At 64.8% G+C, this 57,671-nt stretch carries 42 protein-coding genes and 3 pseudogenes (2 of these 45 cut by a window edge); 16 read left to right on the top strand and 29 right to left on the bottom strand.

Annotation, left to right across the window (positions count from 1 at the left end):
* On the top strand, nt 1-3,066 hold the 3' portion of the coding sequence (locus tag NCT32_RS25340) for an acetoacetate--CoA ligase (protein ID WP_250477798.1). It extends 72 nt beyond the left edge of the window; the window shows 3,066 of its 3,138 coding nt (coding positions 73-3,138); its start codon lies off the left edge, out of view; the stop codon is at nt 3,064-3,066.
* Nucleotides 3,067-3,125: 59 nt separating this feature from the next.
* Here the strand turns inward: NCT32_RS25340 and murJ are convergent, their stop codons facing one another.
* Nucleotides 3,126-4,496 (bottom strand): murein biosynthesis integral membrane protein MurJ, encoded by a 1,371-nt coding sequence (gene murJ / locus NCT32_RS25335; protein ID WP_250477797.1) that lies wholly within the window; start codon nt 4,494-4,496, stop codon nt 3,126-3,128.
* Nucleotides 4,497-4,756: 260 nt separating this feature from the next.
* Between murJ and NCT32_RS25330 the strand changes: the two genes are divergently transcribed.
* Entirely contained in the window at nt 4,757-5,806 is a 1,050-nt protein-coding gene (locus tag NCT32_RS25330) for a glycosyl hydrolase family 28-related protein (protein WP_061116268.1), read from the top strand.
* 217 nt (nt 5,807-6,023) lie between these two features.
* On the opposite strand, the gene NCT32_RS25325 is transcribed toward NCT32_RS25330, so the two are convergent.
* From NCT32_RS25325 to NCT32_RS25260, 14 genes and pseudogenes are all read right to left on the bottom strand, one after another.
* On the bottom strand, nt 6,024-6,542 hold the full coding sequence (locus NCT32_RS25325) for an OmpA family protein (protein WP_061116267.1): 519 nt from the start codon (nt 6,540-6,542) through the stop codon (nt 6,024-6,026).
* Nucleotides 6,543-6,586: 44 nt separating this feature from the next.
* Nucleotides 6,587-7,342 (bottom strand): type VI secretion system lipoprotein TssJ, encoded by a 756-nt coding sequence (tssJ, locus tag NCT32_RS25320; protein ID WP_250490617.1) that lies wholly within the window; start codon nt 7,340-7,342, stop codon nt 6,587-6,589.
* Between the two features lie 21 nt (nt 7,343-7,363).
* Complete coding sequence (locus NCT32_RS25315) at nt 7,364-8,080, bottom strand: hypothetical protein (protein ID WP_143756268.1); 717 nt, start codon at nt 8,078-8,080, stop codon at nt 7,364-7,366.
* Nucleotides 8,077-8,598 (bottom strand): type VI secretion system lipoprotein TssJ, encoded by a 522-nt coding sequence (gene tssJ, locus NCT32_RS25310; RefSeq protein WP_311394679.1) that lies wholly within the window; start codon nt 8,596-8,598, stop codon nt 8,077-8,079. Before tssJ (NCT32_RS25310) ends, NCT32_RS25315 begins: the two co-directional genes overlap by 4 nt.
* Before the next feature lie 31 nt (nt 8,599-8,629).
* Complete coding sequence (gene tssG, locus NCT32_RS25305) at nt 8,630-9,727, bottom strand: type VI secretion system baseplate subunit TssG (protein ID WP_250477794.1); 1,098 nt, start codon at nt 9,725-9,727, stop codon at nt 8,630-8,632.
* Nucleotides 9,724-11,571, bottom strand: a complete 1,848-nt coding sequence (gene tssF, locus NCT32_RS25300) for a type VI secretion system baseplate subunit TssF (protein ID WP_250477793.1) — start codon at nt 11,569-11,571, stop codon at nt 9,724-9,726. Before tssF ends, tssG begins: the two co-directional genes overlap by 4 nt.
* A 7-nt stretch (nt 11,572-11,578) precedes the next feature.
* Nucleotides 11,579-13,159 (bottom strand): type VI secretion system protein TssA, encoded by a 1,581-nt coding sequence (gene tssA / locus NCT32_RS25295; protein WP_061116262.1) that lies wholly within the window; start codon nt 13,157-13,159, stop codon nt 11,579-11,581.
* Nucleotides 13,156-16,635: an ImcF-related family protein gene (locus tag NCT32_RS25290; protein ID WP_061116261.1), complete on the bottom strand. Its 3,480-nt coding sequence runs from the start codon at nt 16,633-16,635 to the stop codon at nt 13,156-13,158. The genes tssA and NCT32_RS25290 overlap by 4 nt, the downstream gene beginning before the upstream one ends.
* Nucleotides 16,632-17,879: a hypothetical protein gene (locus NCT32_RS25285; RefSeq protein ID WP_086960710.1), complete on the bottom strand. Its 1,248-nt coding sequence runs from the start codon at nt 17,877-17,879 to the stop codon at nt 16,632-16,634. The genes NCT32_RS25290 and NCT32_RS25285 overlap by 4 nt, the downstream gene beginning before the upstream one ends.
* 9 nt (nt 17,880-17,888) lie before the next feature.
* The gene (locus tag NCT32_RS25280) at nt 17,889-18,140 is read right to left on the bottom strand and encodes a PAAR domain-containing protein (protein WP_086960708.1); all 252 of its coding nucleotides are present in this window, start codon (nt 18,138-18,140) and stop codon (nt 17,889-17,891) included.
* Between the two features lie 129 nt (nt 18,141-18,269).
* Nucleotides 18,270-18,761, bottom strand: coding sequence for a hypothetical protein (locus tag NCT32_RS25275; protein ID WP_250490616.1), 492 nt, complete (start codon nt 18,759-18,761; stop codon nt 18,270-18,272).
* Nucleotides 18,762-19,591: 830 nt separating this feature from the next.
* Nucleotides 19,592-21,985, bottom strand: a complete 2,394-nt coding sequence (locus NCT32_RS25270) for a type VI secretion system Vgr family protein (RefSeq protein WP_086960706.1) — start codon at nt 21,983-21,985, stop codon at nt 19,592-19,594.
* Between the two features lie 256 nt (nt 21,986-22,241).
* Entirely contained in the window at nt 22,242-22,436 is a 195-nt protein-coding gene (locus NCT32_RS25265; RefSeq protein ID WP_250477792.1) for a hypothetical protein, read from the bottom strand.
* A 115-nt stretch (nt 22,437-22,551) separates the two neighbouring features.
* Nucleotides 22,552-22,848, bottom strand: a pseudogene (locus NCT32_RS25260) (phosphopyruvate hydratase); the annotation flags it as partial.
* 377 nt (nt 22,849-23,225) lie between these two features.
* Here NCT32_RS25260 and NCT32_RS25255 point away from each other — a divergent pair.
* The 3 genes from NCT32_RS25255 (at nt 23,226) to NCT32_RS25245 (ending at nt 25,979) form a co-directional block, all read left to right on the top strand.
* Nucleotides 23,226-24,263: an SGNH/GDSL hydrolase family protein gene (locus NCT32_RS25255; RefSeq protein WP_061116515.1), complete on the top strand. Its 1,038-nt coding sequence runs from the start codon at nt 23,226-23,228 to the stop codon at nt 24,261-24,263.
* Nucleotides 24,264-24,447: 184 nt separating this feature from the next.
* The gene (locus NCT32_RS25250) at nt 24,448-25,074 is read left to right on the top strand and encodes a dihydrofolate reductase family protein (RefSeq protein WP_061116255.1); all 627 of its coding nucleotides are present in this window, start codon (nt 24,448-24,450) and stop codon (nt 25,072-25,074) included.
* Between the two features lie 122 nt (nt 25,075-25,196).
* Nucleotides 25,197-25,979: a DUF4239 domain-containing protein gene (locus NCT32_RS25245; RefSeq protein ID WP_061116254.1), complete on the top strand. Its 783-nt coding sequence runs from the start codon at nt 25,197-25,199 to the stop codon at nt 25,977-25,979.
* A 188-nt stretch (nt 25,980-26,167) separates the two neighbouring features.
* On the opposite strand, the pseudogene bcsR reads toward NCT32_RS25245, so the two are convergent.
* The 10 genes and pseudogenes from bcsR to NCT32_RS25195 form a co-directional block, all read right to left on the bottom strand.
* Nucleotides 26,168-26,350 (bottom strand): annotated as a pseudogene (gene bcsR / locus NCT32_RS25240) (BcsR/BcsP family cellulose biosynthesis protein); the annotation flags it as partial.
* The gene (gene bcsG, locus NCT32_RS25235) at nt 26,347-27,912 is read right to left on the bottom strand and encodes a cellulose biosynthesis protein BcsG (protein WP_061116253.1); all 1,566 of its coding nucleotides are present in this window, start codon (nt 27,910-27,912) and stop codon (nt 26,347-26,349) included. The gene bcsG and the pseudogene bcsR, both read right to left, overlap by 4 nt.
* 57 nt (nt 27,913-27,969) lie before the next feature.
* On the bottom strand, nt 27,970-30,660 hold the full coding sequence (gene bcsA / locus NCT32_RS25230; RefSeq protein ID WP_250490615.1) for a UDP-forming cellulose synthase catalytic subunit: 2,691 nt from the start codon (nt 30,658-30,660) through the stop codon (nt 27,970-27,972).
* Nucleotides 30,657-31,421, bottom strand: a complete 765-nt coding sequence (bcsQ, locus tag NCT32_RS25225) for a cellulose biosynthesis protein BcsQ (RefSeq protein WP_061116252.1) — start codon at nt 31,419-31,421, stop codon at nt 30,657-30,659. The genes bcsA and bcsQ overlap by 4 nt, the downstream gene beginning before the upstream one ends.
* Nucleotides 31,418-31,639 carry a hypothetical protein gene (locus NCT32_RS25220; RefSeq protein ID WP_250490614.1) on the bottom strand — a complete coding sequence of 74 codons (222 nt, stop codon included), beginning with the start codon at nt 31,637-31,639 and terminating at the stop codon, nt 31,418-31,420. Before NCT32_RS25220 ends, bcsQ begins: the two co-directional genes overlap by 4 nt.
* Nucleotides 31,640-31,652: 13 nt before the next feature.
* Complete coding sequence (bcsE, locus tag NCT32_RS25215) at nt 31,653-33,587, bottom strand: cellulose biosynthesis protein BcsE (RefSeq protein WP_061116250.1); 1,935 nt, start codon at nt 33,585-33,587, stop codon at nt 31,653-31,655.
* 74 nt (nt 33,588-33,661) lie between these two features.
* Entirely contained in the window at nt 33,662-37,630 is a 3,969-nt protein-coding gene (locus tag NCT32_RS25210; RefSeq protein ID WP_409219310.1) for a cellulose synthase subunit BcsC-related outer membrane protein, read from the bottom strand.
* Nucleotides 37,630-38,856: a cellulose synthase complex periplasmic endoglucanase BcsZ gene (gene bcsZ / locus NCT32_RS25205; protein WP_409219309.1), complete on the bottom strand. Its 1,227-nt coding sequence runs from the start codon at nt 38,854-38,856 to the stop codon at nt 37,630-37,632. Before bcsZ ends, NCT32_RS25210 begins: the two co-directional genes overlap by 1 nt.
* Nucleotides 38,857-38,913: 57 nt before the next feature.
* Complete coding sequence (gene bcsB / locus NCT32_RS25200) at nt 38,914-41,196, bottom strand: cellulose biosynthesis cyclic di-GMP-binding regulatory protein BcsB (protein WP_061116248.1); 2,283 nt, start codon at nt 41,194-41,196, stop codon at nt 38,914-38,916.
* Nucleotides 41,197-41,602: 406 nt separating this feature from the next.
* A complete protein-coding gene (locus NCT32_RS25195) occupies nt 41,603-42,592 on the bottom strand; it encodes a LysR family transcriptional regulator (protein WP_061116247.1) in 990 nt (329 codons plus the stop codon).
* Between the two features lie 152 nt (nt 42,593-42,744).
* Between NCT32_RS25195 and NCT32_RS25190 the strand changes: the two genes are divergently transcribed.
* The gene (locus NCT32_RS25190) at nt 42,745-43,809 is read left to right on the top strand and encodes an Ldh family oxidoreductase (RefSeq protein ID WP_061116246.1); all 1,065 of its coding nucleotides are present in this window, start codon (nt 42,745-42,747) and stop codon (nt 43,807-43,809) included.
* A 53-nt stretch (nt 43,810-43,862) separates the two neighbouring features.
* Here the strand turns inward: NCT32_RS25190 and NCT32_RS25185 are convergent, their stop codons facing one another.
* From NCT32_RS25185 to NCT32_RS25175, 3 genes and pseudogenes are all read right to left on the bottom strand, one after another.
* Nucleotides 43,863-45,215: an MFS transporter gene (locus NCT32_RS25185; protein WP_061116245.1), complete on the bottom strand. Its 1,353-nt coding sequence runs from the start codon at nt 45,213-45,215 to the stop codon at nt 43,863-43,865.
* Between the two features lie 206 nt (nt 45,216-45,421).
* Nucleotides 45,422-45,766, bottom strand: a complete 345-nt coding sequence (locus tag NCT32_RS25180; RefSeq protein ID WP_143756263.1) for a hypothetical protein — start codon at nt 45,764-45,766, stop codon at nt 45,422-45,424.
* Between the two features lie 160 nt (nt 45,767-45,926).
* A pseudogene (locus NCT32_RS25175) lies at nt 45,927-46,268 on the bottom strand (MFS transporter); the annotation flags it as partial.
* 134 nt (nt 46,269-46,402) lie between these two features.
* On the opposite strand from NCT32_RS25175, the gene NCT32_RS25170 reads away from it, so the two are divergent.
* From NCT32_RS25170 to NCT32_RS25130, 9 genes are all read left to right on the top strand, one after another.
* Entirely contained in the window at nt 46,403-48,787 is a 2,385-nt protein-coding gene (locus tag NCT32_RS25170) for a bifunctional salicylyl-CoA 5-hydroxylase/oxidoreductase (protein ID WP_061116242.1), read from the top strand.
* 2 nt (nt 48,788-48,789) lie between these two features.
* Nucleotides 48,790-49,551 (top strand): SDR family NAD(P)-dependent oxidoreductase, encoded by a 762-nt coding sequence (locus NCT32_RS25165; protein ID WP_061116241.1) that lies wholly within the window; start codon nt 48,790-48,792, stop codon nt 49,549-49,551.
* Nucleotides 49,548-50,108: a MarR family winged helix-turn-helix transcriptional regulator gene (locus NCT32_RS25160; protein ID WP_061116240.1), complete on the top strand. Its 561-nt coding sequence runs from the start codon at nt 49,548-49,550 to the stop codon at nt 50,106-50,108. The genes NCT32_RS25165 and NCT32_RS25160 overlap by 4 nt, the downstream gene beginning before the upstream one ends.
* Before the next feature lie 11 nt (nt 50,109-50,119).
* Nucleotides 50,120-50,971 carry an enoyl-CoA hydratase family protein gene (locus NCT32_RS25155; RefSeq protein ID WP_061116239.1) on the top strand — a complete coding sequence of 284 codons (852 nt, stop codon included), beginning with the start codon at nt 50,120-50,122 and terminating at the stop codon, nt 50,969-50,971.
* Nucleotides 50,972-52,153, top strand: coding sequence for an acyl-CoA dehydrogenase family protein (locus NCT32_RS25150; protein ID WP_061116238.1), 1,182 nt, complete (start codon nt 50,972-50,974; stop codon nt 52,151-52,153).
* Nucleotides 52,150-52,599: a thioesterase family protein gene (locus NCT32_RS25145; RefSeq protein ID WP_061116237.1), complete on the top strand. Its 450-nt coding sequence runs from the start codon at nt 52,150-52,152 to the stop codon at nt 52,597-52,599. The genes NCT32_RS25150 and NCT32_RS25145 overlap by 4 nt, the downstream gene beginning before the upstream one ends.
* Nucleotides 52,596-52,991 carry a RidA family protein gene (locus tag NCT32_RS25140; RefSeq protein ID WP_061116236.1) on the top strand — a complete coding sequence of 132 codons (396 nt, stop codon included), beginning with the start codon at nt 52,596-52,598 and terminating at the stop codon, nt 52,989-52,991. The genes NCT32_RS25145 and NCT32_RS25140 overlap by 4 nt, the downstream gene beginning before the upstream one ends.
* 12 nt (nt 52,992-53,003) lie before the next feature.
* Nucleotides 53,004-54,641 (top strand): AMP-binding protein, encoded by a 1,638-nt coding sequence (locus NCT32_RS25135; protein ID WP_061116235.1) that lies wholly within the window; start codon nt 53,004-53,006, stop codon nt 54,639-54,641.
* Nucleotides 54,642-54,726: 85 nt separating this feature from the next.
* Nucleotides 54,727-56,334 (top strand): ABC transporter substrate-binding protein, encoded by a 1,608-nt coding sequence (locus NCT32_RS25130; protein WP_086960704.1) that lies wholly within the window; start codon nt 54,727-54,729, stop codon nt 56,332-56,334.
* A 14-nt stretch (nt 56,335-56,348) separates the two neighbouring features.
* Here the strand turns inward: NCT32_RS25130 and NCT32_RS25125 are convergent, their stop codons facing one another.
* Nucleotides 56,349-56,696 carry a hypothetical protein gene (locus NCT32_RS25125; RefSeq protein WP_250477786.1) on the bottom strand — a complete coding sequence of 116 codons (348 nt, stop codon included), beginning with the start codon at nt 56,694-56,696 and terminating at the stop codon, nt 56,349-56,351.
* Nucleotides 56,697-57,048: 352 nt separating this feature from the next.
* Between NCT32_RS25125 and proP the strand changes: the two genes are divergently transcribed.
* Nucleotides 57,049-57,671 carry the 5' end (the start) of a glycine betaine/L-proline transporter ProP gene (gene proP / locus NCT32_RS25120; RefSeq protein WP_061116232.1) on the top strand. The gene runs 850 nt beyond the window's last position, so only the first 623 of its 1,473 coding nucleotides appear in the window; it begins with the start codon at nt 57,049-57,051; its stop codon lies beyond the right edge, outside the window.

Raw genomic sequence — 57,671 nt, 5'->3', positions numbered from 1 at the left:
GCACAGTCACAGATGACCGCGTTCACCGCGGCGCTGCAGGCACACACGGGTCAGCCTTTCACGCGCTACAGCGAATTGCACGACTTCTCGGTCAGGAACTTTCGCGTTTTCTGGAAGTGCTTCATGCAATGGACGCATGGACTGCAGTGGTCGGGCGAAGCGGAGCCCGTGTGCGTCGGCGATCTATGCGAGCACGCAAGCTTTTTTCCAAACGTCAAGCTGAACTATGCCGAGAACCTGCTCGGGTTTTCCATCGCACCCGCCGATGCGCCCGCGCTCACCGCCTGCCATGCCGACGGACGCCGCGTGCATCTCACGCGCGGCGAGTTGCGCGCGCGCGTGGCTCGCCTCGCCGACGCGCTTACCCAACTGGGCTTGCGCGAAGGCGACCGCGTCGCGGGCGTGATGCGCAATGACGCCGATGCGATCGTCACCGCGCTTGCCGTGACCGCGATCGGCGCGACGCTGTCGACCGCCGCGACCGAAATGGGCATCGAAACGCTGCTCGACCGCTTCACGCAACTCGAACCGCGCTTCCTGTTCGCGCATACCGCCGCACAGTCTTTCGACACCGGCACGCCGCTCGCGCACAAGCTGTCGATCCTCGCCGACGCGCTGCCAACGCTTGCGGGCGTCGTCTGCCTCGACGGCGATCCGTCGGCCGTGCGCGCCGCGCCGCCCGTCAAATCGCTCGAGGCGCTGCTCGCCGCCGGCGATCCGCGCCGCGTCGAATGGAAGCGCTTCGGCTTCAATCATCCGCTCTTCGTCATGTTCTCCTCGGGCACGACCGGCAAGCCCAAGTGCATCGTGCATGGCACGGGCGGCAGTCTGATCGAGCATCTGAAGGAGCACCGGCTGCACTGCGATCTGAAGCCGGGCGATCGCATGTTCTTCCACACCAGTTGCGCGTGGATGATGTGGAACTGGCAGTTGTCGGCCCTCGCATCGGGCGTCGAAATCGTGACCTACGACGGGCCGATCGCATCGGTCGATACGTTGTGGCGGCTCGTCGCCGAAGAACGCGTCGACGTGTTCGGCACGAGCCCCGCGTACCTGAAGATGTGCGAGGACGCCGGACTCGTGCCATCGCGCGAATTCGACCTGAGCGCCCTGCGCGCGATGATGTCGACCGGCGCGATCCTCTTCGACGCCCAGTTCGAATGGGTGCGCGACAACGTGAAGCCGCTGCGGCTTCAATCCATTTCAGGCGGCACCGATATCCTCGGCTGCTTCGTGCTCGGCAATCCGAACCTGCCCGTGTACGCGGGCGAAGCGCAGTGCAAGAGCCTCGCATTCGACGTTCAGGCGTGGCGCGACGGAGCGCGCACGCAAGGAACCGGGGAACTGGTGTGCGCGAATCCGTTCCCGTCGCGCCCGCTCGGGTTCCTGAACGACCCGGACGGCGAGCGGTTCCACAAGGCGTATTTCAGCGCGAATCCCGGCGTATGGACACACGGCGACCAGATCGAGCTTCCGCCGGAAGGCACCGCGCGTATGCATGGGCGCAGCGATGGCGTGCTCGTCGTGCGCGGCATCAATGTCGGACCGGGCGAGATCTACGGCGTGCTGAACGATATTCCGGAGATACGCGAGGGCATCGTCGTTCAACAACGCATGCGCGATGCCGCCAACGCCGATGGACCGGGCAATCCCGTCGGCGAGCGTCTCGTGCTGCTCGTCACGCTGAAGCCGGGCGCGCGGCTCAGCGGGCCGCTGATCGCGCGGATTCGCCGCGATCTCGTGCGCCGCACGTCCGCGGCGCACGTGCCGGATGTGATCGCGGCCGTCGACGACCTGCCGGTCACGCATAGCGGCAAGCTCACTGAAGCGGCGGTGCGCAACGCGGTCAACGGACTCGACGTGACCAACGCCGCCGCGCTGCGCAATCCCGCCTCGCTCGATGCAATCCGCGCGCACCCCGCCTTGCAACCCCGCCCGGCCGAATCGCCGCAGTCCTACGCCACGCGCGAAGAACTGGAACGGCTGCTGCAGACGAAATGGGAGCAGTTGTTCGCCTTCGCACCGATCGGCCGCGACGACAATTTCTTCGAGCTCGGCGGGCATTCGCTGCTGGCGGCGCGGCTGCTCGCGGAACTGCAGCCGATCATCGGACGCCCGATTCCGCTTGCGACCATGCTGCGTGCGCCGACCATCGCGAAACTCGCCGACGTGATCGATAACGGCGCGCTGCCACAGACATCGGAAGTGCTCGTGCCGATGCGCGAAGGCGACGGCGCGCCGCTCTTCTTCGTGCACAGCGTGACGGGCTCGGTGCTCGAATGCACCCAGCTCATCGGGAGTCTGCGCAAGCAGCGTCCGGTGTACGGTCTGCAGGCGCTCGGACTCGACGGTGAAACGCCGCCGCAACGCCGCGTCGAGGACATGGCGAAAACGTACGTCGAGGAGATTCGCAAGGTACAGCCGAGCGGGCCTTATGCGCTCGCCGGCTTCTCCTTCGGCGGATTGGTCGCGCTCGAAATCGCGCAGCAGTTGTTCGGCGCGGGCGAGCAGACGGAGTTCGTGTGCCTGCTCGACACCTACGTCCAGGAGCGCTGGCTGCCGTGGTTCTCGTTGCTCGAATTCCGGCGCGATTATGCGAGCCGGCTGTGGAAGACGCTCTCGGGCATGCCGCCGAAAGCGCGCGTGACTTTCGCGGCGGGCAAGTTTCGCGCCGCCGTGAACAAGGTATCGATGCGGCTCGGCCGCGTGCCGCAGGCGCAGGCGCAGGCCGCGCCGCTCGCCGATCCGATGCCGCCGGTGTTGCGGCGCATGCGCGATACGTGTCGCACCGCGATGAACAACTATCGGCCGAAGCCGTATGCGGGCGGACGGATCGTCTATGTGCGCGCCGCCTTGCGCGACGAGGACCGGGGCGACCCGCTGCCGCTGTATCGCAAGATTGCACGCGGCGGGCTGACGGTCGCGGAAGTGCCGGGTAATCACGCGGGCGTCATCGAGGAACCGGGCGTCTATGCCGCCGCGGCCGTGCTGGACAGGGACTACAGCGTCGAGGACGAGTCGGAAGTGCAGCGCCGCGGTCACGGCGTCATGGTGCGGGGCGCGTGAGAAGCAGTGGCCGGATCGTCAGCCGCTCGCAGACATGAGCGGCTGACGACCAGCGGCCGTTATGACCTTTGCTCGCCGGTTCCGACGTAAGGCGGCGCGAAGCGGGTCCAGAAGAGATAGCAGGCCAGCACGCTGGCTGCGCCCACGCCGGTACCGAGCGGCACGCCCAGCGGACCGTAAAAGCGAATCAGCACCGCATTGGCGGCCAGCTTGGTCGCGAAGCCAAGCACGGAGATGACGGTGATGGCCTTGTAGCGCGCTTCGCTTGCGAACAACTGGATCAGCACGCACATCCCGAAAGAGAACGGTATCTGCGAAAGCCCGAAGCGAAAGAGGCTCGTGACCGCAATCGTGTCCTCGCTCGTGAATGCGCCCTTCTGGAAGAACAGCTTGATCGCATACGGCGCGAGGAGATAGGCGAGCGCGGCGCCGATCGATCCCACCGCCAGCATCACGAACGACCATTTGATGGCCGTGCTGCGCGCCCGCGCATGATCGCCTCGATGCAGGATTTCCGAAAGAATCGGCAACGTTGCCCGGCTGATGGCGATCGCCCCCATGCTCACGAGCAGCGAGAGCAGGCGGTTAGCGTAGCCGAGCGTCGCGATGGCGCCATCGCCCATATGCGCCATGAAATACTGATCGACGGGAAGCCAAAGGTTCGCGACCACCGAGCCGATCAGCAGCATGCCCATCGAGCGTGTCATGCCCGGCCATTCCTTCGCGCGCAGCGACAGACGCGGACGCGCGGGCACGGCATCGGCGCGTTTCGCGAGAATCCGCAGCCACGCCGCCTGAATCACGATGCCGATCGTCGTCCCCACGATGAGCGGCATGACCGACGTGTTGTCGCGCGCGCTCAGCACGAAGACGAGCAGTGCAATGGCCGGCACGCATTCCAGCAGCGTGTTGATGTGCTTCTCCGATGCCTGGAGCCGCGCCGCCGAGATACAGATCGTGAAGGCCAGCACGCCGACCGGCGTCATGCCGACGACCATTTGACGGCACATCTCGCGCGTCGACTCGGCGAGGCTTCCCGAGAAGAAGCCCACCATGTGAGGCCAGAAAAAGTACAGCAGCAGCGAAAACACGATGCCGATGGCAAGCCCCGCTCCTTCGAGTTCGCCGAGAAGCTGGTTCTGCCGGGCCTTGTCGTTTCTGAGCGCGACGAGCGCGGGAACGAGCAGCACGCTCAACTGGTTCGTGATCGTCGCGGGGAGCCAGGTGACGAGCGTGAGCGCGAGCTGATAGGCGTCGACGGTGCCGCTGATCCCGTACCGATACGCGATCGCCATTTCCTTCGATGCGCCGATGAACTTCCCGGCGAGCACGAATATCAGCAGGACGAAGGCGCTCCTTGCTATGCGCTTGTGGTCCTGATGAACGCCAAGCAGACGCTCTCTTAGCGATTGCACTGTTGCGGTCAGCACACTTCCTCCGGCAATTTGGATCTCGATCCGCGCAGGACCGGCTGGCCGCCTGCGCACCGAGGGAGCGTGCATCAAACGCAACGGTCGGACTGTTCGCCATGCCACCGGCGCGCGATGATGCAGTTTTGCGCGGGCATTTTCGCGCCTCGCCTGGTGTGCTACCGGGCAGAAGTCCGCGATCATAGGTGCGAGAGTTGCGGCTGCGAGACGCCTTACCGAAGCCTCGTCATCGTGAAAATCAAAGCGTGCATGGGATGTAAATGAAGAAATCGATCGTGGTTGGCGTGATAGTGATTGTCGTTTCCTTGCTCGTGATCGATACGCCAGGCGTGACGAGGCATTTTCAGACGGTCTACGCTGCCTGGGACGATGGCCGCATCCTCGATCGCCTTACATTGAGCAACGTCATGCGCTGGTGGCGCGAGTTCAGAGACGGGCGCGACAGCGGCGGCTATCGCGCGAGCCTCACCCGTTCGCCCGTCCCGGCGACGGCGAGTTGCCCGGAGACGTCCTTCACGCCGCCCAAACTGGTCGACCCGCGCAGCCCGAAGGCGTTCGGCGCGACCGGCGACGGCAAAACCGACGACACCAGGGCGTTCCAGGCCGCGGTCGATGCCGGCGACGTGCTCGTGCCCGCCGGAACGTATCTGCTCAATCACACGGTCGTCATCACGGCCAGTCACCGGCATATCCAGTGCGAGCCCGGCGCGACGCTCAAAAAGACGGTCCGCGAGGACAGCAACATGTTCAACTTCGAGGGTCCGTCGACGGGGAACAGTCTCGTCGGCTGCAACTTCGTGGGTGCCAATCCGACCCGCATCCGTGACTGGGAAAAACCCGGACACTACGATATTCCTGTGCAGACCAACGGCGCGGTGGACAACTTCACGCTCGCGGGCAACAGCTTCCGCGACTTCTTCGGCCAGTCGATGTTTCAGACCGAAGGGCAAGGCGGCGGAACCGGCGCCGTGCTGGTGTTCAACTCGTTCGCCAACTGCCCGCTTTACGGCATTGCGCTGGTGGGGTCGGTCAAAGGACGCGTTGCCTACAATCTGGCCGATAACTGCCGCATGGGTCCCGAGAACAACGACGCCACGCAGGACTCCGGCGGCAACGTCCTCGAATGCAACCGCATGATCAACGGCGGCAATATCACCGGCGGGTCCAATGGCGAGGGCGGCGTGGACTATAGCGGGAACGTCGTGCGGCATAACATCCTCGACGGCGGCTATATGCAGGTCAGCCCGCCGGAGCGCGGAAAGCCCGCCAGGTATATCGATAACACCTGCAACGACTGCGGCACTGAATGAGCGCGTTGCGCGGCCGCCCTCATGCGCTCATTCCCGACGTCCAGAATCCTTCTCGACCGATGCGCGAACACGCCGCACCGCGTTTCCCGGAGAAGGATCATGAAATAGATCGGTTATGTCGCTGTCGCTACGGTGTTCGGTATCGGACTGGTGAGCAGCGCTCAGGCGCATGTGTTCGTCGGCATGAACGTTCAGCATGCGCCGACCGCAGCCTTCGTCAATTCCGCGTCGCCGCCTTGCCCATGATCGCGTCGAGCGACTCGCCGATCACCACGATTTCCGTGCGGCGGTTCTTCGCCTGCCCCTCCGGGGTGTCGTTGCTCGCCGCCGGCCGGTCATACGCGAAACCCTTCGTGGCGATGCGCGAGGACGCGATGCCCCGCTCCTCCAGTGCGCTCGCGACGGTCTGCGCACGCTCTTCGGAGAGCGCCCGGTTGTACTCGTGCGTGCCGGTATTGTCGGTGTGCCCTTCGACGATCACGGACTTCTTGCTGCGCTCGAGCAGCACGACCGCGCGCTGGATGGCGGTTCCCGAATCGCTGCGCAGCGTCGATTTATCGAAGTCGAACAGCACGCGGTCGGGCAGACGCACTTGCACGCCCTCGGTCGTTTGCGTCACTTCGATGCCCACCTGCTGATTGAGGGCGATTTCCTTGTCGCGATCCGGTCCGGTGGCGCAGCCTGCCAAGAGGGATATCGAAAGCGCGCACGCGGTGAGAGAGAGGAACTGCTTCATCTTGCTTCCTGATGTGGTGGTAAAGGTTGAGATTCAGACACGGCTCAGTTCGAGAGCAGTCCGCCGGCGCTGCGGGCCACGGCGCTCGCGCCCGCTTTCGCGCTCTTGACCGAATCGGCCGCGGACTTGAGGCTTGGCGACGCAGCCTTGGCCGCCGCCGAAGCCTCCGAAACACCGGATGCCGCCGACGCTGCCACAGCGGGGACGGACTGCTGCGGCGTATCGCGTGTCACAGGCCTGGGTTTCGCGCCCTCATAGGCGAGCCGGTTTCCTTGTACATGAATCTTCACCGGATCTGTGTCTTTCCATTGCCGCTTCGGAATCAGCAGCTTCCATACGCCGTCGCTGCCCGGCGCACGGAAGAACGCCACCACACCGACGTACCCGGCGTCCTTGTCCATCGGCTCGCTGATGCTTGCGCTCGCGCCGGGACGGATCACAACGTCTTTCGTCGCGACGAGATCCGTCTTGAGCAACTCGAGGTCGTTGTTCTGCAACTGCACGTATTCGAGCTGCGCGAAGGTCTTCGAGTCCTTCAACTGGTAGAGCCGCACGACGGTCGAGAGCGGCCGACCGCTCGTGGTTTCGTTCAATGCGGCGCGCGCGTCGAGATCGACGTTCATCGTTTTGACTTGCGTCGTGAAGAGCCATTGCGCGGCGTCGACGGTGCTGTCCTTCGTGGCCTGCCATGCGCCGCAGGCGGACAGCCCAAGGGTCGCGATGGCGACCGCCGTGACAAGCCGCCCGCGCGCGCACGTGATGAAACTTCGACTGCCTGAAGCGTTGAATCTGTTTTGCATCGTTTCGTGATCCTGCTTTCGCTACGTTGTTTTTTGACTGGATTCGCACTGAGCGCATCGAGGACGATGACGCTTGCCGAACAGGAATTGCGCCCCTGCGCGCATCTGTCGATGACCGTTCGCACATTCGAATTCGTAGTGCGTGTAGTAGCCGGACCATGCCTGAGCGAGACAGCGCCATCCGAGCCTGGATGCGTATTCACGCAATCTTGCCAATGCGGGATGGAGTGATGGGTCAGCAGCAGCCGCTCTTGCTCGAGATTGCAGCGCCGCGTCGCGGACGTGATTCGCGCGGAGCTTCTGGCGTTCAAGCGCGGCGCACTCCGGACACCAGGCGCCGTGTCTGATACTTTCCGGCCGGGCCTCCCACACGTGACCCAGGCGGCATTTCCAGGTCAATATGCCTTTGGCCGTCTGCGTCTCCACCGAGAGGCAACGTCCCCCCCGCGACGCGGCGATTGCGTGCATCACGCCGAGCGGCGTCTGCCTTTCGAGCCTCACGCAGGTCTTGCACCAATTGCCCTGAAATGTCTTGACGGCCGTCTGCTCCCATTCATGCCCTTCGGCGCAGCGGAATTTGTAGTAGCTCTGCGGTCCAGAGTAAGCGGTATCGAGACATTCGCCGTTGCGTTCACGAGCGACGCTTTGAAGATGTTGCAAACCGTCTTGAAGAAGCGCTCGCCGCGCGCGCCGCCTCTCCAGATTCAGGTTGCCTTCCGAAGACGAGACATCGGTCATTTCTTGCCGGCTTTCGTGTGGTCATCGGAGATGTCGAGCGTTCCGCCCGACACGGTCAGCTTCAGCGGCGCATCGTCGGGCAGCTTCTTTTTGGGGACGACGAGCTTCCACGTTCCTGTCCTGGCGGCGGTCTGGTAGAACGCGGCGATCGCGACGAATTTCGTGTCCCGTTCCATCGGCTGTGACGTGCTTGCCGATCCGCCGGGATTGATCACTGCCGCCATGCTCGCCTGCACATCTTGTGCGAGCACGGCGTTGTCGCTGTTGAGGAGGTCGTTGTACGAGGCGTCATCGAAACGTTTGCGGTCCTTCAATTGATAGACGCGCACCGCGACCGATCTCGCATGGCCCGCGTCATCCTGATTCGGGTCCGCGCATGCGGTCAGATCGACGTCGACGGTCTTGCCGCGGTTGTGAAACACCGTGTCGTAGGCGGCCACCGTCGAGTCGGAAGCGGCTTGCCACGCGCCGCATCCCGACAGTGAGAGCGTCACGAGCACTGAGGCCGCGAGGGCCATTGTTTGTCGATTCAACATGGTTGCTGGTCTTTCAGGCGGCGCGATGTTGCAGATACGGATTGTGCTGCGGCGACGGAAACGCCTCGCACACGCCCAGTTCCACTGTGATGACGCGCTCTTGCTGCGCGGGCAGCACGACCGTCCAGCCGAGACGCGGCGCGACTTCGGTCCGCTGCTTGCCCACCGCCGGTTCCGGCGCGAAGCGCGACGACATCTGCATACGCAGATGAACGTCCGCCTTGGTGCCGATATAGAGCTTGAGCAGCGCCATGACATCGCGATGCAGCCATGCGCCGGGCAACAAGTCCCGCGCCTGCTGCGCGTCTTGCGGGGCGAGCGTTACGCGCACCGCGCGGCTGCGATAAGGCAGACGCTTGCCGAGGACGTAGGCACCGCCGAGACCGCCTCGCTTGTCGCTTTCGTTCGAGCGTTTCGCCGTCAACGGCTGCGCCTTGCCCGCGCGCCTGGCCACCGGCCAGAATTCATCGACACGCACATCGATGCCCGGCGCGCCCAACGCCACCACGCCCGCCAGTCCCTCCGGTGTACGCGTGCGCTGGATCATCAACCCGAGCAGCGCCAGCGCGCGCGCATCGGGCAAGCCCGATCTTGCGGGCTTGTTACCCCATCCGAGGCCCGCCAGACACAGCAGATTGCGCGAATGCGCATCCGCGCCGCCGTGGCGGAACGTCTCGGGATAGCGATACTTCTTCCACGCGCGGTACAGCAGCGTGACGATGCGGTGATTGAACTGATCGAGAAACGCTTCGACCGCTTCGTGTCCTTCCTCGCGCTGGACGATATCGTCGAGGTAGTGCGTGGGCATCACCGCGTCCACGCCGTATAGACCCATGAAGGTCGTGCGCACGGTCGGCGGCAAGGGGGCGCTGTAGTCGTCGTCGCTGTCGTCGAACTCGACGCCTGCGATCTCGCCCGCCGGGAAACCCATCCGTGGGCGTGGCCGGAATCGCACTGGCTCGTGTTCGGGCGTGTCACGCTGGCCGAAGCCCGGCTGATCCGGCGCGCGTGCTTCGAGCAGCCTGCACAACTGCATGAAGTTCATGCGCGGGGCGCGCGCAAGGAGCGCCGCGACCAGGGGCTCGACGTCGGGAATAACGCGCGGCTTCATAGCGGCACCCGATGCGTCTTGCTGCGCGGCCAAACGATGCGCGCCTGCGTCGGCAGGCTCACGATCGCGAGCTTCGTGAACAGATTGACCTCGGCGTACAGCTCGAAGAAGCGATGCAGCAGTTCGCCGAAGAGCATCACGTCGCCTTCGCCCGAGAACGCTTGCGAGTCGAGCGTTACTTCGATCAGCACGCCGCGCTCCACCGCCCCGCCCGTGACCTCTTCGAGCAACTCTTCCGACACGTGCAGGATGCCCTCCAGACGCCGTCGATTGAGCTCGTCATTGGTCCAGTCGTAAAGCGCGAGGGCGCCGCGCAGCACTTCCGCGTTCATCATCGACAGGAAGTTCGGCGCCAGATGCGAGAGCACGCGCCACTGGAAGCGGTCGCCCGTGGGCGGATACAGCGGCAGCGTCGGCGCGATGAGGTTCCTCACGCCTGCCACGTTCGGCGTGCTTTCCGCGAGCTCGTCGAGGCGCGCTTCGCGCATACCCTTGCGCGGCAACATGCCGTTCGTGCCGGTTACTCTCAATGACACGCTTTCCTCGGGCAAGTCGTCCATGGCTTCCCATGCGTTGCCGCCGAGGATCAGCCACGTCTCGTGCAGTCCATCCATGCCCGGGCGCACGCGTGTATGGAAATACCGTTCGGGCGATTCGTGCCGCAACATGCCGCCGCGATGCCGGAAGGTTGCGAACGGCACGTACTCGTATCGCTCGGAGGTGAGGTGATCGAACGCTTCGACCGCATCGACCGAATAGGTTTCGACGTGCTCGCCCTGATGCCCTGCCGGCACCACGCGATACTCGGTCTCGTGATAATCGATCACGACCGGCTCAGCATCCAGTTCGAACAGATTGATGACCGGCGTGCAAAAGAGCCTGACGTTGTCCTTGCTGAAGCGCTGATCGGAAGGATACGTCTGGTCGAGCACGATCTCCAGTTCGAAGTGCGTCGAATTCTCGGGAAGCGCGTCGAGGTCGAGCCCGCACAGATCGACGAACAGGAACTTCTCGCGGAACGTGAAATATTCGAGCAGCAGTTGATAGCCGGAGAACGCGGCATCGGACTTGGGCCACAGGCGTTCGCCGGGCGCGAAACCCGCCGGTTCGATCGTCACGCCAGCCAGCGGCAGCGCTTCACCATCGCGCACTTCGGGGATGCGCCATTCGATCGCGTGCACCTGACGCGTGAGCGCGAGATGCATGGCAAACGCCGTCGGCAGATCCGCGCTCAGGTGCAGGCGCAGGCGCGAGAGATCCGTTTCCTTGCGATTGGCCGAATGGTCCAGCTCGAAGGCCAGGCGAATCACCGAGCGGCCATCGTGGCGCACCGACGGTCCTGCGCGCAACAGCCGCAACGGATGCAGATCGACCGGCTGCGTCGTGCGATACAGACACTGCACGGTCTTCGCGGACGAGCCGTCGCTCGAATCCTTGCCGACAGGAATCGGCGCGGAGCGCACCGCGACGCCCGCCGGCACGTGCTCGGTGCGTTGATGTTTCTCGCCGAGCGGACTCAACTCCACGATCGAAAGCGATGGAATCATCCGCAGGTAGTGCGGCCACAAAAGGCTCACGAGGCCTTCGGTGAGTTCGGGCAATTCGTCGTCGAGCTTTTGCTGAAGCCGCCCGGTCAGAAATGCAAACCCTTCATAGAGGCGCTCGACATACGGATCGCGGTCGCCGACGCGATCGAGATTGAGCATGCGTGCACGGTCCGGATGCGCGCGCGCGAATTCGCGGCCCGCTTCTCGCAGGTAGCGCATCTCGGCTTCGTAGTAGCGCAGGACCGGGTCGGGTTGAGCCGCGTCGTTGTGGACGTCGATCGATGTGTCTTTATTCATTGGGTTGTTACGACAAGGTCAGGGCGCGCGCCGGGTCGAGCACGGTCAGTTCGTTACGCAATTCGTTGACACGATTTGCCAGCGCAGTTTTGTCGGCGTCCTTGCGCGTGGCTTGCGCCTTGAGCGCACGCATCAGTTGCTGCTTCACCTCGAAGATCAGCGCCGGCTCCCAACGGGTGAGCGGCAACGCGTTGGCAGCAATGTCGAGTTCCGTCAGGAGGGCGAGCGCCGTATCGACGCGCCCGGCGTTGTCCGCGACGCGCGCCATCACGAGCCGCTGCAAATAACGATGGCGCTCCGTTTTCATGCCGGGCAGCGCCTCGAGCCACGCGAAAGCGGCTTCGATGCCCTCGCGCGTCGAGAGATCTCGCGCCTGCGCCTCTATCTCGGGCCAGTCGCTCGTCGCGCCGTCCTGATCGGCGGACACGGGCAACGTCGCCACGCTCTCGCCCGCTTCCAGATCGCGCACGACTGCGTGCCGCGCGATCCATTCGAGGGTGGTGTCGTCGGCGAAGGGCGTGCCGTCGTTGAAGGCGAGCCGCTCGATGCCGGGCAAGCGCTCGAGAAAGAGGGCGAAGTCGGCGCGCAGCAGATCGCGCCATGCGGCGTAAGGTGCGCCCACGTTATCCAGCGCCACGTGCTGGAAATATTGAAGGTCGAACCACAGGTGATTGACGCCTTCCATGAATGCGCCTTCGACGCGTTCGAGCAGTTCGTTCCACTGCTTCTGCAGCACGAGCCGCTTGAATTGCTGGCGGATCTCGCTGCGCGGCGGCACGAGCCGCGTGCGTGCGCTGGCGTCCGCGGGCGGCACTTCATGCAGCGTGTCCCAGCGGATGCCGCGCACGAGCCGCGCCGATGGCAGATAGCCGTTCTCCTGATCGCGCAGCCAGGCGGCCATCGTGCGCGCCTGATCCAGCAGATCACGCGTGGAGGCGATCGGGCCCGATGCCGGCAGCGTCGAGCTGACCGGAATGGGAGCGGTCGCGCTCGGCTCGGCGCTCTGGACCGCATCGTCCTTACGCTCGAAACGCGCGACGAGCGTCTGCAGATTCGGGCGCGCAGCGTCGTTCCACGCGTTCGTGCGCCCGACGATCACATCGAGCGCGGCGATCGCGCGCGCCAGATCGGCGGGTGCGAATGCGCCGCGTGCATCGAGCAGATCGAGGATGCGCGTCGTCGCGAGCATGTCGAGCGCGCCTTTCTTCGCTTCGGCGCGCGCGGGGTGAAGCGCTTCGCCGAAACGATCGATCAGCGCGGCGGCGAGCTCCAGCCCGTCGGCGAAACCGGCCGTGCCGTCCTGGCGCAGGCGCGCGAACGCGTAGAAACCCGCGACGCGCAGATCCTTGCCGACATCCATGGTCAGTTGCTCGCAGGAGCGGATGATCAGGACGTCGTCGATATCGGACAGCTTGCCCGCTTCATCCTTCAGCTCGAAAAAGGCGTCTTCGTAGCCAGGGTCGCGGCCGACAGCGACATCGCCTGCCAATGGCGTGAGCCATCCGCTCCATGCTTCGAGTCGCGCACGGTTCATTTGCTCTGCATCGCGCGACGGGAGCAACGTCTTCAACAATCCAGCCAACATCATTTCGTCTCCGGCAAGGGCACGCCGACCTTTTGCGCGGCGGCGAGCGCGCCCGGCGGCAGAGGCGGAGGTGTCGGCCCTGTTGGTTTGTCTGCAGCGGTCTTCGTCACGAAGATCCGCGTGGGCAGGGTGAAGTGACGCAACTGCAGCACATTCAGCGGCCCTGCGTCCGCCTCTGCACGCAGTTGCACCGAAAGCGGCGGGCTCAGCCCCTGATCGGGCATCCATGACAGCACGTAACGCGCGTTGTCCTGCTGCGTCACCCTCGCGCGTTCGAACAAGCGAATCAGCGCGAAGCGGCCCTGCGCGTACATCGTCGAGCGCAGGCCGCCCTCCTCCGTTTGCCATTGCAACTGAGCGTTGTTGTCCAGCGCCTGCCCCGGCCACTCGAAGGGCACCCACTGCTCCATCTGGTTGAAGTAGTGCAGCTGTTGTCCGGATGCCACGAGCTTCATGTCCGTGATGCCCGGCGTGGGCACGCCGCGCAGTTCGAAGCGTAGGCGGGCGTCGCCCGTAGGAAACAGCACGGTTGAGACACGCGTGAGCGTGTTGAGCGCCGTGAGGAACGCTGGATCGAGTGTCAGCGCTCCCTGGTTCGCGCCCTGTGCGGGCACCCAGTGATCGCCCTGGAGTTCGATCACTCCCGCTAGTTGCGTCGAGACGAACTTTGCAATCACGCCGTTGTCGATGCGCATGAAGCGCGCCATGTCCGGCAACGAGGCGTCGTTGTCCGAGTCCGCGAATGGATAGCGCCCGCCGAAGGCACGATTCCAGTCCGCCAGAATCGACGTGCGCCAGATGTCGTTCAGACTTGACGAAGCGGGCTGCACGACGACTTGCCATGTCTGATCGAGCGGCGCTTCGAAGAGCTTGCCAAAGCCGGACCATTGCTCGCCGAGGCTGGCCGCCAGACGGCTCGCGTAGTCGCGGCTGTCGGCGATGTCCGACGTCTTGCCTTGCAGCACCGCCTGGGCGGCGGCGCGCGACATCGCGTCGGGGTCGGCGCTCTGCATCATCTGCTGCGTCTTCAGGCGCATCGCCGTCACACGTTCCAGATAGCGAGGGAGGCTCAGTTCACCCAAGGCGGCGGTCTGTACGGACGTCTTGCCGTTCGCGGGCACGGGCGCGGTGAGATCGGCGCCGGTCAATCGCAGGATCGGACCGAACGCCGCAGCAAGGGGCGCGAGTTGCGGCTGCGCCTGCTTGGACGGATCCTTTTCGTCTTTGCCAACCCATGACTGGGCCTTCGAGATCAGATTGTCCGACAGCGATTGCGTCGAGGCACCCGCGCTCGCCTGATAGACGACTGCGTTCATGAGCGCGACGAGCGGCGAACGCTGAGGATCGCCCAGCAGCGTCAACTGATCCACCGTGCCCGACAGCGATGACGTGCTTTGCCAGCGGATGCTGTTCAGGAACTGCGCCCAGGCACGGGCGTAGTCATCGAAGTAGCGTTGGCGTAGTTCGGCTTTGAGCGTAGAGGGCGCTGTGTTGTCGATCTTCGCATCGGACAACACCCAGTCGCCTGTGACGGTGCGATGTTCGCTCGCTTCGTCGATTGCTTTCGGGATGCGCTCGTCCCATGCGGCGCGGGTGAATACGCCGGCGACGGTGGCCGTCGTGTTGAAGAGGCCGCGGCTCGGGTGATCGCCCAGGAGCGTCGCCAGCGTGATCGGTGGGTACTTCGGTTTCGCTTCCTCAATGATCTGCTGGTAGATCGCATCGGTCGAGTTCTGCAAGCCCCGCACCCCGACGATCGTCTGACGGGCGGACGCCACAAGTCCGACGTCTGGCGTTATTGCAGTTGTCGCGTCGCGCTTCAGGTGGCTCGCATAGAACGCAATCACATGCTGGCGCACGTCTTCCCAGGTGCCGGGCGTGATCGACGCATTCTGAGGACGCGCCGGTGCGTTGGTCGCCAGCAGTTGCGTGCTCAGGAACGCGGCATCGGCGTGCTCGGGATGCGCGAGCATCAAGTACGTCTTCAGCGTGTCGTAGGCAGCCTGCACTTGCGTGTTGCCGCCGGACGCAATTTCGGCGTCGGAGAGGGAAGCGAGTTGCTGTAGCCGCTCTTCGAGCTTCGCTTTGATCGGCTCGATCAGTACGCGCGAGGCGGCGTTTTGATACGCCTGCCAGAGGGCGTCGTGAAGGGCCACGTCGTGGTTCAGACCGAAGCGGGTGTGCCACGGTGCGCCCTCCTGACGGTGGATTTCGAGGGTGTCGAGCCGTTTGTCGAGCGCGTCGAGGGCGAGCAGCGCCTGGGGCGCGTCGTGCATGGATGAGGCGGTATTGAGCGTGGAGGCCGCGTCCTGCATCGATGAACGATTGGAAATGCCCGAGATCATCGATCCCAGTAGCCAGATCGTCGCGGCGGCGATCGTCGCACAGGCCGCTGTAGTCGACCATGAAAAGCCGACGCGGTGGCCGCAGACTTTGCGGCTGTGAGCGGAAATGGTGTTCCAAAGCGGGAGCTGTGTGCGGCGTTCGTCAGCGGGTGCCGGAACGTCCGCTTCGCGAGCCAACTGGGTGACCGCGCCCTTGACGGTCAGCGGCGCGAACACCAGCCCTTGCACCGACGTCCGGACCAGGCGCGACGCGCTCGCCTGCGCTACCAGATCGCACAACGCAGCACGGGTCTTGTCGATATGTGCCGACAGTTCGGCCAGGTAGCGGTCGCGAGGGTTACTCGCCAGCCGTGCAACCCCGACATTTGCGAGACGCCCGGCGAGGCTATGCAGCGACTGTGCCAGTTCACCCGATTGAAACATGCGCGACCACGTCTTGCCGACGATGTCATTCTCGTCAAACGCATCGACCTGGGTGTTGGTGACCTCGATCACATAGGCCGGAGCCGACCACCGCAGCGCGCGTGCATGACGGGCCAGGGTTTGCGTCAACGCCTCCCCGTTCGCAGTGCCGGCCGAGCTATTCGTCAGGGCGGCGATCGCATCGATCGGACGCCGGCGACGCAACTGCCGGATCTGAGCCAGCCAGCCTTCATCGAGCGTCTCGCGGTTTTGCTTTGCGTGGATCAGTACCGTGTCGCCCGCGATCACGTAGCCCGCATCGACGAGTCCCGGCACCACGGATTCGACGCGCGCTTCCTCACCGACCACAGCGACCCATCGGGTCAGAGACCGCCAGCGCCATCCGTAACGATGGCGCAGCGTCAGCTCGAGTTCATCACGCCGCTGGATGATGAGTTCGCCATTGTCTTGGATTGTCTCGGCGCGAGCGGTCAAGTCCCGCTCATGCTTTTGCGTACCGTCACGCGGCGAGTTTCGGATGACCTTACGCCACGCACCGGTCAGATGCGCTCGCGCTATCAGCGCGAACAGTCCGATGGCAACGACATATGCAACCCGCTTGTAGGGCGAAGGATCGATACCATCGCCATAAAACCAGGCGGAGAAAGCGGCGGCGATAGTCAACGAAACAACAAGGACCCAATATCCCGATGGCCTGCGAAAAAACTTCATGCGTTCACTTCTTTCACTTCTGGTTGATGAGGCCGAACGGTGGGCTGCACGACAGCGAAGTGCAACTCACCGTCTCGCCATGCCACCAACTGCGGTTTATTCACGCTCTTGGCGTGTTGTAGACTCAATGAGAGCGCTAGCCATCCTGACGCGCACCCGGGGCGACCCAGCGCCAGATCGATGTCGTGGACGCCGCTCAAGTCATTGCCGCTCGACACGCCAAGCTTCAGGTCCGACAGAGTCTGATTGATCGCGCCTTTGTCGTCCTTTTCCAGTCCTGCCTGCCACAGATCGCCGACTTCGGCGCCAACGGTTCGACCCCACTGCAGTGCTGTCGATACACAGGACTTGAGGTCATCGCGGTGCCCTGGCACCGGGCGATGCAACAACCCGAGATAAGCGATCCCTCGCCGAGAAAGCAACTGAGGCCAGCCGACGAGCACCGCCGTTGCCACCTCCGCGCTGTTCTGCGGAGGCGCGTCGTGCAACTGAACGGCCACGAACAGCAGCACTTTCTCTAACGCGGGTCCACCCCGATGGTCGAGCCATTCGTCCAGCGCCATGAGACCCTGCTCGTTCGGCACGAGCTTGGCCTCGCAGCGGCGCATCGACTTCGCGTCCCAGCATGTCTGCCAGGTCTGCCGCAGCGCCTCCTGATCGATATCGGGTGGCAACTGCAAGCGGACCCCGAAAGGCACGTTCAGCGGCAAGGCGCGAACCACCTTCTCCATGGATGCGATCAGCCGCACGAAGCTGGCGCGGTAGCGACAGGGGCTCTCCAAATCGACAGGCAACTCGAGCGCCGAGTGGCGAACGCCTTCTCGTCCGTCGAGTGACGTGCGCGCCTCCAGCACGCTCTCGCCTTGCAAGATTCTGGCGGGCAGGTCTTTCTCGCCTGCCGCGGTCAGATAGGCACACGCGATCGCCGCCAGAGGGTCGCTCGCGAATTGAAGCGCCTTATCCCGGTCCTCGCCCCGGACCTCATTCTCGGCGTCGAGGCGCTCGCTTTCCTGATCGAAATAGACCAGACGAAGGCCTAACGCGACGCCCCACGCGAGCGCGGGGCGAGCCAGGAGGTGCAGCCAGAATTCGAGCGTGCCGGTCGGCTCGCCCTTCGGCCATGTGACGAGCGTGATGATCACGCCCGTCACCATGAACACGAGCAACAGGCCTAGCCAGACAAACGGATTGACCGGTCGCGGTCGGTGTTCCAGCGATTCAGCCGCAGGCAATACCACAGGCATTTTCGACGCTCAAAGCAGGCTGGAAATAAGATGACATCCGCACATCGCGCGATAGCCGTGACGTGCGATTGGTACGCCTTCGTCCATCGTCTCCTCATCGCCATCGATGATGAGATTGGGCTTGATGTCTGGGTGCTTGGGGCAGGTTACTTCGTCACCCTTGCGCGCGATGCCTCGACCGTCGTAGCTCATAGTGGTCGAGGCGGTGATGACGCGGCCGCCGTGGTCGGTGGCATCGCCGAGACGGATTAGATTGATCACTATAACGTCCTTTATCGGAGGCGGATGACGCTCAGCTACATTTTGGAGATCGCCCGGCGACCTGTTTCCTGGTATTCATGCTTCACAACATTGGGCGTCGAATATCGGCCATGTGGAATCTAGGTTGACTCAATAAAAGTCGATATCGAATTTTTTTTCTTTCACGCACCCGCCAGCGATAACGGAAGCGTTGTCTACAGATACGCCGGCGTATCTCGGCCTTTTAGATTCGACATCCATGATTATCGTGACGTCGCCGCTGGTACTTGTACCCTTGAAGATGTTCGTCTTCACCAACTCTCCGTTACGCAAGAAAGCGGAATCGTCTCCCATTTCGTCTTTCGCAGCAGACAGAACAGCCGAACCTTCCAATATCGAATGACAAGTCGACGAACGCAGCGCAATACGATAAGTAATCGCGCGCTTGCCAAACGAGTTTCGCCCGCTATCTTGCAAGACGATGGTTCCCTCGTATGACTTCACCGTTGATGCATCCGATGCTCGATATGTCTTAAGCGTCGTCGACGCCGACGCACTCGTGATCGAGCCAGAAACAAGGACTACTGTCATTGCGACAGCCAATGGAATGATCTTTTTTTGCATTCTATAAATTGATAACATGAGAAGACACCTGACATGCTTCAATGTGTCGAGGCGGCACTCATGATTGAACCATCCGTCCTTACGGCGTCGAGTGCGTAGTCTTGGTCGGTCTCTACATATTCCATAGGAAAGCGATAGGCTACAACCCACGACGCCGGCAGGGCGCTGTGACTTACTTCATGTGACCGGCCCTGATTGCCACCCAATGTAGCGATACGGGACGATCCACCGACAGCTTTCCCACTCACGAAAGTGACATGATGTCCACCTTCCGGAAACCGGACGACAGCCACAGCCCCTAATGCCGGTCTGTTTCCACGCGTTGGTCGTCCCCATTTCGCGAGGCTGCCTTCCCACTAAAGCCAAGGACCGAGATCAATCCCGGTTGTGGCTTCAGAGTCAGGCTATAGGCCTGAGTTGGTATGACCATCGACATGCGAAACGAGTCCTCCCTAAGGTTGCGCCGTCCGGTCTGAAGAGAATGCGAGGCGGACCGCTGCGAACGCCAGCGCGCTGCCCCACGATTGCGCGACGTCCACCATTCGACCATTGCGCGGGATGATTACATAAATACTTGCTGGTTGGAGTCACCGAAGCATCGCAGTCCGTAACGACTAGGTGGTTGTTCAAGATCAATCAGTCACTTAGGTTTTTGCGAAAGTCCGTTTTTCGGAGCAGTCCTAGACGCGCACTTCCGAAACCCGAGTAAATCACTCAACGAAACTGCACATCCGCGTTCGCGTGACTCGTCAGAGCGTTGTTGATGTCCACCTCTCGCGACAGGGAATCGCAGCAGCCGCCGCCGTGATCGGGCGTGCGCGAAGTGCGTCGGCGGCCCTTCGGCTTGTTCACCACGCTGAATGGCGCATAGCCGTGATGATCTGATAGGGAGCGCCTACGAGCGGGGTTCCGTCTGCATGGTTAATCACTTTGAAGTTCTGCTCATAGAGATTTCCGTCGGGCAGATTCGGCAAAGTTGGCTGCATCGACGCTGCGCCCTGCTTCCCCCAGAAAGTGCACCTCTCGTAGATGTCACCTGGCGTGCCGCTTTCGATTCGATTGGCGTTTATCTTGATGTAAGACCCGCCCGCGCCAATCCAGACTTCCTTGGCCGCCGATAGCACGAGGCGACCGTCCACGCTGGATATCGACAAGTCCTTAAGCGCCGACAATGCCATCTCGTCGCTCTGTGATTGGACGTCGACTTTCCCCTTCGCGAACAGCTTCATCCCCATCCGCTGCGCGACCATCGAAATTGCGTCGCCTGCCGCTACGGTGAAACGCCTCAGCACGCCGATGTCCGCGCTCCCGCCCGCTGTCGCGATCAGGTTCTGGCTAGCGCTGAACTGCATGTGCGATCCCGAGACAAGACCGACACCATCTGGAGCGCTCACCAACACGCCCGCCTTCTTCAGTTGCGTCAGCGTGCCGTCCAATAGCTGCTTCTGCTTTTCATAATCCGCCGCGATCGCCTGAGCTGCCTTGGCTGCTTCAGACAACGACTGCATCTGCTGATACGCCTGTTCGAGCAGGCCTTGCGCCGGCTGCATGTCGAGTTGCTTGCCGTTCGCTGCATACTGAGCATCGGCGGAGATGAACACGCCCTTCGCGCCCCGGACGGCTACATGCTCGTCGCTGCGCAACTCCGCGCCCCTCCCTCTTTCCTTCCGATCCCCATCGACCATATGCCCCAGATTCAGCTCACTGGTCTGGAACGGCGTGGTCAAGTGAATATGTTCGATCCCCTCCTTATCCTCCATGCGCAATTCGTTATGCGCGGCGGTCCTGATGAGGTTGCGCGTGTTGTTGAGGTTATTGACGAGGTCCGGATTCAGGCTGTCATGCAATGCACCGATAATCACCGGCCGATTCGGATCTTGCGCCGTAAAAATGAGCGCAACTTCCGTCCCGTCGATTAACGGAAAGTGATGCCCATAATTGGCCCCGGCATATGGCTTGGCCATACGAATCGCACGGCTGCGTCCACCCGGGCTCCATTCGTCCAGATCGAACGGCATCTTGACGACGTAAAGCCCTTTTTCCGTCAAGTAGCTGTATTGGTATTTTCCGGGAGAATCGACTCGTGCCGGAAGAATGCCTTCGATCTTCGGTTGCTTGACCGAGTCGATGCTCGTGCGCCACCGACGATCCGCCGGAATCGCACGGAACGCCGTCCAGTACGACGTGCCACGTCCACCACCACAGCGGATCGACGTGACGAACAACCCGTGCGGCGCATCCTTGGGATTCACGTCAAGCCCCATCACCTCGCCTACTTCGAGCGAGAAGGGATTGCCCCGGCCCCGGTAGCTGATCTGCGTGGCCAGATGCTCTTCATGACGCCGGCGCGCGATTTCGCGACCTTCTTCCAGCGTCTCGTAATGCTCGCCCCAGTGGTTATCCACGCCATCCGTGGTCTTGTCGCCGGGCGCAGCGTTCTGCTCGACCAATAGCGACACATCCGACTGACGATGATTATAGTCGTTCAGTTGAATTGCTTCAGGCACGCGCTGCGTGATGGTCCGTAGAGACCGAATGGACTCCGCACCTGCGCTTTCCAAGCCCGAATGAGAGCGCAACGGCACGACACGTTGTTTGCGGGCGTACGCATCCAGATCATCGCCAAAGATGATGACCGTGCGATCGTGCTTCTGCTCAAAGCGGAACCAGATCCCCGATTCAGCGCAGAGCCGTTGAATAAAAGCGAATGTGGTTTCGTGAAACTGAGTAACGTATTCGAATCGCTTGTATTTGCCGCGCAGGCTCTTGAAATCGAAATCGACGCCCAAGCGATAGCCGTAGTGGCGCAACGTGTCAGTGATGATCTCCACCACCGATTGTTTCTGAAACAGCCTGCTCTTCCTCGCTCTCGCCAAATCTGCGATCTTGGGCACGAGCGTGGCACGATACCGCGTCTCGTCGGCCGATGAACCGAGGTTCTCGAAGCGCTGGATAATGCCGTGAGTCGCGTACTTCAACGGCATCTTGCTGAAATCTTTCCAGCGCAACCCGAACATCTGCTCCAGATAACCTTGCGCTGGATCGACAGGTTCGATGGTGAACGTCGCGGGTCTGCCTACAACCTCATCCATCGGAATGTCGGCAGCGGGGCTCGTGAATTCGATTCGATATTCATACAGCGCGCTGATGTCTGCGCGGCCATTGAATCGAAGGACCGAAATCGGCCCCGGTTGCGGCTTGAGGGTCAAGCTGTATGCCTGACCCGGTACGACCATCGACATGCGAAAGAAGCTCCCTGAAGTGGCGCCGTTTAGCGCCGGGAATTATTACCCAAAAATGCTCTTTCAGGATGCTTCGAAATCTCGCGGTCCGAATGTTTTGCGAAGGATTACATACGATTAAAAACTCGTGGATATTACGGGATCTTCAATTTTCAGAATAGTCCGAATCCTTTCCGGTGAGCGAGGCGCCCCTGGAGTTCTGCGCCATGCGCCTCGGCAATGGAAGGCGCTTCCCGCCCGCGCAACGCGCAACCCTTCAGCCTCGAAACAACACCGACGCACAAGCAAACCTCGCCGGCGCATCCCTACCATCCTCGATACGAATGCCGTCGTTCCACGTCGCCATGCGCTCGACCCGCGAGAACGCTCCGACATTCAACTGCCCCGCGTTCCAGCCGGTCGCGAGGTGGACTATCGTGACGTCCTCGGTCTCCCCCGATCTCGCTGACACAATCGACGCATAGCCGTTTCTTCGCGCGGCCTCTAGCGCGGCGAGCGTTTACGTTCGTGGCGGCTTCATCGACGAGCGCGGCGCGCGTAACGAGAAAGTCGTCGCCCACGATCTGCACCTTGCTTCCCGCCGCGCGCGTGAACGCGATCATGCCCGCTTCATCGTCTTCCGACAGCGGGTCTTCCATCGAGACGATCGGGTATCGCTCGATCCACTTCAACAATTTTTCGATCATCGCGTCGGTGTCGAACCGGACGTCGTCCAGCCCGAGCGTGTACTGCCCGCCTTTGCCGAACTCCGATGCGGCAATATCCAGAGCGATGCCCACGTCCGCGCCCGGAACGAACCCCGCCGCTTCGATCGACGCGACCAGCACGTCCAGCAACACCGGCCCGGCCGATCCCAGCAGCATGTTCTTCGGGCTGACATCGCCATGAGTGAGCGCTTCGCGCGTGCGCGCCGTCTCATGGGCCAGGCGAAGTCGGCGCAGCAGGTGCGCCAGCGCGCGGGGGTCGTCAGCAAGATCGATACAGGGATCCGCTTTGCCGTCCTCGCGGCCGGAATCCGAACGAGCCGTCGGCCAATGGTAGCCGAATCGCTCGCCCGTTCAGCGAGCCATCAACGCTCGAAGCGCCCTCACAGCACGCGCATCGGTTCCGTCGGCGCGGCGTGGCACCCGTGGCGCATCTTTCTTGCTTAACGATGGTCGAGGCCGCCACTCACGCGCGCCCGCGGCGAACCGCCACCGAGGGGCAAACCCGCCCCGGCCAAGGGCGGCACGGAGGAGCGATGCGTCATATCCGAATCACACCCGGCATTCGTCACGCAATTTCTGCCGCGCTGATTGCACTGCTTACCGCATGCGGCGGTGGAAGCGACTCGGGCGGAAGCGACTCGGGCGGAAGCACTTCGTCGGCACCTGCGGGCGGCGTCAAGCTGCAGGTCGTGGCGTTCGGCGACAGCCTGTCGGATGTCGGCACGTATGCGCCCGTCGCGAGCGCGGTCGGCGGCGGCCGTTTCACGACGAATCCGGGCCAGGTCTGGACGCAGGACGTCGCGCAGTATTACGGCGACACGCTCACTGCCGCGTTCACGATCGACCTCGGGCACGAATTGAAGCCGCAAAGCGGATTGGGGTACGCGCAAGGCGGATCGACGGTCGCAACACCTGCCGACCAGAATCAATTCCTCACCGACGTGATCGGCGATGTCGAAATGCCGGTCAATCAGCAAATCTCGAGCTATCTGTCCGCTCACGGCAGTTTCAATTCCGGCCAGCTCGTGCTCGTCTGGGCCGGCGCGAACGACGTCCTGCGCGCGGGCAGTCCGCCCGCCGCAAACGCGACGGTGCAGACCGCGGCGACCACGCTCGCGCAACTCGTCGCGAAGATCGTGCAGAGCGGAGCCGCGCATGTCGTGGTGGTCAACGTGCCGAATATCGGCCTTTCGCCCGATGGCATCAAGTCGTCGGATGGCGGTGGCAACCTCACGCAACTGTCGCAGCTTTTCAATGCGACGCTGAACGCCGCCCTGCAATCCAACGGTCTGCAAGGCAAGGTCATCGTGATCGACTCGTACGCATGGACCACGCAGACCATCGGGAACTATCAGGCCAATGGATTCACCGTGTCCAACACCGGGCAGGCCTGCGACGCATCGAGAACTCCGCACGACACGTCGCTGCTCTGCTCACCGGCGACCTACGTCTCGTCGAATGCGGACCAGACCTACATGTTCGCCGACAATCTTCACCCGACGACGCGCATGCATCTGCTCTTTGCGCAATACGTCGAGCAGCAGCTCGCGGCGAGCGGGCTCGGGCACTGACTCGCGCGTGAGCGTGTTTCGCCGCGCGTCGAAAGCGAAAACCCGGCGCGGCGAATCTCGATGAAGAGCGCTCGCGATTCGATATCTCGCGGCTGCGCGTCGTCGACCCGATAGCCTGTCGATTTCCGGCGCTTCGTTCGTCGTCTATAAAAACGGATCGCGTCCGCGAACATGGAGAACGTTCATGCGCAAGCTCATCGTTTCCGCTTTCATCAGCCTGGATGGCGTGACTCAGGCCCCCGGCGGCCCGACAGAAGATCCGAGCGGCGAGTTCCGTCTCGGCGGCTGGATCGTGCCCTACGCCGACGAAGCCATCGGCGAGCACGTGCAGAGCCTGCTCGCGCAGCCGTTCGACCTGCTGCTCGGACGTTGCACGTACGACATCTTCGCGTCGTACTGGCCGCACGTCCCGGCCGATTCGAAGAGCCGCACCATTGCCGAGGTGCTCAACCGTGTCGCGAAGCACGTCGCCACGCATCGGCCCGACGATCTCGACTGGGAGAACAGTCGCGCGCTGCAAGGCGATCTCGCCGACGCGGTCCGCGCGCTCAAACGACAGGACGGCCCCGACCTGCTGACCTTCGGTAGCGGCGACATGGTGCGTCAACTGCTCGCGGCCGGCCTCGTGGACCACCTTTGTCTTCTGATCTATCCCGTCATGCTGGGACGCGGCAAGCGCATGTTCGGCGACGACGCCCACGTGTCCGCGTTCACGCTGGCGCATTCGACGCAGACGCCCGGCGGTGTGCTCATCACCCGCTATGTCCGCGACGGCGAGGTGCGCACGGGCACGTTCGAAGACGCCGAGTGACGCACGGGCCGTCGGCCGCGCGGGCGTCGAGCCGGCCCCGCTTGTGATTAAATGTGCTTTCTGTTTGGCCGGGACGCCGTGAGGTCTGCGTCCATTCGTCGTGTGTCCGCGGAGCGCGCCCGATGACGAGCACCTGGTTGCATAGCCTTCCCTTATGGCAAATGACCGTCGTCGTTTTCGGCGCGGTCGGCATCGTGGGAGCGGGCATCCACTTCGTGGGCCGCCGGCTCGCCGCGAGTGGGCACCGGCGGTCGTTCACCGCGCTTTCGCCCGGCCTGCTTTCTCCGATCGGCGTCATCTTCGGCCTGCTCATCGCCTTTACCGCCGCGCAAGTCTGGAACGATACGGCGCAGGCCAACGCCGCCGTCGACACGGAAGCCGGCGCGCTTCGCTCCGTGGTCGTCCTGTCCGCCGTTTTCCCGGAAGACGCGCAGATGCGACTGCGATCGCTGATCCGCGAATACATCGAGTACACGGCCACGATCGAATGGACGTCGATGGCGCAAGGCGCCGCCACGCTGAAGATCAGCCCGCCCACACTGAACAAGGCGCTGCAGTTCACGCTCTCGCTGCCGGCGAACACGCCCGGACAGCAGACCGCGCAGCGCCAGGTGGCGGTGTCGCTCGAACAGGCGCTCGAAGCTCGTCGCCAGCGCATTCTGGTGAGCCGCTCCGAAGTCAGCGGCGTCAAGTGGCTATGCCTGAGTTTTCTCGCCGCCTGCCTCGTGTTCGCGATCGCCCTGATTCATTGCGAAAACCGCCTGACGTCCGCCCTCGCGATCGGCCTGTTCTGCGCGAGCCTCGCCACGACCGTGTTGCTGATCCTGTCGCACGACCGCCCGTTCTTGGGCGCGATAGCCGTGTCGCCCGATCCGCTTTGGCAGGTCATCCCCGAGGATCGGTGACGGCCGCCGATGGCATGAATAAAGACTCTCCGAATTCGCAGGCCGGTTCCATGCGTCGGACAGTGTTCGACTCATCCCTGCCGGGTCGCTCGTTCCCGTCAAGGGCAGGCTTCGGAAGCGTAAGGGACGGGTGTTCGCGCCGTACCTTCTTCGCGCGGGGCAAGCGCTTTCTGCGCCGCGGACGGCGGCGCGAGCCCCATGAGCCGCGCAAGCACGGGCCAGCGCTCGAGCGCGCCGTGATATTCATTCTGCGCCTGCGCATCGAAATAGCGCCCGGCATCGAACCCGCTCACTTTCCTGGCGAGCGCCGCGACGTCATGCACGCCGCGCGCCTGCGCCTGAGCGTCGAGCGTGCCGGTCTCCGCGCTCATTTCTGCTCCACCCATACGCCGTCCGGCGTCTTCACGACATAGCCCGCCGCCGTTTTCATCACGACGGTCCCTTCGTTCTCGCCGATCATCTGCGTCTGCGGCAGACTGGCCGCGTATTGCGACAGCGTCACGCCGGGCTTGAACGGGCTGTTCGACACGAGGTTCGACAGCAGTTGCGCCACCGCGAGGAAGCTCGTCGGCTGATCGATGACCGTCGTCGGTCCATGATCGCCGTTAAAGCCCACGAGACGCACGCCGACCGGCCCGTGCACGACGCTCGGCGTCGGAATCTCGCGCAGGCCCGCGACCTGGTTATTGTCGCCACGCAGCGCCGCGCCATGCTCCGGCACGAAGACGATCACCGCGCGCCGGCCCGATTGGCTGACGAGATCCGCGAAACGGTCGAAGTCGCTCATCAGCTTGTTCACGCGAATCGGATAGGAATCCAGGCTCGACAGCTTGCTGTCGGGCAGGCGGTTACCGTCGTGCAGGCTGATCGTGTTGTAGTACAGCGCGACCGGCCCCGGCACCTGCGCGCGCTGCGCATACCAGTGGGCGAGCGTCCCGTAATCGTCCATGATCGGAGAGCCGTCGAACGCGTGCATCGCGACCGGCACCGACGTATTCGAGATGAACGGCACGTTGGGCACGCCGAGGTTGTCCTTCACGACCTGCGTGAAGTTGTCGAAGTGGCCGTCGTGATTGAACGCGACCTGCGGCGTGAAGCCCGCTTGCGCGAGATCCGCCATCAGATGGCATTGCGCGGGCGTGTCCTTGTACAGGTCCGCGTGCGCTTGCTGGCCGCACGACGCGCGCAGCACGCGGATTGCCGCCGGGCCGCTGTAGCTCGCCGCCGTGCTGAAGTCGGTGAACAGATAGTCGAAGTGCGACAGCATCGGATGATTGCGCGTCTTCGCGACATCGAGGTCATCCCACGAGAGCGAGCAGATGTGCAGCACGATCACGTCGAATTGCGACTGGGGATCGGCGGCGAGATGGCCGAACGCCACCTGGCGCGGCGCCTCCGTCTTGCGGAACGCGGCGAGCGTCGCCTCGTAGTCGGCCGGGCCCGCGGGCTGACCGTTCGCCTGTGCGGCCGCGACGGCCGCCGCGCCTTGCGGATTCGCCTGCATGCGCGCGAGCACGGCGTTCGCCCCTTGCCACATGGGCAGCACGACGAGCGCGATCATCACGAAGGTCGCGACGCGCAGCCAGCGGTTGACGATCAGGTACGCGACGAAGACGCACAGCCCGACGCCGAGCACCATCGGCGGCAGAAAGCGCGGCAGCAGTTCCATCCAGTAACCGAAGCTGAAGGTGCCGAGGTTCCCGAACTCCTCGATCACGCGCGCGAACGGCGGCACGTTTGCCTCGCGGTACATGAGCGGCAGGCCGATGGCGAGGCCCGCGACGAGCCGCAACGCGCGCATCGCACGCGAGCGCACCGGCGAGCTTGCCGCGAGCGCGACCGCAAAGCCGATGTTCGCAAACCACAGCGGCTTCAGGTGGCCCGTCGAAAACAATGCCAGCTTGATGATGAAATACAGGTTCCAGAACGTCATCGTCGAATTTTCTATGCGTTTGTTCGCAGCTGTTCTTCGGCACGAACGGCCGAATCTTTATGGCGCGCGTTCCGGCGCGAGTCTTGCCGCGAGCGCGCGACGCGCGCCTTCGAACAGCCGAACGTAGCCTTCGACTCCCATCAGCAGCACTTCCTTGAGCCCCTTGAGCGGTGCGTCCTCGTCGGTGCGCTCGTCCCAGTCGAGCCACGCGTCGGCGCGCCCGAACGTACATTGCACGAGGCGCCGTTCGTCCTCGAGGCTCAGCGCGTCGAAGCGCACGCCGAGATGCGAGCCTGCGCTGCGCGTCACGCGCACCGGAAAGTGGAACTGCCGCTCACCCCGGCTCACGACCACGCCGAGCGTGTCGCCCGGCTGCAGCGGCAGGTCCGCATCGACGACGAGGCCGAGACCGCCGGTCGAGTAGTCGCTCGTGCTGCACGCGAGCGTGCTGCCGTCCGGGAACACCAGCGTCGCCGGCATGCGCATGGCGATGCGGTGCGTGACGCGCACCTGCTTCGCCTCCCGCGCGACGCTCACCGCCGCGCCGAGCATCGCCAGGTTGTAGATGGTCCAGAACACGTTCATCAGGATCGTGGGGCCTTCGTCGCCCGCGCCCGACACGAGGCGTAGCAGACCGAACGCCATCGCGAGCGCGTTCACGCCGAGCAGCACGAGATAGGGCTTGCTCATCGCCCAGTCGATGTAGGTCTCGTCGATGCGCCCGCCCTTGTCGGTCACGTTGAACTTGCCGTGCTTCGGGCTGAAGAACGCGATCGTGGTGGGCAGCGCGATGTACCACGCGAGCACGGACTCGTACACCTCCGCCCAGAACGAATGACGGAACTTCCCCTGCATGCGCGAGTTCGCAATATTCGCGATGACGATATACGGCAGCACGAAGCTCGCGATGGTCGTCGCGGCCGCGTTGATGAAGTACATCCCGAAGAAGAGGTACCACATCGGCATCGTCAGGAAGACGAGACGCGGGATGCCATAGAAAAAGTGCAGCATCGCGTTGCCGTAGCAAAGGCGCTGGAAGAAGCCGAGCCCGCGGCCGAGAAACGGATTGTCGATGCGGAAGATCTGCGCCATGCCGCGCGCCCAGCGCGTGCGCTGCTTGATGTGGCTCGCGAGGCTCTCGGTGGCGAGGCCCGCGGCCTGCACGGTGGGCAGATACGCGGTGGTGTAGCCGCGCCGGTGCAGCTTGAGGGCCGTATGCGCGTCCTCGGTCACGGTCTCCACGGCGATGCCGCCCACCTCTTCCAGCGGCGCGCGCTTGATGACCGCGCAGGAGCCGCAGAAGAAAGTCGCGTTCCACAGGTCGTTGCCGGCCTGCACGAGCCCGTAGAACAGGTTGCCTTCGTTCGGCACGCGGCGGAACGTGCTCAGGTTGCGCTCGAACGGGTCGGGCGAGAAGAAGTGATGCGGCGTCTGCACGAGCGCGCATTTCGGATCGGCGAAGAAGGTGCCCATCGTCGCCTGCAGGAAGGAGCGCGTCGGCACGTGATCGCAGTCGAAGATCGCGATGTACTCGCCCTGGGTCTTCGCGAGCGCGCGGTTGATGTTGCCCGCCTTGGCATGCTGGTTGTCGTCGCGCGTCACGTAGCCGATGCCCGCCTCGCGCGCGAGCGCCTCGAACTCGGGGCGATGGCCGTCGTCGAGCAGGTAGATGCGCAGCTTGTCCGCGGGCCAGTCGATGCCCTGCGCGGCGAACAGCGTCGGCTTCACGACGGAAAGCGGCTCGTTGTAGGTCGGAATGTAGACATCGACGCTCGGCCAGTCGGCGGGGTCGTCGGGCAGGGGCGAGACGGCACGCGCCAGCGGCCACGCGGTCTGGACGAAGCCGAACAGCATGACCATCCACGTATAGGCTTCCGCGCCGAACAGCGCATAGCCGACGATGGCCTCTCCCGGCGTGCGGAAGTCGAGCGTCTGCGTGGTGCGCCACCAGACGTAGCGCACCATCACGAGCAGCGCGAGCGAGGCGAGAATCAGCACCGGCATGCGGCCCGGCAGGCGGCGGATCATCAGCGCGATTCCGGTCAGCACGGCGAAGAACACGAACTGGCCGCCTGCGGCGAGCGGCGATGTGCCGACCACGGTCCAGAGCAGCGCGCCCGCCGCGACCACCGCCGGCAGCACGACACGTGCGCGGCCGACGCGCTTCGCGCCGCCTTCGAGTTCGTCGCCCCAGCGCGCCCAAGGCAGCGCGTCGAGCAGCGCGCCGGCGCGCCGGCTGATCCACACGAACGCATAGACCCCCGGCGACAGAATGCGCTCGATGCGGTCCAGCGCGGCGCGCACGCGCTCGACCATCGACAGCGTGCGGGCGCGGGCGCGCGGCGGCCGCACGAGCGCGCGCAGCAGCCATTCGCGTGGACGGCGCACGTCGATGACGCCCCACTGCGCCGCCCAGCGCAACACGAACGCACGCAGCAGCACGCGAGGAAGGTCGCGCCGGCCCGCGCGCGGCGGCTTGAAGAAGAGGCGCACGCACCAGTCGAGCGGCGAGCGTTCGTCGGGCAGGCCGAGGCCGCGCGCGATCCAGCCGACGATGCCGCACCGGGCGACCCGCCGCAGCAGCTCGCGGGCGATGTCGCGCCGGCCCGCGCGAGGAGGCTTGAAGAACAGCCGCAGGCACCAGTGGAGCAGCGAACGCTCGCCGGCAAGACCGAGACCGCGCGCCATCCAGCCGATGATGCGCTCGCGCAGGCCCGCGCTTTCCTGACGCCGGTCCCCGCGCGTCATGACGGCTCGCTTGCGGTCAGCGCGGGCAGCCAGGCATCGACGTGCTGCGCGAGTCCGTGCAGATCGTGCGATGCCTGCGAATGCGGCGCTTCGTCGAAAAGCCAGCCGCCGCGTGCAAAAGATTCAGGCATCGCCGCGTCCAGATGGATGCGCTGCGCGACGGGCGCGCCGGCCGCGACGCGCAGCATCGCGAGGACGTCACGCTGCATTTCGCGCGCCGGATTCAGCCGGTTGACGACGAGCTGCACATCGGCGCACGACTCGCGCAGCGCGGCAAGGTGCGCAACGAGCGTTGCGCACGCGGCCGGCTCGGGCGCACAGATGCACAGCACGAGATCGGCGGCGCGCGCGGCGTGATCGGCATGCGGCGACGGATAGCGCGGCGTGTCGATCAATACGATGCCCGTGTCCGCGAGCCCGATCTCGCCGGTCGCGCGCGCGAGCCATTGCGGGTCCGCGGCGAGACGCGCGGCGCTCGCGGCGGCTTCGTCGAGCGTGAGCTGTCCATGCGGCACGAAGAGCACGCCTTCGTCGTTGCGCCAGGTGCGCTCATGCCAGGCGTGCGAGGCGTCCGTCAGCGCCCGTGAGATGCCTTCTCCCGCGAGCGAGTCGAGGCCGAGCCAGGCCCCGAGCATGTTCTGCGGATCGAAGTCGAGCGCGACCACTTCGCGTCCGAGGCGCGCGAGCAGCACGGCGAGCGAGGCCGTGAGCATGGTGCGGCCCGCGCCGCCGGTCGTCGAAATCAAGGCGATGGTTTTCATGAGCGGGCCTCGGCGCTATCGGCGACGGGCGGCGCATCCGCGTCCGGCAGGAGCCGCGCGTCGAGCGCGACGGCTTCGATTCGGCAGGGCACCGCGTCGCGCGGATCGAAACGGCGCACGGCGGCCATGCCGTGGCGCACGCTGCCGCGCTGCCATACGATCCATGCCGGCACGCCGGCCAGCGCGCCGAGCAGAACGGAAATCAGCAGAATGTCCATGATGGGGTCCGGTTCAGTTCTTCGACGCGGCGAGCGGCATGCGCGCGGGGACCGCGCGGCGTGTGGCCGGTGCACGCGCGTCGCCCTGCGTGGCTTTCGATGCCTCGGTCTGGAGCGCCTCTTCGAGTGCACGCAGTGCCTCGCGCGCGCGACGTACCGTTTCCGGCTCGTCCTCGCTTCGCGTCTGCGTTTGCGACGCGGGCACGGCGTGCGCGTCCGGCGCGACGGCCGCGGCCGTCCGGAAGAGATCGCTGTAATCGGCGGCGGGCACACGCCGGCTGGACGCTTCGAGCGCCTTCAGTTCGGCCGCGATGCCTTCGTTCGACAGGTACGCGATGTCGGTCGCGATGCGCGTCACGGGGCCGCCGAAGATGCGCGCGAGCGCGGCGTTGGCGTCGGCGAGACGGCACGCGAACAGGAACACGTACAGATGCGCGGCATCGGCGGTAAACACATCGCCCGCACGGCGCGGCTTGCACTGGGCAAGCGCGTCGACATGTGCGAGCGTGGCCGGCAGCGTCAGTCTGACGAGCACGTGCGGCAACCGCAGCACTGCGCCACGAGCGACAGCGCCTTCCACGTGCGCGCAGAACGCGCTGACGTTCAGATAACCGGTCGCCGTGTCGGCAAGCGACGCGGCAAGCGCCGTGCGGTAGTCGGAAACCAGCGGACGCGTATAGAGCTGTCCTTGCAGCGACTGGAGCAGCGATTCGATGCGCGAGAACGGCACGTCGCGCGCGACCACGAGGTTCGCGCCGAGGCTCAGCATCAACAACTCGTACTGATGCCGAAGCACTTCGCCGCGCTCGACCACCGCGATCTTCAGCGCCCGGCCGCACGTGTGCCTGAGCGTATGCACGGCCGCACACAGCGCCTCGAGTTGCGCGCCGTCCCGATGCGCCAGCACGACCGTCGCAGCGCGCGCGCCCGCGCAGGCAGCGAGCACGGCGTCGTGGCCGTCGAGCACGTCCCACTCGCGCGGGACCCAGGGCTCCTCGCCGACCACATCGCGGCTCACGACCACGCGCTGCTCGTCGCGCGCGATGAGCGTCGCATGACTCGCCTCGCCCTGCTGCTCGGGCGACGCGACGCTCAGGCGGCCGTCTTCGGTGAAGCGCAGCGCATGCATGTCGCCGGTCACGAGCGCCCGGCCGGTGCGCCAGAAGTCGACTTGCCAGAGCAGCTCGCCGTGCGTGCGCCGCACGCGAGCCGCGCCCGCGCACGCGCCGTTGAGGGCGCTGCGTCCGGTCGAACCGGCGGCATCGTCCGGGTCCTGATGTTCGCCGGTGTCGGTATCGGCATCGCTCGCGCCGGCGTGCGGGCCGAGCAGCAGCACCATCGTGATGCCGCGCGCCGCGCACCAGTTCGCCAGCAGCCGTCCTTCGCGCGCCAGCGCATCGGAGTCGCGCCAGGTGAACCAGCGCTCGGCGCCTTCGACCAGATAGAGCGCATTCGAGCGCAGGCCGAAGCGTTTGAGCGCGCGCAGCGCGCCGAACAGGCGCGCGAGCGCAAGCGGCGGCGCACCTTCGCCGTCGCGTCCGGGCGTTTCGCCGGATGTGTCATCCGGCATCGCGAGCACGTTCAGGCGGCGTGGCCATCCCGGCGCGGGCTCGCCGGAGAAGCCGAGTTCGCGCAACCGGGCGGCGGCCTGCGCGCGTTCGCGCGCGAGCACGACCGTCACGTGGCGCGTGTGCGCTGCGCGCGCGCTGGCCCAGACGAGCGCATCGCATTCCGGCGAGCGCGGCGCGACATGCACCGTATAAAGCGCACCCGGCGCGAGCGTCGCGAGATCGTCGGGCAGTCCATCGACGGCAAGGCGGCACGGTGCGGGCTGGCCACCCCCGAGGCGCGCGCGGACGAGCCGGAACAGCGCGGCGAAGATGCCGGTTCCGGTTCGTGAAGGCGAGGCGCTCGATGCGCCATCGGGTCGGTTGGAGTCGTTGCTCACTTAGGTCCGTTCCTGCAATCCCTGACGCGCCGCGCGCGCCCCGGGCGTTATCCGAAGCATGTTTCGCCGCCCGTCTAGTAACTCGAATAGAGACGCACCGGCGTCGGGCTGATCCGGAAATCGTCCTTGCGCGCGGAGAACGCGATGCGCGCGTAGATCATTCCCGAGCTCGGCGCGTAGTCGTGCGAATGGTCGATGTTCAGACGCGCGCCGACCACGAAATACGGATTCACGCGGTACTGCACGACGGCGGCAAAGCCGTAGGAGAAACTCACGCCGTTCGTCGAGCTGCCGCCGAACACGTTGTTCGACTGGCTCGCAGCAAGCCCCGCGACCGATGGCAGGCCGATCGGAAAATACGGCGAGTCCTTCTCGTACGCGTTCGATATGCCGACCGTCGCGGTGACATCCCACGTGAAATCGTTGCGCCGCCCGATCCATTCGACCGGCACGCCAAGCGACAGATAGCGCTGCGGGCTGTAATAGCCGCCCTGCCCGTAGGTGTAGTAGCGCAGGTTGTCCGTGTAATGCCAGACGTTGCCGACGAGACCGGTCAGCACGCGCATCGTCGCCTGTCTGAATATCGGCACATTGAAGCCGGTCCTGAGGATGAACTCCTGATTGCTCGCGACGTTGCGCCCGGTCAGCTCGCCCACGCCGATATCCGCGAAGGTGCTCACCGCGCCGATGTCGGCGCCTGCGTGCATGTCGATGCCGTCGCGGCGCACGCCGCCCCAGGTCGTATGCGTGATCGGATCGGTCAGGCCCGCGTACGACAGCTCGCTGCTCGTCACGGGGCGGCGCGATGCCGAAAAAGACAGGCTCGCCGGACCGGCGTCGAACTTGTAGCGCACCCCGCCGACGAGGTAATGCACCGGAAAGCCGATCGGCGTCGAGCCGGCATCGATGCGCCAGGCATCCGAGGTATAGCCCACGCCGCCGCCAAGACCGTTGGCGTGCTGATGCAGGTCGCCTTCGGTGACCGGCGAGGCGTTGAGGAAGGTCTGCAGCGCCTGGGGATTGCCGTAGTAGGCGGCGGTCGTGCCGAATGTCTGCGCCGTGTAGGACAGGCCCGTCGTGGTGAGCTGCTCCGGATGGAGGAGCGCGTCCGCCTCGAGCGTGCCCGCGTCGAGATGGACCGCATCGACGTGCGCGAAGAAGTGCCCGTCGTAGCGATACGGAATCTGCACGTACACCGGAACCTGCTGTGCGTGATACGCGGAGACGCCCGCATCGCCGGACTTGTACGCGGGAATCCACGCCGTCTCGACTTCCGGATTGCGGCGCTGATCGAGATCGTCGAGCGCGGCCTGGCCCGGCGTCGGGCGGATCGAACCGGCCGGCGTGCTGAAGCCCGCGCCCGATCCGATGCCCGCCGCGCGCTCCTGCGCGAGCGAGAGCCGATACAGCGACGCGGCGCTGTCGTACTCGCCGAGATCCTCGGCGACGCGGCCCGCCTGCACGGTGACATCCGGGCGCGCCGGATACGCGACGCGCAGCGCCTCCGTGATTCCGCTCGCCTCCCGCGGGCGGCGCAGCGCGGAAAGTCTGCGCGCGGCCGAGAGGCGCGTGTCGATATCATCGGGCGGCGCGGCGTCCACCACGCGGCGCACGATCGCGAGCGCCTCGTCGTGCGCGCCATCGTCGCCGAGCACGCGGGCATACGCGAGCTGCGTCTCGGGATCGTCGGGCATGCGTGCGAGCAGCGGCTCAAGCGCGGCGCGCGCCTCGCGATTGCGGCCCTGCGCGCGGGCGAGGTCCGCGACTTCGAACGCGTAGCGCTTGTCGCGGCGGCCGGCGTCGCTCACGGTCTCGAGCACCGAACGGGCGCGGCCATAGTCGGCGGTTGCGATCGCATCGTCGGTCTGACGCAGCGCGAGGCGCAGCGCCTGATCTTCGAGACGCTCCGACTGGCGCGGCGTGAGCCCGCCGTCGCGCCGCAGCGTCGCGTGCAGCGCGGCGAGCGCATCGTCCTCGCGCGTGCTGCCGAGCAGATCGCCATAGCGCAGCCGCACGTCGGCGTCGGTGTCTTCCGGATGCGCGGCCATCCAGTCCGCGAGCAGCGCGAGGCCGCGTTGCGTCTCGCCCTGGTCGATGTAAAGGGAGCCGATCGACGCGAGCATGTTCGGATCGTCCTGCGCGAAACCCTGCGCGCGCCCGAGCGATACGCGCGCGGCCTGCGCGTCGCCGCGGGCGAGCGCCGCGCGTGCATCGGCCAGCGCCTGTTGCGCATCGAGATTGCGGGCGAAGGCGCGCATCGCGTCGCTGCGCTCGGACTCCGGCACGGCAGCCAGCGCGGCCTGTGCGCCCGCGAGATCGTCGAGCGAATTGCGGTACAGCGCGCTCGCATAGCGCATCTGGGCGCCGGGCGCGCGTGCGAGGCCGTCGTCCATCACGGCGCGGCCGAGTTGCGGCAGGCCGAGGTTCTGATAAAGGCGCGCGAGCGCAAAGCGCGTCCAGGGCTGATCCGGATCGGCGCGCAGCGACGCTTCGTACTTTTGCGCGGCCGGACCGTTCTGGCCCTGCGCGGCGAGCTGCTGCGCGTCGCTCGCGGCAAGCTCGGCGCGCATCTGCGCGAGGCTGTCGCGATCGCCGGCGGCGGTGAAGCGGCTTTGCAGCGCGTCGATGAGCGCCTCGACCTGATCGCCGCGTCCGGTGCGTTCGAGCAGCGTGCGCGTGCTGCGCAGCGCCGACAGGCTCGGCTCGCGGTCCGCGAGCTGTGCGCGCAGGATCGGTTCGGCGGCGCGCCAGTCGCCCTGCGCGAGCAGCGCGTCGGCGAGCAGCAATTTCGCGTCGGCGCTGGCCGGCTCGACCGAGAGCGCCTCGCGCGCGAAGCGTTCGGCGTCCTGCGGTCTGCCCGCCCCGGCCGCTTCGCGGCCTTTCGCGAGCGTGCCCCAGAACTGCGCCGTGCGTGCGAGGTTCTGCCACTTGGCGCGATTGTCGGGCGCGAGCGCGGCGGCACGCTCGAAGAGCGCGCGCGCCTCGTCGCGATTGCCCTCGCGCATGCGCACCAGACCGAGGCCGCCAATGGCGTCGGCGTCGGCCGGACGTGCGGCGGCGGCGCGCGCGAGCAGCGGCGCGGCCGCGGCGAGATCGCCGCGTGACAGCGCAGCGAGCCCGCGTTCGCGCGCGATGTAGTCGGGATCGCGTTCGAGCCGGCGTTGGGCCTCGATGCGCGCATCGAGCTGATCGGCGCGGTCCCGGAATTCGGCGTCGTCGGGTACGAGCACGAGGTACGCGCGCAACGCAGGCAGATACGCGGGGTCCGCGCCTGCCTTCTCCAGCACGTGACGCCAGACGTCGAGCGCGGCGGCACGGTCGGTGTCGGTGCGCGTCGCGAGATTCCATGCGATGCGGTTCGCCTCGGCGCGTGTCGCCTCGTCCGTGCCGAGCAGGCGCGCGAGCGTCTGCGCAGCGTCCGTGTCCGCGGGATCGGCCGCGACACGGCGATGCAGCGCGTCGAGCGCTTCCCGGCGGTGCGCGGGCGTCGCCGCGATGATCTGCCAGTACTCCGCGCCGAGCGCGCCCGACGGCGCGCCGTGCGGAAAGAGCAGGCCCAGGCGGCGCGCGGCCTCTTCCGTCTGGCCACTGCGCGACAGCAGGCGGATGGTCGCCATCTCCTGACGTCCGTTCACGGCGACGCGATATTCGTCGGCGGCCTGGTGCGTGATCGCAGCGTCTGGGGCGATTGCCTGCATGCGCGCGAGCGCCGTCTGGGCCGCCTGAGTCTTGCCGAGGCGCAATTGCGCGCGCACGCGCTCGGCAAGCAGGCGCGGATCGTCGGGCGCGATCAGCAGCGCCTTGTCGATCGCCTGCAGCGCGAGATCGTCGCGATGCTTGTTGCCCCAGACGCGCGCCGTGGCGTAGAGACGCGCCGCCATCGCGGGCATCGGCGCGAGCGTGGGCGCGGGTGCGGGTGCGGGCGTCGTGGCTGGCGGCTGCATGGCGTGCGCCGGCATCGCGAGCATCTGCGTCGCACAGACGACGCTCGCCGACGCGAGCGCCGCGCTGATCGCGGTCCGGTTCAGCCTGGGTCCGTGCATCATCTGGCGGCTCCGCATTCGGATGCCGCGCTGTGCAGCGTGCCGTCGGCCGCGAAGCTGAAGCGCCCTTCGCGCCAGCCGAGGCCGAAGAGCATCAACACGCTCGTGTAGTAGCCCGGCGCCGCTTCGTGGTCCGCGCGCGCCGCCTGCGCATCCGCGAGTGCGCTCTGGCCGCGCGCGGCGAGAAACGGCACGGCGGCGGCGGAGAATCCCGCGTTGCCGTCGTTTTCTCCCGGCGTGCCGGTGCGCGTATCGACGCGCTCGGGCGGCGCGCCGTGCCGCTCGATATACGCCGCGAACGGCGCGAAGCGTTCGAGCAGTTTCGTTCGCGCGTCGTCGTCGGCGGCGAGCATGCCCGCCCACAGATAGACGCGGATCGCGTTGTAGGCGCTCTCGGCCTGGGTCTGCTCGTCGGGGGCGAAGCCTTTCGCGCGGTAGAGCGCCCAGTCGGGCGAGAACCCGCGCGGCGCGGTATCGATCAGCATGCGCGCGCTCGTCGCGGCGAGGCGCGGCCAGCGCGTGTCGTCCGGCAGGTGCGCGCCGATACCGCGTATGACTTGCAGCGGCGCGTAGCTCGGATTCACGCGCCAGGTATCGGCGGCGGGATGAAACCCCGCCGGCCCGGGCAGCAGCGTGGGCCCGAGGCCCGGCAGCGTGGCGGCTTCCTCGTCGAGCACGCGTTTCGCGAGCAATGTCCCGCGCGCCGTGTAGCTGCGCTCGCCCCACGCGCGGCCGGCTTCGAGGAGCGCGTAGGCGATCCACAGATCGGCATCGGATGCGGCGTTGGCATCGAGCACGCGGAACTGGCCGGCTTCGTCGCGGCCCCACAGCCACGCGGGCAGGTGCGAAGCGAGATCGCCCTGCGCGAGTTCGTGCTCGGTCCAGTGCAGGATCGTGTCGAAGCTCGCGCGATCATTGGCGACGAGCGCGAAGAACAGCGCGTAGGACTGACCTTCGGAAACGGTGCGTTCGTCAGCCGAGCCGACGTCGATCACGCGCCCGTCCTTCGAAACGAAGTCGCGCCTGAACCGCTCCCAGCGCGCCCACGATGCGCAGACGCGCGGATGACCGGACGACGGCCCGGATGCCGTCATGGCTGCGGCCTGCGCGGGCGCGCCGTGCGGCCCGTCGGCCACGCTTGCCCCGAACGCGTTCGCGCCAGCCGTGCCGGATGCGCATACGATCGACGCCACGCACGCCGCGCGCAGTAAGACCGGAGCCTTCATTCACATGCTCCGGCGGGCGGGACGCGTCATGCGGCGCGAGAGAAGAACGGTCATCGCTCAGATGCCCCGGCGGCGCGCGGCCAGTTCCTGAAGCCCGGTGAACGCGCCGATCGCGAGCAGCAGGCCCGCCAGCGCGCCGAGCACACCGAGCAGCGCCGGATGCCGGACCGCGAGACTCCACAGCTTCGCGTACCACGGTACGTAGCCGATCACATAGGTATCGCCGACGCGCGTGCTGTCGACGCCGCCGCGCCGCACCAGTGACAGATCGCCCTGCACCTGCGAGACGCGGTCGGAGCGCTCCAGCACGTCGAGCAGGTCGCCGAGGCGGCCGTCGCCGGTCGCCGCCAGCGCGACGACGCTGCGCCCCGCCGCGCCGGGCGCCTCGAAGCCCATGATCGCGGCGAGCGGGCCGCTCTGATCGAGCGATGCGCCGCCATGCGTGGCGAGCTTGCCGTCGCGCCAGCGCTCGCCGACCGAGAAGGACGCACGTGCGATGCCGTCGTTCGCCGCGGCGGCACCCGCCGCGCGCCCGCCCGCGATCGACAGCGACAGCGGCAGCGCGTCGTGCCAGCGTGCGAACACCGGCGATGACGGCGAGCCGCCGATCACGAGCAGATCCTTCTGCGCGAGGGCCGCGACATCGCCGGGACGGGCGATCGTCACGCGCAGCGCGGGAAAGCCGGTCCACTGGCCCATGTGGCCGAGCATCGTCAGCATCGTCTCGAGCTCGGCGTCGCTCGGATGATCCGGGATCACGACGGCCGTCTGCGCCAGGTCCGCATGGCGCGTGAACGGAAAGCCACTGTTGGCGAAGTACGCGAGGTTCGGCATCTGTGCGTAGTGCACGAAACCGGAGAAGTCGATGGTCGAATCCGGGTCCACCGCCGCCCGCGCCGGGTTGTTCTGCACGCCGGCGCACAGTCCGGTCTTCTGCGAATCGAGGTTAAAGCGCAGTTGCAGCTGGTTCGAGCTGCCTACGCGAAACGCCGGAATATCGAGCGCGCTCGCCGAGCCGCTGTTGACGCCCGACAAGAGCGGCAACTGGAAGCGGCCCTGGCTGTCGTCGCTGCGGGCGGGCGGCAGGCGGAACGACTTCACGAGCTGGTCGTTGACGTCGACGGCGAGCGCGGAGTTGTTCTGCACCGTCGGCGCGGTGTAGCGGTAGCGCAGGTTGAGCGGCACACCCGCGCTGTTCCACGCGAAGAGGTCGGCGGGCACGCGCAGGTTCAGGCGGATCGCATCGGGAGTGCCGCCCGAGACCTGCAGTTGCGACGGGTCGTCGACGAGTTCCTTGAAGGCGACCGGGCGATCGGTCGGCATCCAGCGCGGCGCATCGTAGGGCTCGCGCGGCTTGCCGATATCGACGTGCGCGACCTTGACCGAAGCACCCGACATCGCCGCGCGACCGAGCACCAGCGCATAGGTCGCGTCGTCCACTTCGGCGGCGGTGCGCCCGGTCACGACGAGCAGCTTGCGGTCCGCCGAGGCGGGGTTGTCGGTGACGAAGATGGTCGGCCCGTCTATCTCCGGCAGCACCGCATGCGCCGATAATTCGGCGGGCAATTGCGCGCGCGTGCCGACGACGAGCGCGTGCTCGTTCGCCGGCAGCGACGTGCGCGCCGGGAAACGCGCGTTGCGGTAATCGGCGAGCGCGCCGAGCCACGAGGCGAGAACGCCCGCGCTTTTGAGCGTTGCGCTGTCGGGCGACGCGGGCAGCACGAACGGCAGCGTGAGGCGGCTCACGTCGCGCGGGTCGAAGAACGGTGCGGGAAGAAGCGCGAGATCGCTCGGCAGCTTGATCGGCGCGGTGTCGAGAATGAATTCGCTCGTCGGGCTCACGTCGGCCCACAAAGCGGTGTTGGCCGGATCTTCGCAATGATCGAGCGTGTAATGGCCGATGAAGCGCAGGCCGAACTGGTTGTAATCGGTGAACAGGTGCGGATCGACGGGAATGTCCTGCGTGACCATCGTTCCCGCGTGCTCCTTGTCGAAGGGCACGGTGGCGATCACCTCGTTGTTGATCGACACCTTGACGTGCGACAGCGCGAACGCGAGCGCGGGAGAATACGTATAGCGCAGACGCAGGCGCGCGCCGGTCACGACGCGGTCGAGCCGCACGCCGAGCGAGACCGAGCGTGCGTCCTCCAGGCCGCGCAGATGCAGCGGCTCATACGCGCCCAGCGCGGAGAACGGCACGTGGATCGAGGCCGCGTCGCTGACGGCGGCAGGAACGGTTGCGTCGACGGGCGCGTTGGCGGCGACGGCCGGCAATGCCGCGGCGTAGATCGCGCCGGTAGCCATCGCGAGGAACAGGCGGAACGGAACGGACGGCTTCATCGACGAGCCTGCGCAGCGTCACGCGGGCGCAGACCGGCTCGCGGGCCATCGCCGTCTTGCGTTTGCTCGATGCATGCTGGCCCCACCCCGCCAGCCGCAGGCCCTACCGTCGCATTCTTCGTAAGCATCCGTACCAATCCACGCTTCTTCGATAAAGACCACATCGCCACGGCCAACTTCTTCTACCCGGGGCCACTCTCTTGCGTCGCAAAACCGCGCCACGGCAAATGCAGCGGACTGCCGCGCGGCTTCTTCGCACTCAACTCCATACGAAGCTTTGTCGGTCGATAAAGGCGAAACTTGATGGCTACGTTCGAGGAAGTTCGCCTGGCGGATGGAAAGTGCGCGAAAAACTTACCGATTCGATGAGAAATAGAGAATGAGAGAATGCGGACGCTGCCCTTGCTTACGAAACCGGGAAACGCGCGCCCGCACCAGTCTTGTCGACTACCCGGTATTGCGCGGCGATTGCCAGGAGGATGGCAACGAACTCGTCCATCGCTTGCGAAGTGGCTTCGTCTTTTCGCGTAATAACGCTGTAATTCGACAGCGTCCGCCGTATCGGCACGTCCAGGTATCCAAGCAGGCCATGCTTGACGTACTTGTCCATCGCGGCCTGTGGTTGAAGGGAGATCATGTCGGTGGCCTGCAGCAACTCCAGCGTCGAAAAAATCGAGGGCGTTTCCACGATACCCACCGGCGCGATCATCCCCGCCGCCGCGAACGTCTCTTCGAATAGCTGCCGCATGGCGGTGCCTTGGGGATACAGGATCCAAGGCCACTGGCCGAGATCGGTGATCTCCATGCGCCGCCGCTTCAGCAACGGATGATGCTGCCCGACGACCGTACGTGCAGGCTCCGCCAATAGATCGACCACATGGAAAAGCGCTTCGTGTCGTGGCTCTGTCGGGCGCCCGACCATCACGTCGAGTCGCCTTTCCTCGAGCCATGTCGCGAGCTGATCGCTACTTTGCTCGACCAGCTTGATGATGAGTCTCGGGCGCCGGCGCTGGATCTCCTTGATAGCCGCGGTCACGAGTTGTGCGGCGGAAGCCGGAATGAAACCCACCGTGAGATGTCCATAGCCGCCGTTCTTCAGTGTCGCGAACTCGTTCGAAAACTTGCCGAGACTGGATAGCGCGGTGCCGGCGTAGCGGACGGAGAGCGTTCCAAGATCGGTCGGCCGCATTTCGCGCGGTAGCCGTTCGAAGAGCGGCGCACCGAACATCGCCTCCAGATCGCTCAGAATCTTCGTCGCGGCCGGCTGCGTGATGTGCATGTGCTCAGCCGCAATACGGAGGTTGCGCGTACGCCCGAGCAGTTCGAGCAACTGCAGATGCCTGAAGCGCAGCTTCGTCAGCGCTGAAATAGCGGAGTTATTCGAATCTTGAGGCATAGGGCAAACGCGTAGAGACTCATAACCAGATGGAATTGATTTTACGCAATTCTCGATTGGACGCTTATCAAAAGCGCAATGGACAATCCAGAGCGCATCGGGCCTTTACTTGCCCGGCAGCTTCCAACAACCACCTTACTGACGCGATCACGATGAATACACAAGCCCGGTACTCCGCCGATGAACTGCAAGGCTTCGCACAGCGTCTGCTGGTCAGGGCCGGAATGGACGACGTCAAAGCGCTGGCAGTCGCCCGTACGCTCGTCGATGGCGACTTGATGGGACACGATACGCACGGGCTCGCGCTGCTGCCCGGCTATATCCGTGAGATTGAAAACGCCACGATGACGTGCTCCGGCGAGCCCGAGGTCGTGGCGGACCGGGGCGCCAGCCTGTTGTGGGATGGCCGGCGTCTTCCCGGCCCGTGGCTCGTGCTCAGCGGCATCGAAACACTCGCGCCGAGAGCACGAGAATACGGGAGCGCGACGCTCGTGATTCGGCGCAGTCATCACATCGCCTGTCTTGCCAGTTATCTGGAAAAGGCCACTGCCGACGGATTCATGATCGTGCTCGGCAGCTCCGACCCGGCGGTGCAAAGCGTGGCCCCTCATGGCGGCACGCGTTCGGTATTTACACCGAATCCGATCGCGGCGGGCATTCCGACATCGGGCACGCCGTTTCTGATCGATATCTCCTCGTCGACCGTGACGAACGGCATGACCGCGCGCCGACACAAGGCCGGCGAACTCTTCGAGGAGGCATGTTTTCTCGATGCGGACGGTCAGCCCAGCCGCGATCCCGCCGTGCTGTCCACTGAGCCTCCGGGATCGATTCTCCCGGTCGGCGGCATGACGTGGGGACACAAGGGCTTCGGGCTAGCGTTGATGATCGAGGCGCTGACGGGAGGTCTCGCCGGTCACGGCCGGGCCGATCCCGCCGAGGGATGGGGCGCCACCGTGTTTGTGTCGTTATACGATCCGGCGGCTTTTGGCGGTCCCGCCGCGTTCGCGCGGCAAATGGACTGGCTCGGCGATGCCTGTCGGGACAATCCGCCGCGCCCTGGAACGTCGGGTGTGCGGATGCCGGGCGATCGCGGATTGAGCCTCAAGCGCGAGCAACTACGCGACGGAGTCGCGCTGCACCCGACGATCGCACCGGCACTCGAGGCCTGCGCTCGGCGCTATGAGATCGGGTTTCCTGATGCACTGACCGGCTGAGTCGAGGCGAGCGAGAGTCTCTGACTCTCGCTCGCAGCAGCGCTGTGTTGCGGTTACGCGTCCTGGGCCAGCGCCGCCGGCGGAATCGGGCCGCGCACGAGCAGCCAGTAGCCGATCAGCGCGACGGCGGCAACGCCCGCCCCGACGAAGAGCGCAGGCTGGAACGAGCGTGTCTGCTGCACGATGAAGCCCGTGACGACCGGTGCCAGCGCGCCGCCGAAGTAGCCCCCGAAATTCTGCATGGCGCCGATCGACGCGGTGCAGTTGGAGGGCGCGGCAACGGACGCCGTCGCCCAGGCCGCACTGCTCGACACATACAGGAGCAACATCGAGATCGAGATGAATACGACCGCCAGTGTCGCGCTGTGCGTGAGGCCAGTCAGCACCGTAAACACGGCGACACCGAAAAGCGAGGCGGCCATCGGGTACTTCCGGCTGTTGATCGCCGACACCCCTCGCCGAGCGAGCACGTCGCAAATCTTTCCGCCGGAAAGGCTGCCCACTACGCCGAAGAGATAGGGGACCGCCGCCACCCACCCCGACTTCGCGATGGTCAGGTGAAATTCCATTTGCAGATACGTCGGCAACCACGCGTTGTAGAGCCACAAGACGTAGATCGTGCCGAAGAATCCCAGCAGCATGCCCCACGTGGTGCTGAACTCGAACAGACGGCGCCACTCGCGCCATGTCGGGCGGCTCTGGATTTCACCATCGACGTCGGTGAGATACGCGCGCTCCCGCTGCGTCAGGTCGACCTGACGCGGGTCGCGATGCACGAGAAAGAAACACAGTGCCACGACGAGCCCGGCGATTCCCATGATGCCGAACATCCATCGCCATCCCACGGTCAACATTACGACTGTCAGCAAAGGCGCCGATATTGCGGTGCCCAGCGTCGATGAACTGTTCCAGATGCCGGTCGCGGCGCCACGCTCTTTCTTGCCGAACCAGTCGCGAACGACTTTGGCGCTCGTCGGAAATTGCGGCGCCTCCCCGATTCCCAGCACCATGCGAGCGGCGAAGAACTGGCCGAAGCTGCTCACGACGCCGCCGAAGGCTTGCGCCACCGACCAAGTCGCGAGGCTGACGGTAAGCATGATCCGCGCGCCGAAGCGATCGACCAATGCGCCCGCCGGCAGTTGCGCAAACGCATAAGCCCATAGGAACGCGGAAAGCAGCAGGCCCATTTCCCCGACCGAAAGCCCGAGATCCTGCCGGATCAGCGGATTCGCGATGGATAGCGTTGCGCGATCGATGTAGTTGATGACCCCGCTCAGGAGGAGAAGAGCAAGCGCGGTACGCTGGATTCGCCGCACCCTTGGCGTAGCTCGATCGTTGGAAGCGATGTTCTGAGCGGCGCTGGCGTCCGACTCCGGCACACGCGGCACCGCGGAGGATTGCTCCATGGGTAAGTCTCCTGGATATTTTGTTCTGTCGGCGAGGCCGTTATTTCGATGCGAGCGCGCGGATTGCCGCATCGGACTACGCACGATAGGTCCGCACCCGATGGAAATCCAATCAAATTTTCTCGCAAAGCAATTCCATTTGTTTATCGCGAGCTAGGGGCAAACCCGCGCAGCACCCTTGCAGCTATCAGCGCACGATGTCAGCATCACTGCGGCGCCATGATGCGCAACGCCGGATGACCGTTGAGATCCTTGAGAGCGAAGTACGATCGATGCGTCGCCGGATCGACATACACGACATGAGCGTTCGGCCCCAGAGAACCTTCGCCCACTTTTGCCACATGAGTCCCGTCAAAACGGAACATCGGGACGACACCGCCCTCGCCAGCCACATACACCGTGCTCGCCGAAGCATCGAGCGCCAGTACGTCCGGATTTCGTCCCACGTCGAACGATTGGGAGACACGCATTGTGCGCATGTCCAGCACCAGCAATTTGCTGTTGCCTTCACACGCAATGAAGGCGAGTCTGGCTTGCCCAACGATGAGCAAGCCGTGATTCCCGTCTGCTCCGGGCAAGTCGATCCGCGCCGCGATTGCACCCGTCGAAAGGTCGATCTCGACCAGTTGCCGACGCGTTTGAACGTTGACGAAGATATGCCGCGTGACTGTCGATCGCCACGACTTCATTCGTTCCGGTCGCCGAGGCAAACACCCGCGAGCGCGGCGGGAACGTTGGTGGTAGCTGGCTGATGCGATGGCATGTACAGGTACAGGATCAGGATCGCGAGTCCCGACAGGGCGCACACCATGAACATGACTCGCATGGCCGAAAGCGCCGATATTTCGGAATGCGCAGCGACCCAGTCGGGGACGCCGGCCAGCAGCGCACCGAGCGCGCGCCCGCGAGCGCGCCCGCGAGGCTGTAGCGCGCGAACAATGCTGTACGTGCCTGCGCCTGCGACGCTTCGGCAAGACATGCGTGCTCGATCGGTAGAAACAGACTGACATCGTCCGCGCTCGGATTCAGCGTTCCGACGAATGCCACCGCAAGCTACAAGGTGACTCGCCTCCGGTAGTTACGCGCAAGGGTCGCGGGCGACTGCCCTCCAGCCCACTATTTACTTGACATCTAAACTATCAAAACCTAAATTATCGACGTGAGAAGACAACGGTCGGAGAGCAAGCATGCGCATCGTCTGCATCGGCGGAGGCCCGGCGGGCCTGTATTTCGGGCTTTTGATGAAGCACCGCCACCCTGGCTACGACATCACCGTCGTCGAGCGCAACCGGCCGTACGACACGTTCGGCTGGGGCGTCGTGTTCTCCGACCAGACGCTCGGCAACCTGCGCGCGGCGGACCCGCAAAGCGCCGACGCCATCCTCGATGCCTTCAATCATTGGGACGACATCGAAGTCCACGTCGGCGGCCGCACGATCCGTTCGTCGGGGCATGGCTTCTGCGGCATCGGCCGCAAACGTCTGCTGAATATCCTGCAGGCACGCTGCGAAGATCTCGGCGTAAAGCTCGTCTTCGAGACGCAAGTCGTCAACGACGAAGACTACGAGGCGGACCTCATCATTGCGAGCGATGGCGCGAACAGCGCGGTCCGGCAAAAATACGCGTCGACCTATCGACCCGACATCGATCTGCGCGATTGCCGCTTCGTGTGGCTCGGCACGAACAAGTGTTTCGACGCCTTCACGTTCGCATTCGAAAAGACGGAGTGGGGCTGGTTCCAGGCGCATGCCTATCGTTTCGACGAGAACACGTCGACGTTCATCGTCGAAGCGCCCGAGCGCGTATGGCGCGGAGCCGGCCTCGCCGACATGAGCAAGGACGACGGCATCGCGTTTTGCGAAAAGCTCTTCGCGAAGTATCTGGACGGTCACGCGCTGATATCGAACGCCACGCACTTGCGCGGCTCGGCGCAATGGATTCGCTTTCCGCGCGTGGTGAATCGTGAATGGGTGCATTGGCGCGATGGCGCGAACGGCAAGCGCACGCCCGTCGTGCTGATGGGCGATGCGGCGCATACCGCGCACTTCTCCATCGGTTCGGGCACCAAGCTCGCGCTCGAAGACGCGATCGAACTCGCGAACAGCATCGACACGGCATTCGCCAGGCAGAACGGCGATCTCGAAGGCGCGCTCGCGCATTACACGCAGGTGCGCAGCGTGGATGTGCTGCGCATCCAGAACGCCGCGCGCAATTCGACGGAATGGTTCGAGCATGTGGACCGTTACGCGGCGTTCGAACCGGAGCAGTTCGCGTATTCGCTGCTTACGCGCTCGCAGCGCATCTCGCATGAAAACCTGCGCGAACGTGATGCGCGCTATGTCGCCTCGTTCGAAGACTGGCTCGCCGCGCGCGCGGGTATCGAGCGCACTGCACAGCAACGCTCCATTCCACCGATGTTCACGCCGTTCAAGCTGCGCGGCGTCACGCTGAAGAACCGCGTGGTCGTATCGCCGATGGCGCAGTATTCCGCCGTCGATGGCGTCGCGGGCGACTATCACCTGATGCATCTCGGCGCGCGCGCGATGGGCGGCGCCGCGCTCGTCATGACGGAGATGACCTGCGTGTCGCCCGAGGCGCGCATCACACCGGGATGTCCCGGCATGTATGCGCCGGAGCATCTCGCCGCGTGGACGCGCATCGTCGATTTCGTGCATGCGCAATCGGATGCGAAGATCGGCATGCAACTCGGTCATGCGGGCGCGAAGGCATCGACGCGCGTGAGCTGGGAAGGCATCGATCAGCCGTTGCCTGATGGAAACTGGCCGCTCGTCTCCGCTTCGCCGCAACAGTACGTGCAAGGCGTGAGCCAATGGTCGCGCGAGGCGTCGCATGAAGAACTGCGTGGAATTGCAGCGCAATTCGTGCGTGCCGCCGAAATGGCCGCGCAAGCGGGCTTCGACTGGCTCGAATTGCACTGCGCGCACGGCTATTTCCTGTCGAGCTTTTTGTCGCCGCTAACGAATCATCGCACCGACCAGTACGGCGGCTCGCTCGAAAACCGTCTGCGCTATCCGCTCGAAGTATTCGAGGCGATGCGCGCGGCATGGCCGCAAGACAGGCCGATGTCCGTTCGCATTTCCGCGCACGACTGGGTGGATGGCGGCACGACACCGGACGACGCGGTCGAAATCGCACGCGCATTCAAGGCAGCAGGTGCGGACATGATCGACGTGTCGTCGGGGCAGGTCAGCAAGCAGGAAAAGCCCGTGTACGGCCGCATGTTCCAGACGCCGTTCGCGGATCGCATCCGCAACGAAGCGGGCATTGCCACGATCGCCGTCGGTGCGATCTCGCAAGCGGATCATGTGAACAGCATCATCGCGGCGGGACGCGCGGATCTCTGCGCGGTGGCGCGTCCGCATCTCGCGAATCCGGCGTGGACGTTGAACGAAGCCGCGAAGATCGGTTACTTCGACATCGCGTGGCCGAAGCAGTACGCCGCCGCCAAATCGCAACTCGAACGCAACCTGGAACGCGAGCGAGCGCTGGCCGCCGACAACGCGCGCCTCACGCCACAGGAACGCGCCCAACGCGCGGAAGGAACGGTCTGATCATGACGGCTCTCGCAGACAAGCACGCGGTCATCACGGGCGGAGGCAGCGGCATCGGTGCGTCGTGCGCAGAAGCGCTCGCACGGGCGGGCGCGCGCGTCACGTTGATGGGCCGCGATCGCGCGCGCCTCGAAGCACAACGCGAAGCGATGCGCGCGCATGGCGACGTCGCGTGCATCAGCGTCGATGTCACGAACGAAGCCGCCGTCGAGGAAGCATTTTCGCGCGCCGGTCCTGCCGACATCCTCATCAACAACGCGGGCCACGCGCAAGCCGCGCCCTTCACGCATACCGATGCCGCGCTCTGGCAACGCATGCTCGACGTGAATCTCACAGGTGTATTTCTCTGCACGCGCGCCGTGCTGCCTTCCATGCTCGAACGCGGCTATGGCCGCATCGTGAATGTCGCGAGTACGGCGGGGCAAATCGGCTATGCGTATGTCGCCGCTTACTGCGCGGCGAAGCACGGCGTCATCGGCCTCACGCGCGCGCTGGCTGCGGAAGTCGCGACGAAAGGCGTCACCGTCAATGCAGTGTGCCCCGGTTATACCGAAACCGAACTGCTGCGCGCGTCGCTCGATCAGATCATGTCGAAGACCTCGCGCAGCGAACAGGATGCGCGCGATGCCCTCGTGCGCCACAACCCGCAACGCCGCTTCGTGCAACCGGAAGAAGTCGCTAACGCCGTGCTATGGCTGTGCGCCCCCGGCTCCGATTCGATGAACGGCCAATCTATTTCCGTATCAGGTGGAGAAGTAACGTGACCCACGCCGCACGCAACAAGAAAACGACCGCCCCGACGGAGCCGAAAACGCCGCGCAAGGGCATAGAAAAGCCGGCGGACAACGTCGTCGATCTGGAAATGAGCACGGGCGCCGACAGCCACATGGGACTGCGCCTGTGGCTGCGCATGCTGACGACGACGAACCTGGTGCAAGCCGAATTGCGCAAACGCCTGCGCACGGAGTTCGATACGACCTTGCCGCGCTTTGACCTGATGGCGCAGCTCGAACGTCATCCGGAAGGCCTGAAGATGACCGAGCTGTCGCGCCGCATGATGGTCACCGGCGGCAACGTGACGGGCATCACCGATCAGCTCGAAAAGGAAGGACTCGTCTCGCGCGACATCGATCCGAATGATCGCCGCTCGATCAGCGTGCGTCTCACGCCGCAAGGCCGCGCCGCATTCGACAAGATGGCGACCGCGCACGAGCAATGGGTCGTCGAAATGTTCGGCGGCCTCGAACTGAATGAAAAATCGCAGACGCATCAGCGGCTCGGCAAACTGAAGCAGCATTTGATGAATACGCTAAAGGACTGAAGGAGACAGCGATGACCTCATCCGCCGCCGCCGCGCTTCTCGCCGGCAATCGCATGACGCTCGCGGACTATCGCGCGACGCACTTCGGCTGGTCCGTGACGAACGGCGTCGCGACCATCATGCTCAATCGCCCCGAGCGCAAGAACCCGCTGACGTTCGAGTCGTATGCGGAGTTGCGAGACCTCTTTCGCCAGCTCGCCTATGCGACCGATGTGAAAGCCGTCGTGATTCACGGCGCGGGCGACAACTTCTGTTCCGGCGGCGACGTGCATGAAATCATCGCGCCGCTCATCGATCTGCCGATGCCCGAGCTGCTGCTCTTCACGCGCATGACCGGCGATCTCGTCAAGGCGATGCGCCATTGCCCGCAGCCGATCGTCGCCGCCGTCGATGGCGTATGCGCGGGCGCGGGCGCGATCCTCGCGATGGCCTCCGACATGCGTCTCGGCACTTCGCGCAGCAAGCTCGCGTTCCTGTTCGCACGTGTCGGCCTCGCGGGCTGCGACATGGGCGCGTGCTCGATCCTGCCGCGCATCATCGGCCAGGGACGTGCGGCCGAACTGCTCTTCACGGGCCGCGCCGCGAGCGGCGACGAAGGCTACGACTGGGGCTTCTACAACCGCCTCTGCACGCCCGAGACTTTGCTCGACGAAGCCGCGAAGCTCGCATCCGAACTCGTCGCAGGCCCGACCTTCGCGCACGGCATCACAAAGAAGATGCTGCATCAGGAATGGAGCATGAGCATCGACGAAGCGATCGAATCGGAAGCGCAGGCGCAAGCCATCTGCATGAGCACGCGCGATTTCGAGCGCGCATATCGCGCGTTTGCCGCGAAAACGCGCCCCGTCTTCGAAGGTGATTGAATGAACGTCGATCTGCACAGCGCGCTCGCGTGGCCCTTCTTCGATGAACGGCATCGCGTACTCGCGCGCGATGTCGATGCATGGGCGCACACGCATCTGAAGCACGTCGATCACGCCGATACCGACGCCGCCTGCAAGCGCCTCGTGCGGATGCTGGGCGACGCGGGCTGGCTCAAGCATTGCGTCGGCGGGACGCAATACGGCGCATCGAACGAGTCGATCGACACGCGCGCCGTGTGTCTGCTTCGCGAAACGCTCGCGAAGCACGACGGCCTCGCGGACTTCGCCTTCGCCATGCAGGGCCTCGGCTCCGGCGCGATCTCGCTCGCCGGCACCGACGAGCAAAAGGCGCGCTATCTGCCGCGTGTCGCGAACGGCACGGCACTCGCGGCGTTCGCATTGTCGGAGCCCGACGCAGGCTCGGATGTCGCGGCGATGTCGCTCGATGCGCGCGCCGACGGCGATGACTACGTGCTGAATGGCGACAAGACATGGATCTCGAACGGCGGCATCGCGGATTTCTATGTCGTGTTCGCGCGCACCGGCGGAGCACCGGGCGCGCGCGGCATCAGCGCGTTCATCGTCGATGCGGATACGCCGGGGCTGCAGATCGCCGAACGCATCGACGTGATCGCGCCGCATCCGCTCGCGCGGCTGCATTTCGACAAGGCGCGCGTGCCGCGCAGCCAGATGCTCGGCGCGCCAGGCGAAGGCTTCAAGATCGCCATGCGCACGCTCGACATCTTCCGCACGTCCGTTGCGGCCGCATCGCTGGGCTTCGCGCGCCGCGCAATGCAGGAGGGACTCGATCGCGCCGCGTCGCGCAAGATGTTCGGCCAGACGCTCGGCGACTTCCAGCTCACGCAGGCAAAGCTCGCCCAGATGGCGCTGACCATCGACACGAGCGCGCTGCTCGTCTATCGCGCCGCGTGGTTGCGCGATCAGGGCGAGAACGTCACACGCGAAGCAGCCATGGCGAAGTGGCACGCGAGCGAAGGCGCCCAACAAGTGATCGATGCTGCCGTGCAGTTATGGGGCGGCCTCGGCGTGAAAAGCGGCACGGCAGTCGAATCGCTTTACCGCGAGATTCGCGCGCTGCGCATCTATGAAGGTGCGACGGAAGTGCAGCAGTTGATCGTCGGACGAGACTTGTTGAAAGCGCACGGAGAACGTCAACGATGACGCAAGCCTTCGATATGCCGATGCGCATCCGCTTCGCGCATTGCGACCCGGCGGGCATCGTCTATTTCCCGCAATACCTCGTGATGACGAACGCGCTCGTCGAGGACTGGTTCAACGACGCGCTCGGCATCGACTATGCAGCGATGATCTCCGCGCGTCGCGTCGGGCTGCCCATCGTCAAGCTCAACTGCGAGTTCTCGCGGCCGAGCCGCATGGGTGAAACGGTGACGTTCACGCTGGCTGTCGATTCCGTCGGACAGCGCTCGATTCGCATCGACATCGTCGGTCATTGCGATGGCGAAGTGCGCTTTCGCGCGAAGCAGGTTCTCGTGACGACATCGCTCGACGATGGCCGCTCGATCGACATTCCCGGCGACATCGCCCGCGCCATCGAACGGTTCGCGCCGGGCACGAGCCGCGCATTGCAAGAGGAGACACGCTCATGAAAAAGACGCTTCTGCCTTCGGGCTGGCTCAAGCCGCGCGGCTACGCGAACGGCGTCGCGGTGCGCGGCACGCAGGTGTATATCGCCGGACAGATCGGCTGGGACGAACAGGCGCGCTTCGTGAATCACGAGTTCGGCGCGCAGGCCACCCAGGCGCTGCGCAACGTCGTGGCGATTCTGCGCGAAGCAGGCGGCAAGCCCGAGCACCTCGTGCGCATGACGTGGTACGTGACGGACAAACGCGCGTATCTCGCGGCGGCGAAGGAAATCGGCGCGGCGTTTCGCGAGCTGATCGGCGACTACGATATCGCGATGAGCGCGGTGCAGGTCGTCGCGCTCATCGAAGACGAAGCACTGGTGGAAATCGAAGCCACGGCGGTTATTCCCGATTAAGCGGAGAGCACGATGGAACGGTCAGCACACGTCGATACATTCGCGCGCGATCATCTGCCGCCACAGGAACAATGGCCGGTGTTCATGCTCGACAACGCGGATGTCGCCTATCCCGCGCGCATCAATTGCGCGACCGAGTTGCTCGATCGCGCAATCGAACGCGGACATGGCGATCGCCCCGCAATCTGGTCCGATGTGAACGGCGAGCCTCGTGCGACGAGTTATCGCGAGTTGCGCGCGCTCGTGAATCGCAGCGCGCATGTGCTCGTCGATGAGATGGGCTTGCGTCCGGGCAACCGCGTTCTGCTGCGCGGGCCGAATACCTTGCAGATGGCGGTCGCGTTCTTCGCGGCGTTGAAGGCGGGTCTCGTCGTCGTGCCGACCATGCCACTCCTGCGCGCGAAGGAGCTCAAGCAGATCATCGACAAGGCGCGCATTTCAGCGGCGCTATGCGATGTGCGCCTGACGGAAGAACTGAAACGCTGCGAGACGCCGGGCGACGCGTTCCATTGCGAAGCGCTTGCGCAGGTTCTCATGTTCCATGACGACGCACCCGGCTCGCTCGAATCGCTCGCGGCGACGAAGCCCGATCATTTCGATGCGTGCGACACCGCCGCCGACGACGTGTGTCTCATCGCGTTCACGAGCGGCACGACGGGCGCGCCGAAAGGCTGCATGCACTTTCATCGCGACGTGCTAGCCATGTGCGATCTGTTCCCGCGACACATCCTCAAGCCGGCATCCGATGATGTGTTCTGCGGCACGCCGCCGCTCGCGTTCACGTTCGGTCTCGGCGGCCTGCTCTGCTTTCCGCTGCGTGTGGGCGCATCGACGGTACTGCTCGAAAAGCTCACGCCCGAAACGCTGCTGCGAACCGTCGAACGTTTTCGCGCGACGATCATGTTCACCGCGCCGACCTTCTATCGGCAGATGGCGCCGCTCATCGCGGGCTTCGACGTACGAAGCCTGAAGAAGACCGTGTCCGCGGGCGAAGCCTTGCCCGATTCGACACGCGTGCTATGGCGCGAAGCGAGCGGCATCGAGATGATCGACGGCATCGGCGGGACCGAGATGATCCACATCTTCGTTTCGTCGGCGGGCGCGGACGTGCGCGAGCACGCTATCGGACGCGCGGTGCCGGGCTATGCCGTGCAGGCCGTCGACGATGCGATGCAGCCGGTGCCGGCCGGCACGATCGGCAAGCTCGCAGTGCGCGGCCCAACCGGTTGCCGCTATCTCGCGGACGAGCGTCAGACGAAGTTCGTGCGCGACGGCTGGAATCTACCGGGCGATTCCGTCGTGATCGATGAAGACGGCTACGTGTTCTATCAGGCGCGCGCCGACGACATGATCGTATCGGCGGGCTACAACATTTCCGGGCCGGAAGTGGAAAGCGTGCTGATGCAGCACGAGGCCGTCGCGGAATGCGGCGTGATCGGCGTGCCCGACCAAACGCGCGGGCAAGTGGTGAAGGCATTCGTCGTGCTCAATCCCGGCTTCACGGCCGATGATGCGCTCATCGCCGAATTGCAGGACTTCGTGAAGCGCAATGTCGCGCCTTACAAATATCCGCGCATCGTGGCCTTCCTCGATGCCTTGCCGCGCACCGAAACGGGCAAGCTCAAGCGCTTCGCGCTGCGCTCGATGTAGCGGGAAGGAAAGACGTTTGCTTGGTAGAGTACGGGTCATGCCCGCCGTGAGGCGGCTCGCCCACTCTTCCGAGCAAACAAGAAAAATGCTTCTTTCACGACGTTTCCTTGTTGTTTCTCTTTCCGCCGCGCTTGCAATCACCGCGCAGACTGCATCGGCCGCGAGCAAGACGCTCGTGTTCTGCTCCGAAGGCAGTCCCGCCGGCTTCGATTCCGCGCAGTACACGACCAGCACGGACTTCGATGCGGGCGCTCACGCCGTCTATGACCAACTCGTCGAATTCAGGCGCGGCACGCTCGATCTCGTGCCCGGTCTCGCGGAGCAGTGGGAGGAATCGCCGGATGCGAAGACCTTCACGTTTCATCTCCGGCACGGCGTGAAATTCCAGTCGACACCGTATTTCAAGCCCACGCGCGACTTCAACGCGGACGATGTCGTGTTCACGTTCAAGCGCATGATCGATCCGAACGATCCGTTCCAGAAGGCGCATCCGGTCAGCTTTCCGTATCTGACCGATCTCGGCTACGACAAGAACATCGCGTCCGTCGAGAAGCTCGACGATTACACCGTGCGCTTCACGCTCAAGACCGCGGACGTCGTGTTCGTGCGCAACATCGCAATGGAGTTCGCGTCGATCGTTTCGGCGGAATATGCCGCACAATTGCTGAAGCAGGGCAAGCCCGAAGACCTCAATCAGAAGCCTGTAGGCACGGGCGCGTTCGTATTTCGCGACTATCAGAAAGACGCGACGATCCGGTATGACGCGAATCCGACGTACTGGAACCGGAAGGATGTGCACATCGAGAAGCTCGTCTTCTCGATCACGCCGGATGCCGCCGTGCGCCAGCAAAAGTTATCGAGCGGCGAATGCCAGGTGACGTCGTTCCCGCGCCCCGCCGATATCGCCGCATCGAAGCAGGACCCGAAGCTCACGGTGCTGTCCGGTGTCGGCTTCAATGTCGCCTATGTGGGCTACAACACGACGCACAAGCCGCTCGATAACGCGAACGTGCGACGCGCGCTCGACATGGCCATCGACAAGCAGGCGATCATCAAGACCGTCTACGAAGGCGCCGCGACCATCGCGACGAACCCGATGCCGCCTTCGCAATGGTCGTATAACAAGGCGTTGAAGGACGCGCCACGCGATCCCGCGAAGGCGAAGGAACTGCTGAAGGATGCGGGCTTTCCGAACGGCTTCACCATCACGCTATGGGCGATGCCCGTGCAGCGCGGCTACAATCCGAACGCGCGCCTGATGGCGCAACTGATTCAATCGGACTGGGCGAAGATCGGCGTGAAGGCGAATATCGTCACGTACGAATGGGCCGAGTACAACAAGCGCGCGAAAACGAACGGCGAGCACGACGCGATTCTCTACGGCTGGCTCGGCGACAACGGCGATCCCGACAACTGGCTCGGCACGACGCTGGGCTGCGACGCCGTCCACGGAAGCAACATGGCGAAGTGGTGCAACAGGCAGTTCGACGATCTGCTCGCAAAAGCGCGCCTCATCACGGATCAGAACGCGCGCACGAAGCTCTATGAAGAAGCGCAGGTGGTCTTCAAGGATCAGGTGCCGTACACGCCGCTCGCGCACGCCAACATCTTTCAGCCGATATCGAAGCGCGTGCACGGCTATCTGATCAGCCCGCTCGGCGGGCATCGCTTCGACGGGATCACGCTCGACTGATTGCGGCGGTTTTTTCAGCCTCCGCGAAGCCAGGCATCGATGCTGTCGCGCTCTTCGCGCTTGCCCGACTGCGTCTTGTAGGCATCGCCGCCGCCGACTGCGCCGGTGCCCGCATCCGGCATGTCGCGCATGTTTTGCGTGTCGTGCTTCGCGCTCATCGCATGAACGGCAGACGGCGCGTGCGATGCCGGTGCGACCGTGCTTGAATCGTCCGCGAAGGCGGGAACAGCTAATGACGCCGCGCTCGCGACGATAAGAACGGCAATGGTCTTCGCTTTCATGGCGATCCCCGTGAACGTGTCGATAAAAAGAGGCGCGACGATCGACACGTTTGCCGGAATCGAATCATGGTGCCGAAGCATCGCGCCCGCCTCATTCATTGCACGGCCTGTGCCAATGACGATAGACGCATCGCTCTGATTCTCTGAGAGGCCTGTGAACAAAGGGGCTCGGCGTGGCGCGCGAGCATCGTCGAAGCGCGCGGGTGTGGGATCGCGGCCAACGCTTGCGCGATGCCTGTGCGATGCGATCCGACAACACGAGCGTGCGTGTGTCGCTTTCTGCCGATTCAGAGACGCGTGAGCGAAGGCATGGGCGCGTCGCTATCCGCACACTCTAGAACCATCATGCCGAGGGCCGCGCGCCTCATCGGCGGCCTTTCTGCGCGAACACACGCAGCCGCACGCGTTCGCCTTGAAAACTGGAGTGAGACAATTGAGCCCCTCGCACGAGCGTAATGCCCGCAGCAAATCGTCGCCGAATCTCACGCTGGGCGATATCACCGTCGTCGATCACGCGCTTCTCAAACGTGCCGTCGGCGCGATGGCGCTCGGCAATGCGATGGAATGGTTCGACTTCGGCGTCTATAGCTATATCGCCGTCGTGCTGGGCAAAGTATTTTTTCCGTCGAGCAGTCCGTCCGCGCAGTTGATCGCGACCTTCGGCACGTTCGCTGCCGCCTTTCTCGTGCGGCCTATCGGCGGCATGGTGTTCGGCCCGCTCGGCGACAGGATCGGCCGCCAGCGCGTGCTCGCCATGACGATGATCATGATGGCCGTCGGCACGTTCTGCATCGGCCTGATTCCGAGCTATCACTCGATCGGCATTCTCGCGCCCGTGCTGCTGCTCGTCGCGCGTCTCGTGCAGGGCTTCTCGACGGGCGGCGAGTACGGCGGCGCGGCCACGTTCATCGCCGAGTTCTCGACCGATGCGCGGCGCGGCTTTTACGGCAGCTTTCTCGAAGTCGGCACGCTCGCGGGCTATATTCTCGGCGCGGGCACGGTCGCACTGCTGACCGCGCTGCTCCCGCACGACGCTCTGCTCTCGTGGGGATGGCG

This window comes from Caballeronia sp. INML2 (assembly GCF_023631365.1).
GTDB lineage: Bacteria > Pseudomonadota > Gammaproteobacteria > Burkholderiales > Burkholderiaceae > Caballeronia > Caballeronia turbans.
The sequence above is the reverse complement of the archived record's forward strand: the minus strand, read 5'-3'. Positions and strand labels throughout refer to the sequence as shown.

Excerpts from the sequence above, each read along its gene's own strand:
- NCT32_RS25140 (WP_061116236.1), top strand. The coding sequence starts at position 52,596 with ATGAAAAAGACGCTTCTGCCTTCGGGCTGGCTCAAGCCGCGCGGCTAC.
- tssG (WP_250477794.1), bottom strand. The coding sequence starts at position 9,727 with ATGAAGCCGCGCGTTATTCCCGACGTCGAGCCCCTGGTCGCGGCGCTC.
- tssJ (WP_250490617.1), bottom strand. The coding sequence starts at position 7,342 with ATGCAAAACAGATTCAACGCTTCAGGCAGTCGAAGTTTCATCACGTGC.
- NCT32_RS25170 (WP_061116242.1), top strand. The coding sequence starts at position 46,403 with ATGCGCATCGTCTGCATCGGCGGAGGCCCGGCGGGCCTGTATTTCGGG.
- tssJ (WP_311394679.1), bottom strand. The coding sequence starts at position 8,598 with ATGGCCCTCGCGGCCTCAGTGCTCGTGACGCTCTCACTGTCGGGATGC.
- NCT32_RS25325 (WP_061116267.1), bottom strand. The coding sequence starts at position 6,542 with ATGAAGCAGTTCCTCTCTCTCACCGCGTGCGCGCTTTCGATATCCCTC.
- tssA (WP_061116262.1), bottom strand. The coding sequence starts at position 13,159 with ATGATGTTGGCTGGATTGTTGAAGACGTTGCTCCCGTCGCGCGATGCA.
- NCT32_RS25155 (WP_061116239.1), top strand. The coding sequence starts at position 50,120 with ATGACCTCATCCGCCGCCGCCGCGCTTCTCGCCGGCAATCGCATGACG.
- NCT32_RS25145 (WP_061116237.1), top strand. The coding sequence starts at position 52,150 with ATGACGCAAGCCTTCGATATGCCGATGCGCATCCGCTTCGCGCATTGC.
- NCT32_RS25315 (WP_143756268.1), bottom strand. The coding sequence starts at position 8,080 with ATGACCGATGTCTCGTCTTCGGAAGGCAACCTGAATCTGGAGAGGCGG.
- NCT32_RS25150 (WP_061116238.1), top strand. The coding sequence starts at position 50,972 with ATGAACGTCGATCTGCACAGCGCGCTCGCGTGGCCCTTCTTCGATGAA.
- NCT32_RS25125 (WP_250477786.1), bottom strand. The coding sequence starts at position 56,696 with ATGCTTCGGCACCATGATTCGATTCCGGCAAACGTGTCGATCGTCGCG.
- tssF (WP_250477793.1), bottom strand. The coding sequence starts at position 11,571 with ATGAATAAAGACACATCGATCGACGTCCACAACGACGCGGCTCAACCC.
- bcsQ (WP_061116252.1), bottom strand. The coding sequence starts at position 31,421 with ATGAAAACCATCGCCTTGATTTCGACGACCGGCGGCGCGGGCCGCACC.
- NCT32_RS25245 (WP_061116254.1), top strand. The coding sequence starts at position 25,197 with ATGACGAGCACCTGGTTGCATAGCCTTCCCTTATGGCAAATGACCGTC.
- NCT32_RS25135 (WP_061116235.1), top strand. The coding sequence starts at position 53,004 with ATGGAACGGTCAGCACACGTCGATACATTCGCGCGCGATCATCTGCCG.
- NCT32_RS25285 (WP_086960710.1), bottom strand. The coding sequence starts at position 17,879 with ATGCCTGTGGTATTGCCTGCGGCTGAATCGCTGGAACACCGACCGCGA.
- NCT32_RS25185 (WP_061116245.1), bottom strand. The coding sequence starts at position 45,215 with ATGGAGCAATCCTCCGCGGTGCCGCGTGTGCCGGAGTCGGACGCCAGC.
- bcsB (WP_061116248.1), bottom strand. The coding sequence starts at position 41,196 with ATGAAGCCGTCCGTTCCGTTCCGCCTGTTCCTCGCGATGGCTACCGGC.
- NCT32_RS25195 (WP_061116247.1), bottom strand. The coding sequence starts at position 42,592 with ATGCCTCAAGATTCGAATAACTCCGCTATTTCAGCGCTGACGAAGCTG.
- bcsG (WP_061116253.1), bottom strand. The coding sequence starts at position 27,912 with ATGACGTTCTGGAACCTGTATTTCATCATCAAGCTGGCATTGTTTTCG.
- NCT32_RS25250 (WP_061116255.1), top strand. The coding sequence starts at position 24,448 with ATGCGCAAGCTCATCGTTTCCGCTTTCATCAGCCTGGATGGCGTGACT.
- NCT32_RS25165 (WP_061116241.1), top strand. The coding sequence starts at position 48,790 with ATGACGGCTCTCGCAGACAAGCACGCGGTCATCACGGGCGGAGGCAGC.
- NCT32_RS25255 (WP_061116515.1), top strand. The coding sequence starts at position 23,226 with ATGCGTCATATCCGAATCACACCCGGCATTCGTCACGCAATTTCTGCC.
- NCT32_RS25210 (WP_409219310.1), bottom strand. The coding sequence starts at position 37,630 with ATGCACGGACCCAGGCTGAACCGGACCGCGATCAGCGCGGCGCTCGCG.
- NCT32_RS25220 (WP_250490614.1), bottom strand. The coding sequence starts at position 31,639 with ATGGACATTCTGCTGATTTCCGTTCTGCTCGGCGCGCTGGCCGGCGTG.
- NCT32_RS25190 (WP_061116246.1), top strand. The coding sequence starts at position 42,745 with ATGAATACACAAGCCCGGTACTCCGCCGATGAACTGCAAGGCTTCGCA.
- bcsZ (WP_409219309.1), bottom strand. The coding sequence starts at position 38,856 with ATGAAGGCTCCGGTCTTACTGCGCGCGGCGTGCGTGGCGTCGATCGTA.
- bcsA (WP_250490615.1), bottom strand. The coding sequence starts at position 30,660 with ATGACGCGCGGGGACCGGCGTCAGGAAAGCGCGGGCCTGCGCGAGCGC.
- NCT32_RS25330 (WP_061116268.1), top strand. The coding sequence starts at position 4,757 with ATGAAGAAATCGATCGTGGTTGGCGTGATAGTGATTGTCGTTTCCTTG.
- NCT32_RS25290 (WP_061116261.1), bottom strand. The coding sequence starts at position 16,635 with ATGAAGTTTTTTCGCAGGCCATCGGGATATTGGGTCCTTGTTGTTTCG.
- NCT32_RS25130 (WP_086960704.1), top strand. The coding sequence starts at position 54,727 with ATGCTTCTTTCACGACGTTTCCTTGTTGTTTCTCTTTCCGCCGCGCTT.
- NCT32_RS25270 (WP_086960706.1), bottom strand. The coding sequence starts at position 21,985 with ATGTCGATGGTCGTACCGGGTCAGGCATACAGCTTGACCCTCAAGCCG.
- NCT32_RS25275 (WP_250490616.1), bottom strand. The coding sequence starts at position 18,761 with ATGTTATCAATTTATAGAATGCAAAAAAAGATCATTCCATTGGCTGTC.